The sequence below is a fragment of the Actinomyces sp. genome, assembly GCF_030524025.1.
Lineage (GTDB): Bacteria > Actinomycetota > Actinomycetes > Actinomycetales > Actinomycetaceae > Actinomyces.
The window spans coordinates 1-52162 of record NZ_JAUNHI010000002.1; the positions used below are offsets into that span (position 1 = coordinate 1).

43 protein-coding genes and 2 pseudogenes are annotated in these 52162 nt (G+C 72.4%); 20 read left to right on the forward strand and 25 right to left on the reverse strand.

Going from position 1 to position 52162, the window contains the following annotated elements; all coding sequences use genetic code 11:
* Window positions 1–188 precede the first annotated feature (188 nt).
* Window positions 189–413, reverse strand: a complete 225-nt coding sequence (locus Q4C85_RS01075; RefSeq protein ID WP_303138752.1) for a hypothetical protein — start codon at window positions 411–413, stop codon at window positions 189–191.
* Window positions 414–527: 114 nt separating this feature from the next.
* Window positions 528–1175 carry a ferritin-like fold-containing protein gene (locus Q4C85_RS01080; protein ID WP_303138753.1) on the reverse strand — a complete coding sequence of 216 codons (648 nt, stop codon included), beginning with the start codon at window positions 1173–1175 and terminating at the stop codon, window positions 528–530.
* Between the two features lie 479 nt (window positions 1176–1654).
* Between Q4C85_RS01080 and Q4C85_RS01085 the strand changes: the two genes are divergently transcribed.
* Window positions 1655–3325, forward strand: a complete 1671-nt coding sequence (locus Q4C85_RS01085) for a DEAD/DEAH box helicase (RefSeq protein WP_303138755.1) — start codon at window positions 1655–1657, stop codon at window positions 3323–3325.
* Between the two features lie 36 nt (window positions 3326–3361).
* Here Q4C85_RS01085 and Q4C85_RS01090 read toward each other — a convergent pair whose 3' ends face one another.
* Both Q4C85_RS01090 and Q4C85_RS01095 read right to left on the reverse strand, forming a co-directional pair.
* Window positions 3362–3991, reverse strand: coding sequence for a MarC family protein (locus tag Q4C85_RS01090; RefSeq protein ID WP_303138757.1), 630 nt, complete (start codon window positions 3989–3991; stop codon window positions 3362–3364).
* Between the two features lie 66 nt (window positions 3992–4057).
* On the reverse strand, window positions 4058–4903 hold the full coding sequence (locus tag Q4C85_RS01095; protein ID WP_303138759.1) for a PHP domain-containing protein: 846 nt from the start codon (window positions 4901–4903) through the stop codon (window positions 4058–4060).
* Between the two features lie 139 nt (window positions 4904–5042).
* Here Q4C85_RS01095 and Q4C85_RS01100 point away from each other — a divergent pair, with 139 nt between their 5' ends.
* Window positions 5043–6179: a Gfo/Idh/MocA family protein gene (locus tag Q4C85_RS01100; RefSeq protein ID WP_303138761.1), complete on the forward strand. Its 1137-nt coding sequence runs from the start codon at window positions 5043–5045 to the stop codon at window positions 6177–6179.
* A complete protein-coding gene (locus Q4C85_RS01105) occupies window positions 6176–7753 on the forward strand; it encodes an aminopeptidase P family protein (protein ID WP_303138763.1) in 1578 nt (525 codons plus the stop codon). The genes Q4C85_RS01100 and Q4C85_RS01105 overlap by 4 nt, the downstream gene beginning before the upstream one ends.
* Before the next feature lie 25 nt (window positions 7754–7778).
* Here the strand turns inward: Q4C85_RS01105 and Q4C85_RS01110 are convergent, their stop codons facing one another.
* Complete coding sequence (locus tag Q4C85_RS01110; protein WP_303138765.1) at window positions 7779–8636, reverse strand: sugar phosphate isomerase/epimerase; 858 nt, start codon at window positions 8634–8636, stop codon at window positions 7779–7781.
* A gap of 7 nt (window positions 8637–8643) precedes the next feature.
* Window positions 8644–9390 (reverse strand): general stress protein, encoded by a 747-nt coding sequence (locus Q4C85_RS01115; protein ID WP_303138767.1) that lies wholly within the window; start codon window positions 9388–9390, stop codon window positions 8644–8646.
* A gap of 80 nt (window positions 9391–9470) precedes the next feature.
* Here Q4C85_RS01115 and Q4C85_RS01120 point away from each other — a divergent pair, with 80 nt between their 5' ends.
* Genes Q4C85_RS01120 through Q4C85_RS01130 form a run of 3 tightly spaced genes read left to right on the forward strand, consistent with a single transcriptional unit; the run spans window position 9471 to window position 12527 of the window.
* The gene (locus Q4C85_RS01120) at window positions 9471–10763 is read left to right on the forward strand and encodes a CBS domain-containing protein (RefSeq protein WP_303138768.1); all 1293 of its coding nucleotides are present in this window, start codon (window positions 9471–9473) and stop codon (window positions 10761–10763) included.
* Window positions 10756–11346, forward strand: coding sequence for a DUF1003 domain-containing protein (locus Q4C85_RS01125; protein WP_303138770.1), 591 nt, complete (start codon window positions 10756–10758; stop codon window positions 11344–11346). Before Q4C85_RS01120 ends, Q4C85_RS01125 begins: the two co-directional genes overlap by 8 nt.
* Before the next feature lie 35 nt (window positions 11347–11381).
* Complete coding sequence (locus Q4C85_RS01130) at window positions 11382–12527, forward strand: Mrp/NBP35 family ATP-binding protein (RefSeq protein ID WP_303138772.1); 1146 nt, start codon at window positions 11382–11384, stop codon at window positions 12525–12527.
* A 60-nt stretch (window positions 12528–12587) separates the two neighbouring features.
* Here the strand turns inward: Q4C85_RS01130 and Q4C85_RS01135 are convergent, their stop codons facing one another.
* Entirely contained in the window at window positions 12588–13517 is a 930-nt protein-coding gene (locus Q4C85_RS01135) for a twin-arginine translocase TatA/TatE family subunit (RefSeq protein ID WP_303138774.1), read from the reverse strand.
* 188 nt (window positions 13518–13705) lie between these two features.
* Between Q4C85_RS01135 and Q4C85_RS01140 the strand changes: the two genes are divergently transcribed.
* Complete coding sequence (locus Q4C85_RS01140) at window positions 13706–14341, forward strand: O-methyltransferase (protein ID WP_303138776.1); 636 nt, start codon at window positions 13706–13708, stop codon at window positions 14339–14341.
* 192 nt (window positions 14342–14533) lie between these two features.
* Here the strand turns inward: Q4C85_RS01140 and Q4C85_RS01145 are convergent, their stop codons facing one another.
* The 3 genes from Q4C85_RS01145 to dapE all read right to left on the reverse strand — a co-directional run bounded on the left by Q4C85_RS01145 (window position 14534) and on the right by dapE (window position 16891).
* Window positions 14534–14701 (reverse strand): DUF3117 domain-containing protein, encoded by a 168-nt coding sequence (locus Q4C85_RS01145; protein ID WP_303138778.1) that lies wholly within the window; start codon window positions 14699–14701, stop codon window positions 14534–14536.
* A 184-nt stretch (window positions 14702–14885) separates the two neighbouring features.
* Complete coding sequence (locus Q4C85_RS01150; RefSeq protein ID WP_303138780.1) at window positions 14886–15650, reverse strand: TIGR00730 family Rossman fold protein; 765 nt, start codon at window positions 15648–15650, stop codon at window positions 14886–14888.
* 56 nt (window positions 15651–15706) lie between these two features.
* Window positions 15707–16891, reverse strand: a complete 1185-nt coding sequence (gene dapE, locus Q4C85_RS01155; RefSeq protein WP_303138782.1) for a succinyl-diaminopimelate desuccinylase — start codon at window positions 16889–16891, stop codon at window positions 15707–15709.
* Window positions 16892–17091: 200 nt separating this feature from the next.
* On the opposite strand from dapE, the gene Q4C85_RS01160 reads away from it, so the two are divergent.
* From Q4C85_RS01160 to Q4C85_RS01180, 5 genes are all read left to right on the forward strand, one after another.
* Entirely contained in the window at window positions 17092–18141 is a 1050-nt protein-coding gene (locus Q4C85_RS01160) for a DMT family transporter (protein WP_303138784.1), read from the forward strand.
* Window positions 18142–18345: 204 nt separating this feature from the next.
* Window positions 18346–19674 (forward strand): sugar ABC transporter substrate-binding protein, encoded by a 1329-nt coding sequence (locus Q4C85_RS01165; RefSeq protein WP_303138786.1) that lies wholly within the window; start codon window positions 18346–18348, stop codon window positions 19672–19674.
* Window positions 19674–20645, forward strand: a complete 972-nt coding sequence (locus Q4C85_RS01170) for a carbohydrate ABC transporter permease (RefSeq protein WP_303138788.1) — start codon at window positions 19674–19676, stop codon at window positions 20643–20645. Before Q4C85_RS01165 ends, Q4C85_RS01170 begins: the two co-directional genes overlap by 1 nt.
* Window positions 20646–20648: 3 nt before the next feature.
* Window positions 20649–21530, forward strand: coding sequence for a carbohydrate ABC transporter permease (locus tag Q4C85_RS01175; protein WP_303138790.1), 882 nt, complete (start codon window positions 20649–20651; stop codon window positions 21528–21530).
* Complete coding sequence (locus Q4C85_RS01180) at window positions 21527–23269, forward strand: hypothetical protein (RefSeq protein ID WP_303138792.1); 1743 nt, start codon at window positions 21527–21529, stop codon at window positions 23267–23269. The genes Q4C85_RS01175 and Q4C85_RS01180 overlap by 4 nt, the downstream gene beginning before the upstream one ends.
* Here Q4C85_RS01180 and Q4C85_RS01185 read toward each other — a convergent pair.
* A complete protein-coding gene (locus tag Q4C85_RS01185) occupies window positions 23261–24301 on the reverse strand; it encodes a LacI family DNA-binding transcriptional regulator (RefSeq protein WP_303138794.1) in 1041 nt (346 codons plus the stop codon). The two genes, Q4C85_RS01180 and Q4C85_RS01185, sit on opposite strands and share 9 nt — an antisense overlap.
* A 275-nt stretch (window positions 24302–24576) precedes the next feature.
* On the opposite strand from Q4C85_RS01185, the gene Q4C85_RS01190 reads away from it, so the two are divergent.
* The 3 genes from Q4C85_RS01190 (at window position 24577) to Q4C85_RS01200 (ending at window position 31094) form a co-directional block, all read left to right on the forward strand.
* Window positions 24577–28326: a glycoside hydrolase family 2 TIM barrel-domain containing protein gene (locus Q4C85_RS01190; RefSeq protein WP_303138796.1), complete on the forward strand. Its 3750-nt coding sequence runs from the start codon at window positions 24577–24579 to the stop codon at window positions 28324–28326.
* A 287-nt stretch (window positions 28327–28613) separates the two neighbouring features.
* Window positions 28614–29246: a GNAT family N-acetyltransferase gene (locus tag Q4C85_RS01195; protein WP_303138797.1), complete on the forward strand. Its 633-nt coding sequence runs from the start codon at window positions 28614–28616 to the stop codon at window positions 29244–29246.
* Between the two features lie 108 nt (window positions 29247–29354).
* Entirely contained in the window at window positions 29355–31094 is a 1740-nt protein-coding gene (locus Q4C85_RS01200; protein ID WP_303138799.1) for a phospho-sugar mutase, read from the forward strand.
* A gap of 29 nt (window positions 31095–31123) precedes the next feature.
* Here Q4C85_RS01200 and deoC read toward each other — a convergent pair whose 3' ends face one another.
* The 11 genes and pseudogenes from deoC to Q4C85_RS01255 form a co-directional block, all read right to left on the reverse strand.
* The gene (gene deoC / locus Q4C85_RS01205; RefSeq protein ID WP_303138801.1) at window positions 31124–31777 is read right to left on the reverse strand and encodes a deoxyribose-phosphate aldolase; all 654 of its coding nucleotides are present in this window, start codon (window positions 31775–31777) and stop codon (window positions 31124–31126) included.
* Between the two features lie 61 nt (window positions 31778–31838).
* Entirely contained in the window at window positions 31839–32651 is an 813-nt protein-coding gene (locus Q4C85_RS01210; protein WP_303138803.1) for a hypothetical protein, read from the reverse strand.
* Between the two features lie 80 nt (window positions 32652–32731).
* Window positions 32732–34069, reverse strand: a complete 1338-nt coding sequence (locus Q4C85_RS01215) for a thymidine phosphorylase (protein ID WP_303138805.1) — start codon at window positions 34067–34069, stop codon at window positions 32732–32734.
* 95 nt (window positions 34070–34164) lie between these two features.
* Window positions 34165–34584, reverse strand: a pseudogene (locus Q4C85_RS01220) (cytidine deaminase); the annotation flags it as partial.
* Window positions 34581–35798: an ABC transporter permease gene (locus Q4C85_RS01225; protein WP_303139057.1), complete on the reverse strand. Its 1218-nt coding sequence runs from the start codon at window positions 35796–35798 to the stop codon at window positions 34581–34583. The gene Q4C85_RS01225 and the pseudogene Q4C85_RS01220, both read right to left, overlap by 4 nt.
* 96 nt (window positions 35799–35894) lie before the next feature.
* Window positions 35895–37043 (reverse strand): ABC transporter permease, encoded by a 1149-nt coding sequence (locus Q4C85_RS01230; protein ID WP_368501397.1) that lies wholly within the window; start codon window positions 37041–37043, stop codon window positions 35895–35897.
* Between the two features lie 125 nt (window positions 37044–37168).
* Window positions 37169–38740 carry an ABC transporter ATP-binding protein gene (locus Q4C85_RS01235; RefSeq protein WP_303138808.1) on the reverse strand — a complete coding sequence of 524 codons (1572 nt, stop codon included), beginning with the start codon at window positions 38738–38740 and terminating at the stop codon, window positions 37169–37171.
* 114 nt (window positions 38741–38854) lie between these two features.
* Window positions 38855–39928 carry a BMP family protein gene (locus tag Q4C85_RS01240; RefSeq protein ID WP_303138810.1) on the reverse strand — a complete coding sequence of 358 codons (1074 nt, stop codon included), beginning with the start codon at window positions 39926–39928 and terminating at the stop codon, window positions 38855–38857.
* Between the two features lie 139 nt (window positions 39929–40067).
* Window positions 40068–41225, reverse strand: a complete 1158-nt coding sequence (locus tag Q4C85_RS01245; protein WP_303138812.1) for a mannose-1-phosphate guanylyltransferase — start codon at window positions 41223–41225, stop codon at window positions 40068–40070.
* A gap of 239 nt (window positions 41226–41464) precedes the next feature.
* Window positions 41465–42511, reverse strand: coding sequence for a YihY/virulence factor BrkB family protein (locus Q4C85_RS01250; protein ID WP_303138813.1), 1047 nt, complete (start codon window positions 42509–42511; stop codon window positions 41465–41467).
* On the reverse strand, window positions 42511–43074 hold the full coding sequence (locus tag Q4C85_RS01255; RefSeq protein ID WP_303138816.1) for a 2'-5' RNA ligase family protein: 564 nt from the start codon (window positions 43072–43074) through the stop codon (window positions 42511–42513). Before Q4C85_RS01255 ends, Q4C85_RS01250 begins: the two co-directional genes overlap by 1 nt.
* A gap of 308 nt (window positions 43075–43382) precedes the next feature.
* Between Q4C85_RS01255 and Q4C85_RS01260 the strand changes: the two genes are divergently transcribed.
* The 3 genes and pseudogenes from Q4C85_RS01260 to Q4C85_RS01270 all read left to right on the forward strand — a co-directional run.
* Window positions 43383–44246: a DeoR/GlpR family DNA-binding transcription regulator gene (locus Q4C85_RS01260; RefSeq protein WP_303138818.1), complete on the forward strand. Its 864-nt coding sequence runs from the start codon at window positions 43383–43385 to the stop codon at window positions 44244–44246.
* Between the two features lie 46 nt (window positions 44247–44292).
* Window positions 44293–45579 (forward strand): galactokinase, encoded by a 1287-nt coding sequence (gene galK / locus Q4C85_RS01265; RefSeq protein WP_303138820.1) that lies wholly within the window; start codon window positions 44293–44295, stop codon window positions 45577–45579.
* Between the two features lie 39 nt (window positions 45580–45618).
* A pseudogene (locus Q4C85_RS01270) lies at window positions 45619–45765 on the forward strand (FtsX-like permease family protein); the annotation flags it as partial.
* A 61-nt stretch (window positions 45766–45826) separates the two neighbouring features.
* Here Q4C85_RS01270 and Q4C85_RS01275 read toward each other — a convergent pair.
* Window positions 45827–46666, reverse strand: a complete 840-nt coding sequence (locus Q4C85_RS01275) for an exodeoxyribonuclease III (RefSeq protein ID WP_303138822.1) — start codon at window positions 46664–46666, stop codon at window positions 45827–45829.
* A gap of 87 nt (window positions 46667–46753) precedes the next feature.
* Here Q4C85_RS01275 and Q4C85_RS01280 point away from each other — a divergent pair, with 87 nt between their 5' ends.
* The gene (locus tag Q4C85_RS01280) at window positions 46754–47065 is read left to right on the forward strand and encodes an acylphosphatase (RefSeq protein ID WP_303138825.1); all 312 of its coding nucleotides are present in this window, start codon (window positions 46754–46756) and stop codon (window positions 47063–47065) included.
* Window positions 47066–47135: 70 nt separating this feature from the next.
* On the opposite strand, the gene Q4C85_RS01285 is transcribed toward Q4C85_RS01280, so the two are convergent.
* On the reverse strand, window positions 47136–48353 hold the full coding sequence (locus Q4C85_RS01285) for a choice-of-anchor L domain-containing protein (RefSeq protein ID WP_303138827.1): 1218 nt from the start codon (window positions 48351–48353) through the stop codon (window positions 47136–47138).
* Window positions 48354–48727: 374 nt separating this feature from the next.
* Here Q4C85_RS01285 and Q4C85_RS01290 point away from each other — a divergent pair, with 374 nt between their 5' ends.
* Window positions 48728–50440: a glycoside hydrolase family 68 protein gene (locus tag Q4C85_RS01290; RefSeq protein WP_303138828.1), complete on the forward strand. Its 1713-nt coding sequence runs from the start codon at window positions 48728–48730 to the stop codon at window positions 50438–50440.
* A gap of 86 nt (window positions 50441–50526) precedes the next feature.
* On the opposite strand, the gene Q4C85_RS01295 is transcribed toward Q4C85_RS01290, so the two are convergent.
* Window positions 50527–52162 (reverse strand): glycoside hydrolase family 32 protein (locus Q4C85_RS01295; protein WP_303138830.1); only part of this gene is annotated, 1636 nt, incomplete at its 5' end.

The window sequence follows — 52162 nt, forward strand, 5'->3', positions numbered from 1 at the left end:
CATCAACGACAACGAACCACCAGCGGGAAGCAACACCACACTAAGACACGCACCCCGTCGACACGCGTCGACGCCTGCGACCGGGCCGGGTGTGTGATGAGGACACCCGGTGATTGCAAGCCGGAAACGTAGTGCCGCGCCGGGACCCGTGCAAGCGGGGCGCGAGGAGCGGCGTCCGGGCCCGAAGCTCAGACGCGGTTGTGCTTCTCGCAGAACACGTGGCCGGCGAGGATCTTGAACCCGTCGCGCTCGGCGGCCCGCAGGGCGTCGCTCTCGGTGTAGCTCAAGGCCAGGACCCGCTCGATGGCCGTGCCGTCGGGGTCGTGGACGGTGTCGACCACCCGGTGGGCGACCATGCGGTCACAGCCCTCGTGGTCGCAGCGGACGGCGATGGCCTCTCGGCGTACGAACATGTGCGGGTCCTCATGTCGTCGATGACGTGGTCCCCCCCAGTGTGCCAGGAAGGACGCGACCACGGGCCCGGTGCGCCCGGACAACCACGGGGTGGCCTGCCCCGGCCCCGGGGGTCACATCCTCAGGCTCAGCCCGCGCATGCGGGAGGTCGCCCCCTGGGACAGCACCGTGCGCAGGCTCGCTGCGTCCGCTCCCCCGGCAACGAGGTCGGGCTCACGGGCGATGACGCGCTGGAGGGTGCCGATCTCCTCGCCGACCACCCGCCTGCCCCACAGGCCCAGGCGGGCGGCGAGCTGCGGATCGGCGGCGATGTCCGCCTCCAGCTCCCGGGCGGCGAAACCGCCGAAACGGTCGACGCTCAAAGCATCGAGCACCCGGAGGCGCACCGGCTGCGGCAGTCCGTCGGCCAGCGCCATCGAGAAGTCGACGAGCATCCCGAAGGTCAGGTAGGTCTTGACCAGCCGCTCCTGCCAGTCGAGCGGACGCAGCCTGGAGTCGACGTCGTCGAACATGCCCACGAAGCCCTGGGCGGCCGCGTAGGCGTCCACACCTGCATCCCGGCCGGTGGCGGCCAGGGACTCGAAGGCCTCAACCCGCTCGGCACTCATGCGCAGCAGCTCCACCCTCTGCTCCATGGCCGGCGCCTTGTCCGCGTCCTTGGCGTAGCGGGTGCTCGCGATGGTGCACGACAGGCAGGCCACGCCGATGACGGCCGTGAGGTACGGGGACGGGTGCTGCGGGGAAGGGGACGGCGAGGTCATGCCGCCCAGCCTAGAGGAGTGAGTCCAAGGGGTGGGCGACACCGCCTGGGCGCCACGACTCCGGGGCCACCCCCTCGCCGAGATCGGGACTAATGACACCTCGAGGTGCCATATGTCCCGATCTCGAGGTGTCATTAGTCCCGATCTCGAGGTGCCATATCTACCGATCTCGGGGAGGAGGAGGGTCCCGGACTCGTGAGTTCTCCCACGTCAAGGCGCCTTCCCGGTCGGGCGGACAAGCGCACGCGGCCACCTGCCGCTACCCTGAGCGCGTCCACGGTTGCCCGGTCGTCCAGCAGCCAGGTCCCGGCGGCCCCGGCCCGCAGCGGGACACGATTCACGATCGGCTGCCACCCACGGCCGCGACGCACGCTCCCGGGAGCACCCACTCGCGCCCACTCCCCCGGGCTGTCCGTGCCCGGCACCGAGTGGTCATCGCGAGCGCCCGCGGCCTCAGAACATCAGACATGAGGAAGCTCGTGAGCGACGAGAACCAGACCGAGACAACTGTCCCGGAGCCCAGCCAGGCGGCCTCCGGCATCATCGAGACCGCCGGCGCCCATGCCCCCGTCCTGGACGAGGCCACCCCGGACATCACCGACGAGGGCGCCCAGACCGACCTGACGCGCCGGACCTTCGCCGACTTCGGTGTTGAGCCCGAGATCTGCGAGGCGCTGGCGGCCAAGGGGATCATCCACCCCTTCCCCATCCAGGCCCTCACCCTCCCGGTGGCCCTCGAGGGCCAGGACATCATCGGCCAGGCCAAGACCGGGACGGGCAAGACCCTCGGCTTTGGCCTGCCCCTGCTCATGGACACCCTGGGCCCCGGGGAGGAGGGCTGGGACGAGGACCCGGCCGCCGGCTCCCCACAGGCCCTTGTCGTCCTGCCCACCCGTGAGCTGGCCAAGCAGGTCGCCGAGGAGCTGACGATGGCAGCGGCCAAGCGCACGGTGCGCATCACCCAGGTCTACGGCGGGCGGGCCTACGAGCCGCAGATCGAGGCCCTGGCCAAGGGGGCCGAGATCGTCGTAGGCACCCCCGGCCGACTCATCGACCTCATGGACCGAGCCCTCCTCGACCTCACCCACGTGACCACCGTGGTCCTGGACGAGGCCGACGAGATGCTGGACCTGGGCTTCCTGCCCGACGTCGAGAAGATCCTGGCGCGCACCCGCTCCGACCGCCAGACGATGCTGTTCAGCGCCACGATGCCCGGCGCCGTCGTCGCCCTGGCCCGGCGCTACATGACCAAGCCCACGCACATCCGCGCCCAGGACCCCGGTGACGAGGGGATGACCGTCAAGACGGTCCAGCAGGTCGTCTACCGCACCCACGCCCTCAACAAGGTCGAGGTCGTGGCGCGCATTCTCCAGGCCACCGGGCGCGGGCGCACGATCATCTTCGCCCGCACCAAGCGCACCGCCGCCCGCGTCGCCGACGACCTCGCCTCCCGCGGCTTCGCCACCGCCGCGCTGCACGGCGACCTGGGCCAGGGCGCCCGCGAGCAGGCCCTGCGCGCCTTCCGCAAGGGCAAGGTCGACGTCCTCGTGGCCACCGACGTGGCCGCTCGCGGCATCGACGTCGACGACGTTACCCACGTCATCAACTACCAGTGCCCTGAGGACGAGAAGATCTACGTCCACCGCATCGGCCGCACCGGTCGCGCCGGCAACTCCGGCACGGCGGTCACCTTCGTCGACTGGGACGACATCCCGCGCTGGAGGATGATCGCCAAGGCCCTGGGGCTGCCCATGACCGAGCCGGTCGAGACCTACCACACCTCCGAGCACCTCTACACCGACCTGTCGATCCCCGAGGGCGTCACCGGCCAGCTGCCGCGCGACCAGCGCACGCTGGCCGGGCTCGAGGCCGAGGCGATCGAGGACCTGGGTGAGACCGGGCGCCGTGGTCGTGAGGCACGCTCCGGCCGGGGCGGTCGCACGGGTCGCGGCGGACGCTCGGGCCGCGGCGAGCGCCCCGCCCGCGGCGAGCGGCGCACGGACGATGAGACGCGGGGCTCGGCCTCCCGCTCGGGCCGGGGCCGCACGAGTGCCGCCCGCACGCGGGCCGACGGCGAGGAGACGACCGGCCGGCCGCGCCGGACCCGCCAGCGCACCCGGGGCGGGCGTCCCATCACCACGGAGGACTGAGCCCCGAGCAACGAGTTCACCTCCACCGCCCCGGGCTCACAGCTCGGTGCTGATGTAGGCGAAGACGCCGTCGGCCATCATCTGCACGGCGATGGCCGCCAGCAGCAGACCGAAAATGCGTGTGAGCACGCGGATCGCCGAGTCGCCCAGAACGCGGTGCAGGCCCACCGAGAAACGCAGCGCCAGCCAGATGACGATATGGGTGACAATGATCGCCGCGGTGACCGAGACCCAGCCGATGACGGGGGTCGCGGCCGACTCGACGGCCACCATGGCGGCGACAATGGCACCGGGGCCCGCCAGGAGCGGCGTGCCCAGGGGCACGAGGGCGGCATTGTCGTTTCCGCCCTCGGGGCCCGGGGTCTCCTCGATCTTGCCGGTCAGCAGCTCGAGGGCCACGAGCAGCAGGAGCAGACCCCCCGAGATCTGCAGCGCCGGGACCGTGATCCCCAGGAACATGAGGATGTACCGCCCGAATATCGCGAACAGCAGGATGACGGCGAAGGACACGAGCGTGGCGTGCCACGCCGAGCGCTTGCGCTCGGCATCGGTCTGCCGGCTGGTCAAGGACAGGAAGATGGGGATCGCCCCGAGCGGGTCCTGGATGACCAGGACCGTCGTGAAGGACGTGGCGAAAAGCGTGAGGTTGAAGACGGAATCGAGCATGGGTGTGTCTGGGATATCCAATCGGGAAATGCCATCGAGGGCACCGGCGACCTCGCCAGTGGCCTGTCAGGCGGTCACAAGAGGAATGCTGCCCTCCCCGACGATCCGCTCCAGGAGGTCAGGGGGCATGAGGTTCTCGCCGAGCCGGTTGGGCTTGCCGGCGCCATGGTAGTCCGAGGCGCCGGACATCCCGATACCCAGGTACCGGGCCAGCTCGCGGGCCTGCTCGCGCTCGGCCGGACCGTGGTCGCGATGGTCGACCTCCAGGGCCGCCAGCCCGGCGTCGGCCATGTCGGCGAAGACCGCGTCGGGCACGAGTCGGCGTTGGCGGGACCGGGCGCGGGGGTGCGCAGCCACCGGCACCCCGCCGGCGGCCCGTACCAGCTCGCAGCCCCGCACGGGGTCCAGCGCCCAGTGGTGCACGTAGTAGGGGCTGCCGGTGGCCAGGGGCCCGGCGAAAGCCGCCCCCCGGCTGTCAAAGGAGCCGGCGGCCACGAGGGCGTCGGCGATATGCGGCCGGCCGATCGTCACCGCCCCGGCGGCCTGGGCCTCGACGTCCTCCCAGGCGATCGGGTAGTCCTGGGCGAGGAGCTCGACCATCCGGCGCGCACGAATCGAGCGCGAGGCGCGCGCCAGCTCGAAGGCCTCGGCCAGGCCGGGGGCGTCGGCGTCGAAGAGATAGGCCAGGAGGTGGAGCGTCACCCCGTCGACGGCGCAGGAGATCTCGGTCCCCCGCAGCAGGGCCACCCCCGTCGCGCCGACGGCACCGGCGGCCTCCTCCCAGCCCGCGGTCGTGTCGTGGTCGGTCAGGCCCACGACGTCGAGCCCCGCCTCGGCCGCCCGGGCCATGAGGGTTGCGGGGCTGTCCGTCCCGTCCGAGCAGGCCGAATGGGTGTGGGGGTCGATGCGCACGTCGCCCAGTGTAGGGAGGGCCGGGCGCGGCGGCCCGCGCCGAGCCGGCCACCGTTGGCCCCGATCACGCCCGGCCGCTCGGCCCTCGGGCGGCGCTGTTCCACGTCCGCGCCCGGGCGGTCGGTGGCAGGATCGGTCCATGAGCGCCACGGCCCCGCCCTGCCCCCCGCCGACCGATGACCCCGGCACCCGCCCGGGCGCCGAGACCCGGGCAACAGCCCCGCCCGTGCGCTTCGCGGTGGTGGGCACCGGGTTCATCTCCGGCTGGTTCATGGAGGCGGTCGCCGCGGTGCCGCAGGCCGAGGTCGTCGCGGTCACCTCCGGGCGGCCCGAGCGCGCCGCGGCCTTCGCCGCCGAGCACGGGATCGGGGCGGCGTGGCCGACCTTCGATGAGCTCGTGCGCCAGTGCCGCCCGGGCGGCTCCTCGCCCGCCGACGTCGTCTACATCGGCTCGACCAACGTCCTGCACGCCGAGCACGCCCTGGCCGCCCTCGAGGCGGGACTCCACGTCGTCGTCGAGAAGCCCTTCGCCATCACCCCCGCTCAGGCCGACGCCATGGTCGAGGCGGCGCAGCGCCACGACCGCTTCCTCATGGAGGCCTGGCTGACGGCCTTCGAGCCCGGCACGAGGGTGCTGCGCGAGACCCTGCCGCGCCTGCTCTCCGACGGGCCGGGACCCCACCGGGCGGTGCTCGTCAAGGAGCAGTTCTCCTCGCGCATGCCCGCCTACCGGGCCGGCGCCCTGCCCGCGGTCCTCGACCCGGCCAAGGCTGGCGGGTCGGTCATGGACCTGGGCGTCTACCCGGTGTCCCTGGCCATCCACCTGTTCGGCCCGCCCGCGCGGATCGGGGCCGGCGCACGGCTGCTGGACTCGGGCGTGGACTCCCACGGGGTGATCACCCTGGACTACGACGTCCTTCCCGACGGCTCCCCCACCGACCTGCAGGTCGTGTGCCTGCACTCCAAGACCTCCACGGCCTCAACGGGCTCGGCCATCGCCTCTGACACGATGTCCCTGTCCTTCGACGACTGCCAGTGGCCGCGCACCATCACCCTGCACACCCCCCAGGGGCAGGAGGACCTCTCGGTGGCCGGCACCGGCCCGGTGCTGGCCCGCGAGCTGGCCGAGGTGTGCCGTCTGGTGTCCACCGGCCAGCGGTACTCCCCGCTGCACCCGCCCTCGGCCTCGGCGGCCTGCGTGCGGGTCCTGGCCGAGGCGCGTCGCCTTACAGGGATTCGTCTCCCCGAGGACGCCGGTGCCAAGATGGGCGTATGACCGAATCCCACAACAACGCCTCCCTCAATGTCGAGCAGGAGGCCGCTCAGCCCGTGTCGGAGCGCGGCTCGAACCGCTCGCGCCAGCCCAGCAACAAGGCCTTCCGCGACTTCATCGCCTCCGGCTGGGGGCCGCGTCCCGCTCAGCTTCCCGAGCCCGCCGACGCCGCCCCCTGGGCGGCCGCGCGCCGCGCCGCCCTGGGGTCGCTGTTCCCCACCGAGCGGCTCGTCATCCCGGCCGGTCCCCTGGTGACCCGCAACAACGACTGCGACTACCGCTTCCGCCCGCACTCGGCCTTCGCCCACCTGACCGGCACCGGAACCGACTTCGAGCCCGATGCCGTGCTGGTCCTCGAGCCGCTGACCGTGCCCGGCCAGGAGAACACCGGGGGCGAGCCCACCCACGAGGCGGTGCTCTACTTCCGGCCGCGGGCCTCCCGCTCGAGCGAGGAGTTTTACGCCGACGCCCGCTACGGCGAGCTGTGGGTCGGGGTGCGTCCCTCCATTGAGGAGGTCGAGGCGCTCACCGGCATCCGCTGCGCCCACATCGACACCCTGGCCGACCGCTTGGCCAAGGACGCTGGTCCCGGTGCGGTGGGCCTGCGCGTGGTCGCCCAGGCCGACGCCGCCGTCACCGCCCTGGTCGACCAGGTGCGCCAGTCCGCCGGGCTGGCCCACGGCCAGGGGGCCCAGGAGGTCGACGACGCCCTGGCCGAGGCCACGAGCGAGCTGCGCCTGGTCAAGGACGACTGGGAGGTCGACCAGCTCCAGCGCGCCGTCGACGCCACCGCCTCGGGCTTCGAGGAGCTCATCCGCTCCATCCCCCGCGCCACCGGCCACTGGCGCGGCGAGCGGGTCCTGGAGGGGGCCTTCGGGGCGCGCGCCCGCGAGGAGGGCAACGGGCTGGGGTACGACACGATCGCCGCAGCCGGCGACCACGCCAACACCCTGCACTGGATCGCCAACGACGGCCAGGTGCGTCCCGGCAAGCTCGTCCTGGTCGACGCCGGCGTCGAGGTCGACTCCCTCTACACCGCCGACGTCACCCGCACGATCCCGGTGGACGGGCGCTTCACCGCCCCCCAGCGCCGCGTCTACCAGGCGGTCCTCGACGCCGCCGACGCCGCCTTCGCCCGGGCCAATGAGCCGGGCTGCCTGTTCCGCGACGTGCACGCCGCCGCCATGGAGGTCATCGCCGCGCGCCTCGAGGAGTGGGGGCTGCTGCCCGAGGGGGTCAGCGCCGCCGACTCCCTGGGCCCCGAGGGCCAGTACCACCGCCGCTGGATGGTCCACGGCACGAGCCACCACCTGGGGCTCGACGTGCACGACTGCGCCCAGGCGCGCCGGGAGATGAGCATGGACGCGCCGCTGCGGCCGGGGATGGTCTTCACCATCGAGCCCGGCCTGTACTTCCGGGCCGACGACCTGCTCGTGCCCGCCGAGCTGCGCGGCATCGGCGTGCGCATCGAGGACGACGTCGTCGTGCGCCCCGACGGGCGGGTCGAGTACCTGACCGCCGCCATCCCACGCACCGTCGAGGAGGTCGAGGCCTGGGTCTGCGGCCTCATCGCCTGAGACGCCCTCGCCCGAGCCCGCGGCCTCAGGAGCGGTGGTAGCGCTTGCGCGTGGGCACCGGGACGTGCACGTCCTGGGTGCGCCCCTCCCCCTCGAGGTGCTCGCGGGCGAAGGCCAGGGCGCTGGCCAGGCCCTCGCGGCGCTGGGAGGCGCTCATCGAGCGGGTGTTGACCTCGACCACCACCTGGCCGCCGCGCTCCTCGAATCCGGTGGCCGCCAGGTAGGTCAGGACGCCGGCGCAGTCCTGCGTCCCCTGCCCGGGCAGGAGGTGGTCGTCGAGGAAGCCCGGCACGCCGTCGGTCAGGTGCAGGTGGCGCAGGGTCGGCCCCAGGGAGCGGGTCATCGCCAGCGCGTCCGAGCCGGAGGTCGCCGCGTGGGAGATGTCGAGGGTCACCGAGCGGTAGCCCTGGCCCACGGGGTCCCAGGTCGGCGAGTAGGCCTGGAAGTCCCGGGAGGAGTGGGCATTGCGGGGCCTCCAGGTGAACATGTTCTCCACGCACAGGTGCATGCCCGTGATCGCCTCACGCCTATCGACCCCGCGCACGAAGCTGCGCGCGTAGCGCGTCTGCCAGAAGAACGGGGGGTGGAGGACGACGTTGGGGGCGCCCACGGCCCGGGCCAGCTCGATGGAGCGGTCGACCTTGTCCCAGGGGTCGACCCCGAAGACCGAGCGGGTCAGCAGCAGGGTGGGGGCGTGGATGGCCAGCACGGGCTGGTCGTAGCGCCGGGCGAGCCCCTCCAGGATGCGGGCGTCCTGGGTGGCCTTCTCGCTCCAGACCATGACCTCGACGCCGTCGTAGCCCAGCTCGGCCGCCAGCGCGAAGGTGGCCTCGGCCCCGCCCGGGTAGACCGAGGAGGTCGACAGGCCCACAGGTACTGTCATCGCGGCCTCACTCGCCCTGGGGGGCCGAGGGGTTCTCGGGGTCGGCTGCGTCCCGGCTCCCCGTCTCCGGGCCGTCACCGCCTGGGGGGCGCGCGCCCACGGCGGTGTACCGCGACGGATCCTCGCCCTCGGAGAGCCGCACGCCGAAGCGGGGCTTCTCGTCGGGCCGGGAGCCGAAGGCCGTCGGCCCGTCGCCGCGGGCCTCGGCGCGGGCGGCGCGGCGCTCCTGGGCGCGGCGCGCCATCTCCCCGCCCCGGGAGAGGTTCCCGGGCACGTCGGCCAGGGCCTGGGCGGCCTCCTGGGCATGGGCGGAGGCGAGGATGGAGTACCGCGAGGCCACCACTTGGCTGAAGGAGGTGAAGTCGCGCTTGCCCCGGGTCAGCCCGTAGGAGACCACCTGGAAGAAGATGCCCCAGACCACGCCCATGAACACCGCTGCGCCGGCGGTCACGCCGGTGCTGTTCGAGGGGCCCAGGAACATCATCATCGCGGCGAAGAAGATCCCGATCCACAGGCCCGAGCCCGCTCCCGAGGCGATGGTGCGCCCCCAGCTGCGCCGGCCCGTGATGTGCTCGACCTGGCGCAGGTCCGTGCCGATGATGGCCAGGTGCTGGACCGGGAACCCGTCGTCGCTCAGGGCGTCGACGGCGTGCTGCGCCTCCGGGTAGGTGGCGAAGGAGGCGACCTCGGTCCCCCGGGGCATGACGCCACCACCAACGGGCATCGGCGCGGTCGGTGAGGAGAAGCTGCTCATGGCCCCCATCGTCGCACGCCTCTGCACGGCGCCGGGCCCTGCGCGCGCTCGCTCATGCCCAGGGCGCATAGGCTGTGCTCGTGGAGAACACCAGGACGCGCAGCACCTCACGGGTCTTTATCGCCCGTCTCGTGGGCACCACCGTCTTCGATCCCCTGGGGGACGCGGTCGGCAAGGTCCACGACGTCGTCGCGCTCATCGCGCTACGGGGCGAGCCACGGGCCGTCGGCCTGGTCATCGAGGTCGCGGGGCGGCGTCGTGTCTTCCTGCCCCTGTCGCGGGTCACGGCCATCGAGCCGGGTGCGGTCATCACGACGGGGCTGGTCAACATCAGGCGTTTCGAGCAGCGTCATGTCGAGACCCTCGTCTTCGGCGAGCTGTTCGACCGCGTGGTCACGATGCGCGACGGCACCGGGCAGGTGACCATCCGCGACGTGGCGATCGAGCGGGACCGGGGCATGGACTGGAAGGTGACGCGCCTGTTCGTCCAGCGCGCCGCCTCCGGCCCCCTGGGGCTGCGCCGGGGCGAGACCTTCATGGTGCGTCCCGAGGACGTGTCGGGCCTGGCGGGGTCGGCCGACCAGCAGAGCGCCACCGCGCTGCTGGCGACCCTGGAGGACCTCAAGGCCGCCGACCTGGCCGACGTCCTGTCCGACCTGCCCTTGGCGCGCCAGCTCGAGGTGGCCGCCGAGCTGTCGGACGAGCGCCTGGCCGATGCCGTCGAGGAGCTGTCCGACGACGACGCGGTCGCGCTTCTGTCCGGGCTGGACGCCCCGCGCGCGGCCGATGTCCTGGACGCCATGCAGCCCGATGACGCCGCCGACCTCGTCGCCGAGCTCCCCCAGCTCAAGGCCGCCGAGCTCCTGGGGCTCATGCAGCCCGAGGAGGCCGAGGACGTGCGTCGCCTGCTCACCTACGACGAGTACACCGCCGGTGGGCTCATGACCACCGAGCCGATCATCCTGCCCCCCGAGGCGACGGTCGCCGGGTTCCTCGCCCAGGCGCGCAAGGCCGAGATGACACCGGCGCTGGCGGCGGTGGCCTTCGTGTGCCGCCCGCCCCTGGAGACGCCCACGGGCAAGTACCTGGGGATGGTCCACTTCCAGCGGGCCCTGCGCGAGCGGCCCCAGAAGATGGTGGGCTCCCTGCTCGACAAGGCGCTCGAGGGGGTGCACGCCGAGGACTCCATCGGCACGGTCACCCGCCTCCTGGCCACCTACAACCTCACCGCCCTGCCGGTGGTCGACGACGCCGACCGCCTCCTGGGCGCCGTGTCGGTCGACGACGTCCTCGACCACCTCATGCCCGACGACTGGCGCGAGGCGGACGAGGCCGTCACCGACGAGATGATCGAGAGGAGCGCCAATGGCTGAGCAGCTCGACCAGCCCCTGTCGGAGGGACGTTCGCGCAGGCTGCGGTGGGCGCGACCGCGGCGCAACGCCCGCTCCGACACCTCCGGGCGCATCGCCGAGGCGATCGCCCGGTTCTCGGGCACCCCGACCTTCCTCATCTGGTTGACGGTCTTCGTCGCCCTGTGGATGGCGTGGAACTCCTGGGGGCCCGAGCCCCTGAGATTCGACAAGGCCGAGCTGGGCTTCACGGCCCTGACCCTCATGCTCTCCCTCCAGGCCTCCTACTCGGCTCCCCTCATCCTGCTGGCCCAGAACCGCCAGGACGACCGCGACCGGGTGACCGCCGAGCAGGACCGCCAGCGCGCCGAGCGCAACCTGGAGGACACCGAGTTCCTCACCCGGGAGATCGCCTCGCTGCGCTACGCGATGAACGACGTCGCCACCCGCGACTTCGTGCGCAGCGAGCTGCGGGGCATGCTCGAGGAGATCCTGGCCGAGGAGCGTCGCACCCGCGAGGAGATCCACGATGACCGCGGTGAGGAACGCGGGGAGGACCGGGATGACCGTACCGACGACGGGGCCGGCCCCGCCCCGGGGCGTTGACAGAGCCACAGGGGAGTACATCTAGGATGGGGCGTATGCCGACTCCATCGACCGACGCAGTGTACGAGGCGCTCGGGAGGGTCATCGACCCCGAGCTCCGCCGCCCGATCACCGAGCTCGGCATGGTCGACTCGGTGGAGGTCGCCGACGACGGCGCCGTCACCGTCGGAGTCCTGCTCACCGTGGCCACGTGCCCGCTCAAGGACACGATCACCGCCGACACCCGCACCGAGGTGGGGGCCGTCGAGGGCGTGACCGGGGTCGAGGTGCGCCTGGGCGTCATGACCGACGAGCAGCGCGCCGAGCTGCGCACCCGCCTGCGCGGCGGCGTTGCCGAGCCGGTCATCCCCTTCACCCAGCCGGGCAACCTCACGCGCGTCTACGCCGTGACCTCCGGCAAGGGAGGCGTCGGCAAGTCCTCGGTGACGGCGAACCTGGCGGCGGCCATGGCCGCCCAGGGCCTGAGCGTCGGGGTGGTCGACGCCGATATCTACGGCTTCTCCATCCCCCGGATGCTGGGCGTCGACCAGATCCCCACCCAGCTCGACGGCATGCTCGTGCCCCCGGTCGCGCACGGCGTCAAGGTGATCTCGATCGGCATGTTCGTCGAGGAGCGCCAGCCGGTGGTGTGGCGCGGGCCCATGCTGCACCGGGCCGTCCAGCAGTTCCTCACCGATGTCTTCTGGGGCGACCTGGACGTCCTGCTGCTCGACCTGCCCCCGGGCACGGGGGATGTGACGATCTCAGTGGCCCAGCTGCTTCCCGCGGCCGAGGTCCTCGTCGTCACCACCCCGCAGACGGCTGCCGCCGAGGTCGCCGAGCGCACCGGGCTCATCGCCACCCAGACCCATCAACGCGTCGTGGGGGTCATTGAGAACATGTCGTGGCTGTCCCAGGCCGACGGCAGCAGGGTCGAGGTCTTCGGCAGCGGCGGTGGCCGCGCCGTCTCGGAGTCGTTGTCGCAGGCCCTGGGCTACGAGGTTCCTCTGCTCGCACAGCTCCCGCTGGACATCGCGCTGCGGGAGGGCTCCGACGCCGGCACCCCCGCGGTCATCGCCCAGGAGGGTGCGCCGCGCGCGGACTCCCCCGCCGCCGCTGAGCTCGTGACGCTCGCCAAGCGGCTGGGCCACCGGGCTCGGGGCCTGGCGGGACGCAACCTGGGTGTCAGCCCGGTCGGCTGAACAGCCGGTGGGCCATCGGCCCGCCCGGGTCCGTTCGGCCCGGAACCTCGACGGCGGCGCTCAGGCGTCGACGACGACTTCGGCCGCCTCGGCCCGGGTGCGGGCGGCCAGCCGTGCGGCCTGCACGATGTCGCGCGGCGAGACCGGCCGTGCCGGCACGGGGTCGGCAGTTCCGGGCTCGGTCAGGCTCGAGGGCACCGGTGCCGGGTCCTCGGCCAGGTCCTCCTCCGAGCCGGTGGCCTGCAGGACGCCACGACGCGGGGCCGCCTCGCTCGGCGCTTCACCTGCGGCTTCCTCGTCATCCGGGCCGGCCTCGCCCGGCACCTCCGCCAAGTCCTCGCCCGAAGCCTCAGCCGGGCCGGCCCCACTCGACTCCTCGGCCGCTCGGGCCTCGCTCGGCTCCTCGACCGACTCGCCAGGCTCTGCCAACTCGGCAGGCTCTGCCGCCTCGCCAGGCTCGTCCGACTCGACCGGCTCAACCTGCTGGACCTCGGGGATCTCCGCGATCACCGCCTGCCCCTCGGCCTCGGTCTGAGCGAGGTCCTTGTCGGCCGCTGCGGCCGCCCGGCGGGCGGCATTGGCCTGGCGCGTCTCCTCGGCCTTGTCCTTGATCATCGTCGACAGGGTCTTGGCCCCCTTGGCGCCCGCGGCGGCCGCGACCGCGGCGTCACCGGACTCCTTGGCCGCCTTGGCCACGGACTGGAAGGGGTTGGCCAGGTCCCGGCGGATGGCGTCGAGGTCCTCACCCAGGGCGTCGCGCACGATCTTGCGGGGGTCATAGTTGCGCGGGTCGAGGTCGGACAGGTCGAGGTCGCCGAGCTCGGGCCCGACCTCCTCGGCGATCTGGACCTTGGCGTCGTCGAGAAAGACGCGCAGTCGACGGACCGCCTGGGTGAGCTTGCGGGTGTACTCCGGCAGGCGCTGCGGACCGACGACCATGACGGCCACCAGCACAATGACGAAGAACTCCGCTCCGGAGATGCCAAACACGCGGTCAGTATAGGGAGGCTCCGACGGTGACAGGCACGCCGTCCGCCCCCGCGTCGGCGCGCATCGCCACCGGCGATACACGCCGGTGCGCCCAGGACCTGGAACAATGGGCCCGGGTGCGGCGCCCCGCCTCTGAAACTCGGCGGTGCCGCACGGTCATGCCCACGACTCCATGGAAGGGACTCACGGTGAGCGCAGACAAGACCCTGAGCTGGTCCTACACGGAGGAGTTCCCCCGCGAGGGCGAGCATGCCGCACAGGCCAGGCTGCGCGGCATCGAGCTCGGGCTCACCCCCGTCTCCCCCGCCACCGGCGCGGCGCTGCGGATGCTGGCGGCCTCGGTGGCCGCCAAGTCGATCGCCGAGATCGGCACGGGCACGGGGGTCTCGGGCCTGTGGCTCCTGGACGGGATGGGCGCCGACGGCATGCTCACGACCATCGACGTCGAGGCCGAGCTCCAGCGCGAGGCCCGGCGGGCCTTCGACGCCGCCGGTCACCCCGGCTCGCGCACCCGGGTCATCCGGGGCCGGGCCTCGGACGTCATGCCGCGCATGGCCGAGCGCTCCTACGACATGGTGGTCCTCGACGTCGAGCCCGACGAGGCCGCCGCGCTGGCGGACTCGGCCGTCCGGATGCTGCGTGTCGGGGGCGTGCTCGCCGTCACCCACGCCCTGTGGAGGGACCACGTGGCCGATCCGGCGCGTCGGGACGCCTTGACAGTGGCGGCCCGCGAGCTCGGCAAGCAGCTGCGGGACCGCGAGGACCTGCTCACCTCTCTGCTTCCCGTCGAGGACGGGCTGCTCGTGTCGGTCCGGCAGATCTGAACGGTTCCCGCCCCTGGGCGACGGCCGGGCCGCGGGTCGGCACCGACCCGCGGCGGGCGGAACAGGAGCGAGGCACTGGCAGGTCACTGCCAGGACACCGTCAGCACGCTCTAAGGACCGGGCCCCTGAGGGCCCGGTCCTCGCCAGTGCGTGGCACATGCCACAACGGAGCCGCCGCGCGGACTGCGGGGCTCAGACCTTGACGGAGGCCAGCGCCTCCTGGAGCTCCTTGACCTCGTCGGGCGTAATCTCAACGACCAGACGACCGCCACCCTCCAGCGGCATCCTCATGATGATGGATCGACCTTCCTTGACGACTTCGAGTGGTCCGTCGCCGGTCCTGGGCTTCATGGCAGCCATGTAGTCCCCTTTCAATGACTCGGCGCAGATTCATCGCCGCGCCGCCCATACCATTCTACGACATGTTGCCCCTGGCTCTTGGCAGAACGTGGCCCAACCCACGATTCACCGTCCGCCTGCGCCGTCCTGGCACGGTCGTGGCCAGCACGTCGGGCGGTGGGGCAGCACCCACCGGGGCGCCGGGTCAGATGAGGCCGGCGGCCCGGGCCTCATCGGCGCGCATCTGCTGGGCGGCGCCGACGACGTAGCTGACAGCCTCCTCGGCGGTGTCGACGAGGTGGAGCAGCCCGGGGTCGCCGTTGGAGATGACGCCGGTGTCGACCAGCGTCGAGCGGATCCAGCTGATCAGGCCCTCCCAGAAGGCCGTCCCGACCAGGACGATGGGGAAGGAGGAGACCTTCTGGGTCTGGACGAGGGTGAGGGCCTCGAAGAGCTCGTCGAGGGTGCCCAGTCCCCCGGGCATGACGACGAATCCGTCGGAGTACTTGAGGAACATGGTCTTGCGGGCGAAGAAGTAGCGGAAGTTGACGCCCAGGTCGACGTAGTCGTTCATGCCCTGCTCATGGGGCAGCTCGATGCCCAGGCCCACCGAGACGCCGCCGGCCTCGTGGGCGCCTTTGTTGGCCGCCTCCATCATGCCCGGCCCTCCACCGGTGATCACGGCGTAGCCCGAGCGCGCCAGCCCGGCGCCGACCTGCTCGGCCAGGGTGTAGGCGGGGTCGGAGGCGGGCGTGCGCGCCGAGCCGAAGACGCTGATCGCCGGACCGAGCTCGGCCAGCGCGCCGAAGCCCTCGACGAACTCGGACTGGATGCGCAGGACCCGCCAGGGATCGGAGTGCAGCCAGTCGGTCTCGCCCCGGCGGTCCAGGAGGCGGGCGTCAGTGGTCTGCTCGGGGATCTGGGTGCCGCGCAGCAGCACCGGTCCCTTGCGGTAGGTCTCTCGGGTCATAGCGGCATGATTCCTCAAGCCCCGCCCCGTGTCACGGCCCGCGCCGGGCGCGCGCCTCATCCCAGCCAGGTCCGCAGGATCGAGGTGACCCGCTCGACCTGGGAGACCGGGCAGTGCTCGTCGTCGGTGTGGCACAGCATCGGGTCCCCCGGCCCGAGGTTGACCGCCGGGATGCCGGCGGCTGAGAAGCGGGCGACGTCGGTCCACCCGTACTTCGGGCCGACCGTCCCCCCGGAGTCGCGCACGACGGCGACGAGCCCGGCCGCCAGGGGCGAGTCGAGCCCCGGCCTGGCCGCCTCGCACAGGTCGTCGACCCGCACCGTGACGGGCCCCGTGCTCGCCTCGATGGCGGAGGGCTCCCCGCCGGCCCCGGGGTCCCGCCCGGCCATGATCCGCAGGGCGCGGTCCAAGGCCTCCCGGGCGTCGAGGTCCGGGGCGTAGCGGTAGTTGACGTGCAGGCGGCAGGAGTCGGGGATCGTGTTCATGGCGATGCCGCCCTCGATGAGCACGACGTTGAAGGACTCCCGGTAGGCCAGGCCGTCGACCTCGACGGTGCGCACCGGTGCGGCCGCCGCCCGGGCGATCAGCTCGCCGGCGGCGTGGATGGCGTTGGCGCCCCGCCATGAGCGCGCCGAGTGCGCGGCCGAGCCGGGCACGTCGAGGACGAGGCGGAGCGTCCCGTTGCACCCTCCCTCGATGACGGCGCCGGTGGGCTCGCACAGGATCGCCAGGTCGGCGGCGAACCAGTCGGGGTGTGCCTCCAGCGCCAGGCCCAGGCCATTGAGGTCTCCGTTGACCTCCTCGTTGTCGTAGAAGACCCAGGTGACGTCCCGGGTCGGGGCGGTCAGCGTGGCCGCCAGGTGGAGGCAGACGGCGACTCCGCCCTTCATGTCGACGCTGCCGCGCCCCCATACGACCGGCTCGCCCCCGCACTCCTCGAGGCGTCCGGGGACGTTGGCCGTTTTGAGGGAGACCGGGACGGTGTCGAGGTGGCCGGCGATGATCACCCGCTCCGGGCGCCCCAGGCGGGTGCGGGCCACCACGGTGTTGCCGTGTCGCCTGACCTCGAGGTGTCCCAGCGCCCCGAGGGCGGCCTCGACGGCGTCGGCCAGCGGGGCCTCACCCCCCGAGACCGAGGGCGCGTTGACCAGGGCGAGGGTGAGCGCGCCAAGGTCCCCGGCGAGATCGGGCAGGACCACGGGCGCGGGTTCCGGTTCGGAGGGCGTCACGGTCTGGGTCATGATCACAGGTTAGGCGGCCGTGCCCCCACACCCCGGACACCCCGCCCGAGGCGGGCCCCGGCCATCCCGGCATGGGCTTGCACACGACGTGACCTGCGCTGCATAATCACTCCACCACCGAGATGAAACCGGTACCACGCCCGTGGTCGCACTGATCACGACCCGCCGTCGTACCGGACGCCACGACCCGGGAGCCGAGAATGCCGCGCCTGACCGCCACCACGACCGCTCGAGCGGCTCGCGTGGCGCAGACAGCACGTGCGGCGCTGCCCGTGACGGCATTGCTCGTCGTCACCGCCCTGTGGGGCTCGACCTTCATCATCCTCAAGGACGCCCTCGACCACATCGAGCCCGCGGACTTCCTCGCCGTCCGCTTCGCCATCGCCGCCACCGTCATGGTCGCGCTCACCGGTCGTCGACTGCTCGAGCTGGACCGTCGCCGGTGGGTCCAGGGCCTCGGGCTGGGAGCGCTGTACGGGATCGCCCAGATCCTCCAGACCGTCGGCCTTCGCACGACCGACGCCTCGGTCTCCGGCTTCATCACCGGCATGTACGTCGTACTCACCCCGGCCATCCTCGTGGCCGTCACGCGCACCGCCCCCTCCGCCCGGGTGGTGACCGCCTCGGCCATGGCCCTGGCGGGCCTGGCCGTCCTCAGCCTGACCGGCACCTCGCTGAGCACGGGGGCGATGATCACCTTCGGCGGCTCGGTCGTCTACGCCCTGCACATCGTCGCGCTGAGCCGGGTCGCCCACGAGCACGAGGCGATGACCCTCACGGCGACACAGATGGTCGGCATCGCCCTCGTGTGCGCGGCCGCCGGGGTCCCCGGTGGCGTTGAGGTTCCCGGGACCGCATCGGTGTGGGGCCCGGTGCTCTACATGGCTCTGGCCACGGGCATCGGGACGATGTTCCTCCAGACCTGGGCCCAGGCCCGCATGAGCCCGACCCGCGCCGCCGTCGTCATGACCTGCGAGCCGGTCTTCGCCGCACTGTTCGCCATCGCCCTGGGCGATGAGACCCTGTCCGGCCGGCTCGCCCTGGGAGGCGCACTCATCGTCTCGGCGATGCTCCTATCGGAGATGTCGAGCGGCCCTCCCGACGACGCCCCGCTCGACCCCCGCCCGCCCGGCCCTCCGGCCGGCGAGCATGCCGACCGACCCCCTCATCCTTCCCGCCCGGGGGAGGGACCACCGGTGGGGGCCGCCACCGCAGCCTCCGGAAGCCTCGAGAACCACGAGGACCTCTAGCGCAGCCCGACCCGCGCTCGACGACCTCCAGGACCTGGAGGGCACTGGCGCGGCGGCCCTCAACAGGAGCGGGCCACCGCGGCGGCTTCCGGCCGCCCTCGGCGCACCCCGCCGGCGGGCACCGGGTCAGACGAGGTCTGACCGACACCGATCAACGACGATTGAGGACCCACCATGCACATGTCATCCCCGTTGCCTCACTCTGTGTCCCGGCGCACCCTGCTGAGCGGCTCGGCGTTGCTCGCCCTGAGCATCGCCGGCTGCTCCGGCTCCTCGGGCGCCAAGGGCCAGGGCACCGTGACCTGGTCGACCTGGGGCAGCCCCGAGGAGCTCACGCTCCTGGAGGAGTTCAACACCCAGTTCATGAAGAACAACCCCGACATCACGGTCGTCTTCCAGCCCGTGGCCTCCTACGAGGAGTACCACACCAAGCTGCTCACCCAGCTGACCTCGGGCACCGCCCCGGACGTGTTCTACATCGGGGACGACCGGGTGGCCTCGGTCCTGCCCCACCAGGTGCTCGCGCCGCTCGACGACTACCTGGCCGGCTCCGACTCCCCGATCTCGACGCAGGACTTCAACGCCGAGGTCTACGGGATCGCCGAGCTCGACGGGTCTCTGTATGCCCTGCCCAACGACGTCAACCCCGACGCCTGGTGGTACAACAAGAACGTCCTCGAGGCCGCCGGGATCACCGAGGACCCCGCCCAGCTGGCGGAGCAGGGGGCCTGGACGACCTCGGCCTTCCTGTCGATGAGCGAGAAGATCAAGGCCGCCGGCCTGACCACGCTGGCCTTCTGGAACTACTGGGCCACCCACGCCTCGTGGATCACGAGCCAGGGCGGCCGGGTCTATGACGACTCCGACTCCTACGTCGCCCACACCGACCCGGCCTCGGTGGCCGCCGTCACCGAGCTGGCCGCGCGGTGCCGCAGTGGCGAGTTCGTCGTGGCCGACACCCTGCCCGAGGGCAGTGGGGCCGACGCCATGTTCCTGACCGACAAGCTCGCCTTCTTCGCCCAGGGCCGCTACACCGCCAACACGCTGCGCAGCGCCGGGGTGGACCTCAGCGCCTACGACATCGCGCCCTGGCCCACCCCCGAGGGGACTGCGGCTCCCACGGGGCTGGCGGCCTCCTTCCTGGCCATCAACGCCAAGGCGGCCGACCCGCAGGCGGCCTACACCTTCTTCTCCAGCTTCCTGAGCGTCGAGGGCCAGCGCATCCGACTGGCCTCGGGCACGGCCGTGCCCTCGGTCAAGGGTGCCGACGACCTGGTCACCAACGACGACTTCCCCGCCCACGCCCAGACCATGCTCGACATGCGCGACGCCGGCTACACCAACAACCGTGCCGAGGCCTCGGTCCCGGGCCTGTCCTCAACCATCGCGACCGACCACATGCTGCCCCTGTACCAGGGCAAGGCCCAGCCCCAGGAGACCCTCGACGCGATCGCGGCCCTCATCGCCCAGGAGCGGACGACGGCCTCCACCTCCCCGAGCCCGGCGGCCAGCGCGCAGGAGAGCCAGTCCTGATGCCCGCCCCAGACCACGGGGCCGCCCGTCGCGCCAGCCGGGACCACCGGCCCGGCAAGGGGCGCGCCACCGTGGCGCCGGTCCGCCCTCGCCGCAGCTGGCGCGTGGCGGACCGGCGCCACGGCTACGCCTTCGTCGCCCCCCAGACCATCGGCCTGCTCCTGTTCACCCTCCTGCCCTTCCTGGCGGCGCTCGCGCTCGCCTTCACCCAGTGGAACGGCTTCGGCACCCCCTCTTTCGTGGGCGTGCAGAACTTCGTCGACCAGCTGACCGACCCCCTGCTGCGGCGCGCCGTGCTCAACACCCTGGCGATCGCAGCCATCACCGTGCCGGTGGGCCTGGGGCTGGCCATCATCGTGGCGGTGCTACTCCAGGGCGTGCGACTCAAGTCCTTCTACATGGTCATGATCTTCACCCCCGTGGTCACCAGCTCGGTGGCCGTGGCCCTCATCTGGCAACAGCTCCTGCACCGCGAGGGCATTGTCAGCCGCTCGATCACGGCGGTCCTGCCGGTCACTCCGCCCGACTGGCTGGGCGACCCGCGGCTGGCCCTCGTGTCCGTGTGCCTGGTGACGGTCTGGTCCTCCCTGGGGCTCAACGTCGTCATCTTCCAGGCCGGGCTGCAGTCCATCCCGCCCTCGGTCCTCGAGGCCGCCACCATCGACGGCGCTGGACCGGTCCGCCGGTTCGTCAGCATCATCCTGCCGCTGCTGAGTCCCACGATCTTCTTCCAGTCGGTCGTCGCCGTCATCAGCTCGCTCAAGACCTTCGACCTGGTGTTCATCCTCGTGTCCCACGCGGGACCGGACCACGCCACCCGGACGATCGTCTACCACATCTACGACCTCGGCTTCCGCTCCGCGCAGTTCGGGCTGGCCAGTGCCGCCTCCGTCATCCTCCTCGTGCTCACGGCGGTCATCACGCTTATCCAGTTCGCCGGGCAGAAGCGCTTCGTCCACTACGAGGACTGATCCATGTCTGCCATCCCCCGCCTCTCCCCCGCCGCCCCCGTCCAGCGTCGTCGGCGCCCGCTGCCGGTCGCGACCGTCCTGCGCCACGCCGCTCTTCTGGCGATCTCGGTGTGCATGGTCGGCCCCTTCATCTGGATGGTCCTGGCCGGCTTCAAAGGCACCGTCCAGACGCTGTCGGAGCCGGCGAGCCTCCTGCCGGACCCCTGGGTGCCCTCCAACCTCACCGACGCCTGGGGCGCCCTGCCCTTCTCCCGGGCCTACCTCAACAGCGCCTACATCATGGCGCTGTGCGTGCTCGGCACGCTGGCGACCTCGGCGATGGCGGGCTACGCCTTCGCCCGCGTCGAGTTCCGGGGCGCCAGAGCGCTGTTCGGCCTCTTCCTGCTCGTCCAGATGGTCCCCATCCAGGTCACGCTCGTGCCCTTCTACGTCATGATGAGCCGGATCGGGTGGGTCGACTCCCACCTGGCGATCATCGTGCCCGCCATGATGGTCAACCCCTTCGGGGTCTTCCTCATGCGGCAGTTCATTCGCGCGGTGCCCCGCGAGCTGGAGGAGGCCGCGCTCATCGACGGCTGCGGGCGCTGGCGGATCCTGACCGCGATCATCCTGCCCAACATCCGTCCCGGCCTCGGGGCACTGGCGATCATCGCCGCCCTCGACACGTGGAACAACTTCCTCATGCCCCTGGTCCTGCTCAACTCCACCGAGCTGTTCACCGTCCCCCTGCTGCTCTCCCAGTTCCAGGGCCAGTACGGCGGCCTCAACCAGGGGCTGATCATGGCCGCCACGACGATCTCGACCCTGCCCATGCTGGCGGTCTTCATCGTCGCCCAGCGCCAGATCATCAACAGCCTTGCCACCTCCGGGCTCGGTGGCCGATGAGCCCCGGCGAGAACCTGCGGGACCTGGCCCGCCGCATCGACCTGGCCGAGGTGCCCCTGACCATCGCCGGCAGCCGCCTGTTCGTCCTGGCCCGCGGCAGTGCCCTGGACATCCACGAGGCCCGCTACGAGGTGCCCCTCGAGGACTGCCGGGTCGCCACGGGCCTGGTCGTGCGGGACCAGGACGGAGGCCTCCGACACTGGTCCGTGCCCGATCCCTGCCGCATCTGCTGGGGGGAGAACGGGCCCTGGCTGACCCTGACCCCCGAGGGCGGGGCCGTCCTGGGCCGGCTGCCCCGGGGCTGGTCGGTGCACCTGGAGGCGGTCGAGGAGAGGACCGGTCTCGCTGTCCTCCAGGGGCAGGTGGTCAGGACCCCCGACGGCGGGCTCGTCGTGCGCGCGCTCAGCCCCGGCGCGGGCCTGGTCATCACCCCACGGACCGTGGCCACCTCGGCACCGGCCGACGCCCAGGTGGCCGCGGATGAGGCCCTCAGGGAACAGGTGGGTCACAACCTCGAGACCGTCGACGCCTGGATGCGGCGGTGCCCCGAGGTCCTGGCCGAGCACCGCTCCACGGCACGCCTGTGCTGGTGGGTGCTGGGGGTCAACACCCTGCGCCTGGGCGGGGCGGTCACCGGCCGGGCGGTGGTGCCCTCCAAGCTCGGCTATGTCGGGCTGTGGCAGTGGGACGCCTACTTCATCGCCATCGGGCTGCGTCACGGCGACCCCGAGCTGGCCGCCGAGCAGCTGCGCCTGGCGCTGTCGTGCCAGCAGGCTGACGGACAGCTCCCCGACGTCGTCCACGAGGCGGGGGTCCTGGCCTCGAGCCGGGACCTGCCACCGGCCGACCTGGCCTCGTTGCGGGCGCTGGGGACGGCCGGTGCCGAGGACCGGCCGGTGCCGCTGACCAAGCCGCCCTTGACGGCGCTGGCCATCGAGCTCGTCGACGCCTGCCACCCCGAGGACCTCATCACCCAGATGGGCCCCGCGGTACGCCGCTCCCAGCAGTGGTGGTTCGAGCGCTGCGACCCCCGGTGCCTGGGCGTGCCGACCTACCTCCACCCCTACTCCTCTGGGCTGGACGACTCGCCGGTCTTCGGCGCGGGCACGCCCATCGAGTCCCCCGACCTCAGCGCCTACCTGTGCCTCCAGGACACGATCCTGGCGCGGTGGTCCGCCCGAGCGGGCCAGGAGCGGGAGGCGGCCTCCCACCTCGAGCGTGCCGAGCGCCTGCGCCGGAGGCTTGAGGAGTGCGGCGCGGACAGACGCTTCATCCCGGCAGTCGGCCCCCACGGCCCCTCCCCCAGCCTGACCGTCGTCAGCCTCATGCCGCTGCTCGTCCCGGGACTGGACCACCGGACGCGCGAGGCGATCCTCGCCCTGCTCGATCGTCCGGAGGACTTCGGGGCCCGAGGCGGGGGCGCCGCCGTGCCCACGGTCGCCCCCTGCGACCCCGCCTTCGACCCGCAGCGGATGTGGCGGGGGCCGGTGTGGGTCAACACGAACTGGCTGGTGGCCCGCGGGCTGCGCACCCAGGGCATGGAGCGGCGCGCCCGCGACCTGGAGGCTGCCACGCTCCGGCTCGTCACGGGGGCGGGCGGGCCGGTGGAGTACATCGACCCGGTCACGGGCCGGCGCCCCACGGGGGCGAGCACCTGCTTCGGCTGGTCGGCGGCGCTGTTCATCGACCTGGCGGTCACCGCCCGGCGGGAGGCGACATGCGCGCCGGGCTCATCCTGACTCCCGCACCACCAGGTGCATGGGCAGGACCTCGACGCGTGGGGCCGCCCCCGCCAGGAGCTCGAGGGCGAGCTCGACCGCGACCCGCCCCTCCTCGCGCAGGGGCTGGGCCACAGTGGTCAGGGCGGGGTGGGTCAGCTGTGAGACGGGGTGGTTGTCGAAGCCGATGACGGCCACGTCGCGAGGGACGGACAGGCCGTGGGCACCCAGGGCGTGCAGGGCGCCCCGGGCAATGCGGTCGGAGCCGGCCAGCACGATGTCGAAGTCCACCCCGTCGGTCAGGGCCCGGCGCACGACCTGCTCCCCGGCGGCCTCGTCCCACCCGCCGAAGACGACCGTGCCCGGTGGAGGGTCGGGCGCTGCGGGGCACAGGACGCTGAGGTAGCCCTCGACCCGCTCGCGGGAGGCCGGGTTGTCGCGGGGGCCCACGACGATGAGGGGCCGGCGCCTCCCCTGCTCGGCGGCCCGGCGAGCCGCCATGGCCGCCCCCAGCACGTCGTCGGAGAAGACGCTCGACATGCCCGCGGCCTCCTCGACGCGGCCGGTCAGCACCGTGGGCAGGCCCTGCGCGGCGAGCTGGGGCAGCAAGCCGTCCTCGACGTAGGGGGTGAGGTGGATGACGGCGTCGGCCCCCCGCTGCTCCAGGAAGCGCATGGCCTTGGCCCGCTCGGGCCCGGAGGAGGCCTGAAGAAGCACGGGTACGAGCGGCGTGGGGGCCAGGCCGTCGTAGACGCCGCGCAGCACGGCGGCGAAGGTGGGGTCGGAGTACACCTCGTCGAAGGGCTCGGTCAGAATGACGCCGATGGCCCCGGCGCGCCCGGTGGCCAGGGACTTGGCCTGCCAGGACTCCACGTATCCCGAGGTGGCGATGGCCTCCTCAACGGCGCGGCGGGTCACCGGCGCGACCCGCGGCGAGCCGTTGAGGACCCGGGAGACCGTCGCCTTGGACACCCCGGCCAGGCGGGCCACGTCTGCGATCGTCGCCCGGCCCCTGGACCCGGCGTCCTGGGCCGCTGTGTCATTCGCCCGCATGGGCAGATCGTAGATGATTGAGCCTTTCTCACCGGGCGCTCGGCCGCCGAGTTCGTACCTTGCGTCGTCAGTCCGCACCTTCGCCGGACGGCTCCCCGCCGTGTTCGTAGTGCCGCAGACGGCGTGCCACACTCGATGTGAAACCGGTACCATGACGTACAGGATCCTCCCCGAGGCGGCTCGGGCGGCCCGTTCGGGCAGCCCGCGCCCCTCCCCGCCCGACCGGGCGGCCCGGGAGGAGCACGACAACACCTCGACCACCGCACGTTGATCCGATGACCTCACCCACCTCAGCACCCACCGCCGCTTCGGAGCCGGAGGCCCCCTCGCCACGCGACGAACAGACCAGCGCCCCCCACTTCTGGGAGGACCCCTCCCGCACCGGCGACGGCCGCCTGCCCGCGCGGGCCTACTTCTTCGGCTACGCCGACGCCGCCGGCGCCGCGACGATGGACCGACAGCGCTGCCTGGGCCACACCGACCTGTGCGGCCCCTGGTCCTTCCGACTCTTCGCAGGGCCCCTGCGGATCGACTCGCACATCCACACCACCGCCCACCCGCACTGGGACCGGGTCGAGGTCCCCCACCTGTGGCAGCTCGACGGCTACGGCGCACCGGCCTACACCGACGAGGGCTACCCCTTTCCCATCGACCCGCCTCATGTCCCCTCCGACACCCCCACCGCCGTCTACCAGCGGCTGGTGCCCCTGCGCCCGGTCGAGGGGATGCGGACCATCCTGCGCCTCGACGGCGTCGAGAGCCTCGTCGTCGTCCACCTCAACGGCAGGCGCATCGGGTGGTCCAAGGGCTCCCGGCTCGCTGCCGAGTTCGACCTGACCGAGGCCGTCCTCGACGGGGACAACCTCCTGTCGCTGACGGTCATGCAGTTCAGCGACGGCACCTACCTGGAGGACCAGGACATGTGGTGGGCGTCGGGGATCTTCCGCGACGTCTACCTCATCCACCGTCCCGCCCGCGGGCTGGCCGACATGGTGGTCACCACCCCGCTCGTCGACGGCGAGCACGTCCTGGACGTCGACCTGCTGGCCGCCGGCACGACGCCGGGGCCGGAGGGGACCCCGGGGCCGGGCGGGGCACCCGGCGGCTGGTCGGTCGACTGGGAGCTGAGCCACCGCGGTCGGGCGCTGGCCGCCGGGCAGGTGAGCGGCGGTGAAGCTCGCCTGCGGATCCGCCAGGCCATCCCCGGCGCCCCGGTGTGGACCCCCGAGACCCCCGAGCTGTGCCTGCTGCTGCTGCGCGTGCGCGACGCCGCGGGCGCCGTCGTCGAGCATGTGCCCCACCGGGTCGGCTTCCGCCAGATCACCATCGACGGGGGGCTGCTGCGGCTCAACGGGCGGCCCTTCACCATGCACGGGGTCAACCGTCACGACCACGACGACCGGCGCGGCCGGGCCGTGGCCATGGAGCGCGTGCGCCGCGACCTGCTCATGATGAAGGCGCACAACATCAACGCGGTGCGCACCGCCCACTACCCCAACGACCCGCGCTTCTACGAGATGTGCGACGAGCTGGGCCTGTTCGTCCTGGCCGAGACGGACCTGGAGACCCACGGCTTCGCCATGACGGGTGACATCGACCGGCTCTCACAGGACCCGGCCTGGCGGACCGCCTACGTCGACCGCATCGAGCGCCACGTCCTCGCCCAGCGCAACCACCCCTGCGTCGTCATGTGGTCCCTGGGCAACGAGTCGGGCTTCGGGGACAACTTCCGCGCCGCCTACGCGCGCGCCAAGGAGCTCGATCCCACCCGCCCCGTCCACTACGAGGAGGACCGGGACGCCCAGGTCGTCGACGTCGTGTCGACGATGTACAGCCGGGTCTCCCAGATGAACGACTTCGGGGAGCACCCCCACCCCAAGCCCCGCATCCTGTGCGAGTACGCCCACGCCATGGGCAACGGACCCGGGGGCCTGAGCGAGTACCAGGAGGTCTTCGACCGCCACCCCTGCCTCCAGGGCCACTTCGTGTGGGAGTGGGCCGACCAGGCCATCGCCTCCGACCTGCCCGACGGCACGACGACCTGGCTCTACGGCGGGGACTTCGGCGACTACCCCCACAACGGCAACTTCTGCGTCGATGGCCTTGTGCTGCCGTGGCAGGAGCCGAGCCCTGGACTGCTCGAGTACGCCCAGGTCATCGCGCCGGTCGTCATCGAGCCCGAGGGCTCGGGGCTGCGCGTGCGCACGCGCCTGTACTTCACCGACACCTCCGGCTTCACCCTCGAGGCCGCGCTGCGCGTCGACGGCGAGGTCGTCTGGTGCCGCTCCTCGCCCTGCCCGGTGGTCGAGCCCGGCGGCACCGCCCCCCTGCGCATCGACCACCCCGAGGGCCGCGGGGAGTCCTTCCTCGAGGTGAGCGTGCGGCGCGTGGCCGCGACCCCCTGGGCACCGGCCGGGGCCCGGGTCGCCGTCTACCAGTTCCCGCTGAGCGGGGACGGCCCCGAGGGCCGGGAGCCGGGGCGCGAGGAGTCCGGGCCGGAGGAGACCGCCCCCGTGCGCTGGGAGAGGCGGGGCCCGGGCATCGTCCTGGGCGCGCGGGACACCGAGGCGAGGATCGACGCCGTCGACGGCCGCCTCCTGTCGTGGCGCGCCGGTGGGGAGGAGCTCCTCACCTGTCCGCCCACGGTGAGCCTGTGGAAGCCGGTCATCGACAACCACCGCGCCGATGCCGACACGCTGTGGCGGCCGCACGTCCTCGACCACCTACACACCTCCACCCGGTCGGTGCGGGCGCGCCGACACGGTGCGGCGGTCGAGGTCGCCGTCCACCAGCGCCTCGCGCCCCCCGGCCTCGACATCGGGATCCGGCTGCGCCAGCGGCTCCTCTACCTGCCCGACGGCGCCCTGCGGATACAGGTCGACGGGGTGCCCGAGGGGGACTACCGGGGCGTCATCCCGCGCGTGGGCATCGAGATGGGGCTGCCCGGGGAGCTGAGCGAGGTCGAGTACTACGGGCGGGGGCCGGGTGAGAACTATCCGGACTCCCGCTCCGCCAGCCGCATCGGTCGGTGGAGCACGACGGTGGAGGACATGTACGTGCCCTACGTGCGTCCCCAGGACTACGGCAACCGCCAGGACGTGCGCTGGATGGTTCTGCGCCGCCCCGGAGGGGCGGGCCTCATGGTCATCGGCGACGGCGCCCTCAGCGTCGCGGCCTGGCCATTCACCACCGCCGCCCTGGAGTCCGCCGAGCACCTTCACGAGCTGAAGCGCTCCGGCACGACCACGCTGCACATCAACCACGCCGTGCTCGGCCTGGGGTCGAACTCCTGGGGGTCGGAGGTCCTCGAGTCCTACCGGACGCGCTGGGAACCCTTCTCCTTCGCCGTCCTCCTGATGCCCTTGGGCGAGCAGGAGGATCCCTCCAAGCGGTGGAGACGGGACAGGAGGAGTCTGCGCGGCGCAGACGGCCGGCGGGCACGTGGACTGCCGGCGTCGGGGTCCTCTGGGGGTGGCGGTGCCCGGGGAGCCGGAGGTGCCTCGGGAGCCGGAGGTGCCACCGGGACCGCGAGCGCCGCAGGAGCGCCGAGCCGCACGGACAGGAGGCGATACATGCGCCAGTCGGCGAGCCTGGAGGAGCTGGGGCGTTTCGACGGCGGAGCCCTCCCATGGCAGCGGTGCGTCGAGGCGATCCGGCGCGCGCCGCTCCTGCCCCGCGACGTCGCCGGCTCAGTGGGCGACTCGGTGACCTTCTGGCGCGAGAGCGGTCCGGTGCGCGACGAGCCGCTCTTCACCGCGCACCGCCGCTACCTCGAGGTCATCCACGTCCTGAGCGGCTCGATGCTGATCGAGCACGCCTGCACCGACGAGCTCGAGGAGCGCCAGGCCTACTCCGACGTCACCGACCGTCTGGCCCTGGCGGGGCGCGGCACGACCGCGGTCATCGAGGCCGGCCGGACCGTGGTCATCGGACCCCGTGGGGCGCTGCGCCGTCTGCGGAGCCCCGGGGGCGAGGTGGTCACCGCGCATGTGACGGTCGAGGGCGGGGGCCTCGACGACGGATGAGGACAGGCGGGTCGGCGGGGCACCATCCGCGAGGGCGGCGCGCCGGCGCGGGCGCCCGTTCCCGCCGGAGACAGCGGGTGCGTGCCGCCTACCCGGCCGCCGGAAGGCGCTCGCCGGCCGCTCCCCGCGGGACCTCCTCCGCCCGAGGGTGCCGAATCCCCCGAATCCCCCGTATCTCCCGTATCTCCCGATCTCGAGGTGCCAGATGTACCGATCTCGCGGTGTCACAAGTCGCGATCTCGCGGTGGCCTATGTCCCGATCCCGGGGCGGAGGCTACCCTGAGGGTGTGAGCGATCCCATGGGCTCGGCCCGGTTCCTGCGCCAGGACGATCCCGAGCACGCCGCGCTCCTGGCCCAGGGGTGGACCGTGGCCGCGACCTCCTGGGGCGCCAGGCTCGACCTGGCCGGTGACAGCGACCTGGCGGTCTACGACCGGGCGGTGGGCGCCGCCCGCGACGCGGGCTACGAGGTCCGCGAGCTGGCCTCCACCGAGACCGCCGCGCTGGTCGACCTCGACACGCTTGTCGCCCCCGACTTCCCCGACACCCCCGCCTCCCACCACACGCCCCTGCCCCTCGACCTGGCCGAGCGCCTCGCCCGGGGCGACTGGCGGGCCTTCGGGGCCTGGTGGCGGGGGATACTCGTGGCCTTGACGATCCTGTACCGCTTCGAGGACCGCTGGGAGGTCGACCGCACGGCGGTCGAGGCCGCCCACCGGCGCCGTGGTCTGGCATCGGCCGTCAAAGCGTCCTCGATCCTGACCACCCACGCCGAGGGGGCCCGGCGCTGGGGCACCGGCGGCGCCCTGGCCAACGAGGGCTCACTGGCGGTCAACCGGACTCTAGGCTTCCACCTCGAACCGGCATGGCACACACTCCTGCCGCCCGCGCAGACCCCGGAGACTCCCGCCGCTCAATGAGCCTGTCGGTCGGCCGCCGGGACCCGCACCACCTCTGTGGTCGCCACCACCCATGACTGCGATCACGCTCAACGCACCTCGGCTCTAGGACACGGTAGCGTCACGCCCATGACCCAGTCCCTCGTCAATGCTGTCGACACCGGCCTCGGCGCCGCGGTGACGGCGTGGATCGCCGAGGATCCCGATCCCACGACCCGCGCCGAGCTGTCCGGGCTCCTGGCCCGTCACGACCAGGGCGACCTGGAGGCGACCTCCGCCCTGAGCGAGGCCTTCCGCGGCCCGTTGCAGTTCGGCACGGCGGGCCTGCGGGGGCGGCTGGGCGGCGGACCCAACCGCATGAACCGGGTCGTGGTCATCCGGGCGGCTGCCGGACTGGCCGCCTACCTGCGCGACGTGGTCGGCGAGGGATTCACCGTCGTCATCGGTTACGACGCCCGCCACGGCTCGCGCGCCTTCGCCCGCGACACCGCCAGCGTCGTCACCGGCGCGGGGGGCACCGCCCTCCTGCTCGACCGGGCCACCCCCACCCCCGTCGTCGCCTTCGCCCTGCGCCACCTGCGTGCCGACGCCGCGGTCATGGTGACGGCCTCGCACAACCCGCCCCAGGACAACGGTTACAAGGTCTATCTCGGCGGGCGCGCCGTCACCGACGACGGCCAGGGCGCCCAGATCGTGCCGCCCCACGACGCCGCCATCGCCGAGCGGATCGCCCGGGTCGGAGCGCTGGCCCAGGTCCCCATGCCGGAGTCCGGGTGGACGACCCTGGGTGAGGACATCGTCGAGGAGTACATCGCCCGCGCCTCCCACGCCACCGGCCTGCGCGGACCGGCGCCGCTGCGGATCGTCCTGACCGCGATGCACGGGGTCGGCGGCCGGATCTGCCGTCAGACCCTGGCCCGGGCGGGCTTCGAGGACGTCGTCGTCGTGCCCGAGCAGTTCGACTCCGACCCCGACTTCCCGACGGTCGCCTTCCCCAACCCCGAGGAGCCCGGCGCCCTCGACCTGGCCCTGGACCTGGCGCGCAAGGTCGACGCCGACCTCGTCATCGCCAACGACCCGGATGCGGACCGCTGCTCGGTGGCCGTCCCCGACGAGCGTGCGGCCGGGGGCTGGCGCCAGCTGACCGGCGACGAGGTCGGGGCGCTCCTGGGCCAGCAGGCGGCGGAGCTGGCGGCCTTCGCGGGCACGGGGGTGCTGGCCAACTCCGTGGTCTCCTCCCGTCTGCTGCGCCGTATCGCCCAGGCCTACGGGCTGGGGCACCGCACGACCCTGACCGGTTTCAAGTGGATCAGCCGCGTGCCGGACCTCGTCTACGGCTACGAGGAGGCCCTGGGATACTGCGTCGACCCGACGGCGGTGCGGGACAAGGACGGCATCTCGGCCTCGGTGCGGCTGGCGGTGCTCGCCTCGGTTCTGGGCCAGCAGGGCCGCAGCGTCATCGACCTGCTCGACCGGCTCGCCCGGGAGCACGGCCTGTACGCCACGAGCCCCCTGAGCGTCCGGGTCGAGGACCTGTCCTTCATCTCCAGCGCCATGCGCCGCCTGCGCACCCCCGACGGGGCGCCTCGGAGCCTGGGCGGCTCGCCGGTCGCCAAGGTCGTCGACATGCTCGATGGCGCGGCCGACGGCAACGGCGGACGCCTGCCCGCCACCGACGGCCTCATCTTCACCACCGAGTCTAACGACCGGGTCGTCATCCGCCCCTCGGGCACCGAGCCCAAGCTCAAGTGCTACTGCGAGGTCGTCGTGCCGGTGGCCGTCGACGAGCCCGTCGACGTCGCCCGCCGGACGGCCGCCCGGCGCTTAGAGGCCATCCACGCCGACCTGCGCCGCCTGCTGGGCATCTGACGGGCGGGCGCCCGGACCGCGCCGCCGGGTCAGGCCTCCAGCCCCTCGAGGATGGCGACGGTCGCCGAGACCCCCAGGCGGCTGGCGCCGGCCTCCACCATCGCCAGGGCGTCGGCGGCGCTGCGGATACCCCCGGAGGCCTTGACGCCGAGCCGGTCACCGACCGTGGCGCGCATGAGCTCCACGGCGTGGACCGAGGCGCCTCCGGCCGGGTGGAAGCCCGTCGAGGTCTTGACGTAGCCGGCGCCGGCGGCCTCGGCGGCGCGGCAGCAGGCGACGATCTCCTCGTCGCTCAGCGCGGCCGACTCGATGATCACCTTGAGCAGGGAAGAGCCGCACGCCTGTGCGACGGCACGGATCTCCTCCTCGACGGCATCGAAGCGCCCGTCCTTGACCAGCCCGAGGTTGACGACCATGTCGACCTCATCGGCCCCGGCGGCCACCGCGCCTGCCGCCTCGGCGGCCTTGACCGGCGCGGAGTGGGCACCGGAGGGAAAGCCGCAGACGGTGGCCACGGCCAGTCCCTCGGGCACCGGGCAGGGCAGCATGCTCGGGGACACGCACACGGAGAACACGCCGAGCTCGGCGCCCTGCGCCACGAGTGCCGCAACCTGCTCGGCGGTGGCCTCGGGCTTGAGCAGGGTGTGATCGATCAGCGCGGCGATCTGGGCGCGGGTGGTCATGGGGAGTCCTCTCTCCTGGGGCGCGACCCGTCGTGGGACGCGTGTCGGGCACCGACTCAGGTTACGCGTCCTCGACCTCACAGGGCGCAATGAGGGCAAGCACCCGGGGCCAGGAGCCCAGCTCGCGGGGGCCGCGGCCCCGTCGGGCCCGCGGGGCCAGCAGGTCCAGGGCACGGACCGTCCCGGAGCCGGGCTCGTAGATGGGCACCCGCCCGGCCCCCGGGTCGGTTCGGCCGATCAGCGCCCAGGGCATGGCCAGCACGTAGTGGCGAGGAATCACCGGGCCAGCGCTCAGGGCACGTCCCAGCGCGCGACCGACCGGCCCGCCGCTGTCCGGCGCGGTCTGGGGCGCGGTCTGGGGCGTGGTCAGGGGACCGCCGGCGAGCAGGATGACGGGCAGGCCCTGCCCCAGGAGCGCACGCACCCGCTCGACCGCTTGGTGCCACCGCTCCCCCTCGTCGCGCACAGGGCGCACGACGTAGACGGTCCCGGCCTGGTCCCAGGCCCGGGTCATCGCCGTCGCCACGGACCACGGGGCCGAGCCCAGGCGGCTCGGCCAGGGCAGGAGGCCCAGCCCGTGCTGGTTCATCCGGGTCTGGACAACCCGCTGGAGGTGGGCCAGCCGCGCAACAAGGTCCCGGCCCGGCAGCGGTCCTCCGGCCCCGGGCGGGCCGCCTGGCGTGCTCCTCGGTCCGCGCGCACCGGGTCCCAGGCCACGCAACAGTCGAGCGGCGAGGATGCAGGCGGCCCCGCAGGTCGTCGAGTCGCACTGGGTGAGGGTGACGGTGGCCCCGCAGGCCGGTCCCACACGCAGACGAGAGCTGCGGACCACGGCGCGCATCGGCTCGGGAGTGGGTCCACCCGTGTCTCTCACGCCTCCACCCTAGACGATTGACTCCCCGGGACTTGACCCACCGGAGGGAGCGGGACCCTGGCGAGCCGCGTCGCGCGGGCTTATACGAGCCGGTCGAGGATCACGCCGGCCTCGCGGCGGGCCATGGCCTCCTGGGCCTGCGGTGTGCCCGGGTCGGAGATGACGACCCCGCCGTCCAGGGCCTGGCGGGCACGCTCGAAGCGCTCGGGGGTCGCCGTGTGCAGGGTGAGCAGCGGCTGCCCGGCACGCACCGCGTCACCGGGCTTGGCGTGCAGCTCCACCCCGGCCACCGCCTGGACGCCGTCCTCCTTGCGTGCCCGGCCAGCGCCCAGCCGCCAGGCGGCGACCCCGACGGCGAGCGCGTCGAGGGTCGTCAGGACACCGTCCCGCTCGGCGGCAAGAGTCTCGGTCTCGGGGGCGACCGGCAGGGGGGCATCCGGGTCCCCTCCTTGGGCGCGCAGCATGGCCCGCCACACGTCCATGGCCCGGCCGTCGGCCAGCGCGGCGTGCAGCTCGGGGACCTCGACCGGCCGGCCGGCCGCCTCGAGCATCTCGGCGGCCAGGGCGACGGTCAGTGCGACGACGTCCTGCGGCCCGGAGCCCGCAAGCACCTCGATGCACTCGCGCACCTCGAGGGCGTTGCCGGCCGTGCGTCCCAGCGGGGTCGACATGTCGGTGAGCAGCGCGCGGGTCCTCACCCCGGCGGCGGTGCCCAGGTCCACCATCGTGCGGGCCAGGACGCGGGCCTGGTCGACCGTGGTCATGAAGGCGCCCGACCCCACCTTGACGTCCAGGACGAGCGCCCCGGTTCCCTCGGCGATCTTCTTGCTCATGATCGATGAGGCGATAAGCGGCACGCAGGAGACAGTGGCTGTCGTGTCGCGCAAGGCGTAGAGCTTCTTGTCCGCCGGGGCCAGCCCCGCCCCCGCAGCGCAGATGACGGCGCCCGGCCCCTGGGGCCCCAGAGCGGCCATCAGCTCGTCGTTGCTCATCTCGGCCCGCCACCCCGGGACCGACTCGAGCTTGTCGAGGGTCCCACCGGTGTGGCCCAAACCGCGCCCGGACAGTTGGGGAACGGCCACCCCGAAGGCGGCGACGAGCGGCGCCAGCGGCAGGGTGATCTTGTCACCCACGCCACCGGTGGAGTGCTTGTCGGCCGTGGGGCGACCCAGCCCGGAGAAGTCCATGCGCTCCCCGGAGCGGATCATCGCCTCGGTCCAGCGGGAGGTCTCGGCCAGGTCCATGCCGTTGAGGTAGATCGCCATGGCCAGGGCACTCATCTGCTCCTCGGCGACAACGCCCCGGGTGTAGGCGGCGATGACCCAGTCGATCTGCTCGTCGGTCAGCCGTCTGCCGTCGCGTTTGGCGGCGATGACCTCGACGGCGTCGAAGGGCTCGACGGAAGTGGGGGGTGTCATGGTGACGGGGCTCCTGGGGGTGTCGGTCCTGGGTGGTGGCCGCGGTCAGCGCCCGGATGCCGACCGCCGACGCCCGGATGCCGGTCGTCGGCTGCGCCCAGGACGGCGGCGAGGTCGGCCTCGGTGAACCGGTCGGGCAGCACCTGGTCGATGCCGGTCCGACCACTGGGCATGGCCAAGACCATGGCGGGGTGGGCGTGCTCGCTGAGCAGCTGGCGGCAGCGTCCGCAGGGGGCGCAGGCGCACCCGCGGGCGTCGAGGCACACGAAGGCGAGCAGCCGCCCTCCCCCGGTGCGCACGAGCTCGGAGACCAGGCCGCACTCGGCGCACAAGGTCACCCCATAGCCCGCGTTCTCGACATTGCACCCCGACACCAGGCGCCCGTCCTCGACAAGGGCCGCGGCGCCGACCGGGAAGTGGGAGTAGGGCACGTAGGCCCGGCTCATCGCCTCCATGGCCAGCTCGTGCAGACGCTGCCACACGGACTCCTCGATCTCCTCGATCTGCGGGGTCACGGGTAGGGCACTCCCTCGGCGGCGGGGGCCTGGACCCTGCCGACGAAGCCGGCCACGGCCAGGACCGTGACGACGTAGGGGATCATGAGGATGAGGTTGGCCGGGATGGGCGAGCCGACCACCGACAGGGTCTGCCCGATCGAGGTCGCGAAGCCGAACAGCAGGGCGGCGTACAGGGTGCCCAGGGGCCTCCACGCCCCCAGGATCATGGCCGCCAGGGCGATGTACCCGTTGCCCGCCGACATGTCCTTGGTGAAGGCCAGGCCGGAGCCGACGGTGAAGAAGGCTCCCCCCAGCCCGGCCAGCGCGCCGCCGAGCACGAGGTTGTTGATGCGGGTGCGCATGACGTTGATGCCCACCGTGTCGGCGGCCTTGGGGTGCTCGCCGCAGGCCCGCATCCGCAGCCCCCAGCGGGAGCGGAAGAGCATGAAGGACAGCACCGCCACCGCCAGGTACATGAGGTAGATGAGGATCGTCTGGCGGAACAGCACCGGACCGATGAGGGGGATCTCCGAGAGCAGCGGCACGGCCAGGGTGGGCAGCCGCTGGGCGGAGTTGAGGCGCCCGGGGTCCTGGGTCAGGACCGTGGAGAACAGGAAGCCGGTCACGCCCAGGACGAGCACGTTGAGCACGACGCCGACGACGATCTGGTTGACCCGGTACTTCAGCCCGAACAGGCCCAGGAGCAGGGCGACCATGACGCCGGCCAGGGGCGCGGCGAGCATGCCGAGCCAGGGGTTCCTCGTCGTCGAGGCGACGACGGCGCCCAGGAAGGCCCCGCCCAGGAGCTGGCCCTCAATGGCGATGTTGATCGTGCCGCTGCGCTCGCCGACAACTCCCGCCAGCCCGCCGAAGACCAGCGGCACGGACAGGGCCAGCGTCGAGCTGAGGATGGTGACCAGCGGCATGACGGAGTCGCGGCCGGCGCCCGCCCAGGTGAGGAAGCCCAGGGCGAAGACGAGGCCGAGGGTCAGTCCCAGCCATGCTGGGACGGGCCTGCGGGCGTGGGCTCGGGTGATGGCGACCACGCTCAACGCTGCCGCCGCGAGTGCCAGGACGAGCAGGGTCGGGCGGGAGGGCAGGACGGGGTTGGTGACCTGGAGGAGGTCGGCGGAGGTCGACAGCTTGAAGGTCGTCTCGCCGTCAGCGGTGGCGGCCATGATCAGGGACAGCAGGACGACGAGGAGACCCGCCACCGGTAGCTTGAGGTCCATCGGCTCCCGGCGCAGGACGGCCTGCGAGGGCTCGCCGGCGCTCCGGCCGCCCTCCGACCGGGGGCTGCGGAGGGACTGCGTGGCTGCGGTCATGTTTCAGGCCTCCTGGGCGACGGCGGTCGGGGTCGTGCGGCGGCGCTTCCACGATCCGGGCGCCGGCAGACGGTAGATGGCCCGGACCAGCGGCGGCGCCGCGATGAACAGCACGATGGTGGACTGGAGGACGAGGACGATGTCGATGGGCGTGCCGGTGGCGGCCTGCATCGTCTTGCCCCCGGCACTCAGCGCACCGAAGAGCAGGCCCGCCAGGACCGTGCCCAGGGGCGTCGAGCGTCCCAGGAGCGCCACCGTCAGCGCGTCGAAGCCGATCGACCCCGCCACCGAGCCGGTCAGGATGTGCTCGGTGCCCAGGGCCGGGGCGGTAGCCGCCAGGCCGCACAGGGCACCGGAGACGATCATGACGACGGCGGTGACGCGGGGCACGTTGATCCCGGCGGTCCGGGCGGCGTCGGGGTTGAGGCCCACCGCCCGGGACTGGAAGCCGAACTGGCTGCGCTCCAGGAGCCACCAGACGAGGACTGCCGCCACCAGTGCGATGAGGAAGCCCAGGTGGAGCCGGAAGCCCGACCCGAGCAGGAGGGGATAGCGGGCGGAGTCCGCCGCGGGCAGGGACTGGGGGTTGGCGTTGCCCTCCCCGATGAAGGCCTCGGTGGTCAGGGCGTGCGCCAGGAGGTAACCGGCCACCGAGTTGAGCATGATCGTCGTGATGACCTCGCTCGCCCCGGTCGTGGCGCGCAGGATCCCCGGGATCGCGCCCCAGGCGGCCCCGCCGAGGATCGAGGCGAGGATCGCGACGATGAGGTGGAGGCCTGCGGGCAGGTTCCAGGCGAAGGCGACGTAGCCCCCCGCCATGGCGCCCAGGATGATCTGGCCCTGGCCACCGATGTTGAACAGGCCGGCGCGGAAGGCCAGCGCCATCCCCAGGCCCGAGAGGATGAGCGGTGTCGCCACGGTCAGGGTCTCGGTGATGGGGCGCAGCATGCGGGTGGGCGTGGCGGCCTGCCAGTTGAACAGCGAGCCGCGCAGCAGCGCCGAGTACGCCTCGGTCAGCGAGGTGCCCACGGCGCCCAGGAAGTCCGATGGGCGGGCCAGGAGGTAGCCGGCGGTGGTGCGCACGTCCTCGTCGGCGATGAGCACGAGCACCGAGCCGAGGATGAGGGCGGTGACGACCGCCAGGACACCCATGAGGGCCGAGGACTCGGCGACCTGGCGCAGCAGCGAGGGTCCGGTGCGGTCGGCCTGACCGCCCGTTGAGCCGGTCGTCTCCTCCCGACTGGTCGTGGCCGCTGCCGCGGGGGTGGTCGGCTCGCTCATCGGTCCTCCTCGGGGGTGCTCGGCCCGGCCTCATCGGCCGGAGCGTCGTGGTCGGTGCGGGCCAGGGCCTCGTCGAGGGTCGCTCCGGCCATCATGAGCCCGAGGACGTCGCGCGGGGTGTCGGGGCCGACGACGCCGACGATCCGCCCGCGGTACATGACCGCGATGCGGTCGGACAGGGAGTAGATCTCATCGAGCTCGGAGGAGATGATGAGCACCGCGGCGCCGGCGTCGCGCTCCTGGACGAGGCGTTTGTGGACGAACTCGATGGAGCCGACGTCCAGCCCGCGCGTGGGCTGGGAGGCCACGAGGGCCTTGAGGGGACGGGACAGCTCGCGGGCGAGGATCGCCTTCTGCTGGTTGCCGCCCGACAGGGTCGAGATGGGGTCGGAGACGTCCGTGACGCGCACGTCGAACTCCTCGCGCAACCGCTCGGCGTTGGCACGCACCTTCGCCGGGCTCAGCGAGGGGCCCCGGCCGAAGACGGGGTCGTCGTAGCGGTCGAGGATCATGTTCTCGGCGATGGACAGGCCGGCCACGAGCCCGTCGGTCGACCGGTCCTCGGGCACGAAGCCCAGGCCCGAGCCGAGGCGCTCGTGGACGCTCATGCCGGTGGCGTCGGCCTGACCGAGCCTGACGGTGCCGGTCAGCGGCGCCGTCAGGCCCAAGACGACCTCGCCGAGCTCGGTCTGCCCGTTGCCCTGGACCCCGGCCACCCCAAGGATCTCACCGGAACGCACCTCCAGGTCGACGTCGTCGAGGAGGAGGACGCCGTCGTCCAGGACGCTCACACCGTGGAGGGCCAGCCCGACCTCCCCGGGCTTGGCCTCCTCCTTGTCGACCCGCAGCGAGACCTCGTGGCCGACCATGAGGCCGGCCAGCTCGGAGGCCGAGGCGGTCGGCTCGGCGGTGCCCACGACCTTGCCGCGGCGGATGACGGTGATCGTGTCGGCGATCTCGCGGATCTCACGCAGCTTGTGGGTGATGAAGACGATCGAGGTCCCCGCGGCCTTGAGGTCGCGCATGATGGAGATGAGCTCGTCGGTCTCCTGCGGGGTGAGCACCGCGGTGGGCTCGTCGAGGATGAGGACCTTGGCCTCGCGGGACAGCGCCTTGATGATCTCGACTCGCTGCTGAGCGCCGACGGGCAGGTCCCGGATGTAGGCCCGGGGGTCGACCTCGAAGCCGAAGCGGCTCGAGATCTCTTTGACCTTGGCCGCCGCGGCCCGGGGGTCGATGATCCCGGCGGGGCCGACCGGCTCGTAACCCAGCGCCACCGACTCGGCGACGGTGAACACCGGGATGAGCATGAAGTGCTGGTGGACCATCCCGATCCCCGCGGCCACGGCGTCCCCGGGGCCGGAGAAGGTCACCGGGGAGCCGTCAATGAGGATCTCGCCCTCGTCGGGGGCGTACAGGCCGTACAGGACGTTCATGAGGGTCGACTTGCCGGCGCCGTTCTCGCCCAGTAGGGCGTGGATCTGGCCGGGCTCGACAGTGATGTCGATGCGGTCGTTGGCCACGAGAGGCCCGAAGGTCTTCGTGATCCCACGGAGCTCAAGCAACACGAGCGGCTCGCTTCCTGGGGGTCTGCGGTGGTGCGGGGCGTTGGCCGGGAGGGTAGCGGCCGCCGTCGCCCGAGAAGACGACGGCGGCCTGCGGGCCCTCCGCCCGGCCCGGGCTCAGGACGGATCGTAGGGGGTGGTCACCGTGAGAGAGCCGTCGATGAGCTGCTGCTCGAGCTCCTCGACCTTGGTCTGGACCTCGGCCGGGACCTTGGACTCCCACTCGTGGTAAGGGGCGATGGAGACCCCGGAGTTCTCGACGTTGCCGATGTAGGGCTCGGAGGAGAATCCCTCCCCGGAAACGGTCTGCTCAATCGTGTCGTAGACGGCGGCGCCGATCTCCTTGACCACGGAGGTCATGATGTAGGAACCGCCCTCGGTCGACTCGTAGCCGTCGGCGTCCACCCAGATGATGCCCAGGTCGCCGCCGGCGGCCTGGACAGTCGAGATCGTCCCGGCCCCAGCGTTGCCCGCCACCGGCAGGATGATGTCGGCGCCCTGGGACAGGAAGCCCTCCGTCAGCTGCTGGGCCTTCGAGGTGTTGGAGAAATCGCCGACGAAGGCGCCGGTGCTCGGGTTGGCCGGGTCCCACCCCAGGACCTTGACCGAGGTGCCGTTGTCCTCGTTGTACCGGGTCACGCCCTGGTAGAAGCCCTCCATGAAGATCTGGACGGTGGGGATGGCCAGGCCGCCGTAGGTGGCCACGGTGCCGGTCTTGGTCGTGCCGGCCGCCGCGTAGCCCGCGAGGTAGGCGGCCTCCGCGGTGTTGAAGATGAGGGGCTTGGCGTTGTCCATCTCCGAGCCGAAGGTCGAGTCGATGAGGGCGAAGTCGACCTCCGGGTTGGCCTCGGCGGCGGCGGTGATCGGGTCGGCGAGCTTGAAGCCCACGCCGATGATCATGTCGCAGTTCTGGTCGAGCAGCGAGTCGATGTTCGTCGTGTAGTCGGCGTTGGACTTGGACTCCACGGTGATGGTCTTGATGCCCAGCTCGGACTTGGCCCGGTCCAGGCCCTCCTTGCCGGACTGGTTGAAGGACTGGTCGTTGAAACCGCCCTCGTCGGAGACCATGCAGGCGATGTAGTCCGAGGATGCGCCAGAGTCCGTGGCGGAGTCGCTCGGGGCGGCACCGCAGGCCGCCAGGGACAGAGCGGCGGCCGTGCCGAGCGCCAGGGCGGAGTATGTCTTCTTCACAGCGAGTTCTCCATGGGGGATGTGGACGGGTGGGTCGTTCGACGCGACGGTGCGCCGACGTACTGGACCAGGATAGACGCTCCGCCGACCTGTCCGCCCCACGTGCCCCGCGGGCCGCCCCGCCGCCCCTGCGGCGCCCTCAGAGCAGGTCCTCCCGCCCCTGCGCCCTCATCGCGTCGACGACCTCCTTGACGCCCTGGGCGCGCTCGGGGGTGGTGATGAGCAGGGCATCGGGGGTGTCGACGACGACGAGGCCGGGCACACCCAGCAGCACGACCGTGCGCCCGCCCGTGGTGGCCACCAGCGCGCCCTGGGAGTCCAGGGCGGTCACCGGCGCTCCCTGCCCGTCCCCGGCGGGGTCGTCGAGCACCGCCGCGCCCGCTGCCGGTCCGTGCGCGCGGGGGGCGACGAGCTCGGTCAGGGCGTCGAAGCCGCCGACGTCGTCCCAGCCCATGGAGGCCGGAACGGTGGCCACTCCCCCGGCCGCGGCCACCGGCTCGGCGATGGCGTGGTCGATGGAGATCCGCTCCAGACCGGGCCACCTGGACGCGAGCACCGCCTCACGCTGCGAGGTGTCCCAGGCCCGGGCGATCTGCTCGACCCCTGCCGCCAGCTCGGGGTGGTGGTGGGCCAGGTGGTCGAGGAGCACGCCGGCACGCACGACGAACATGCCCGCGTTCCAGCGGTAGTCCCCGGTGGCCAGGTAGCGGGCGGCGGTGGCGGCATCGGGCTTCTCGGTGAAGCCGAGCACCGTGCGCCCGTCGGGGGCGCCGGGCACGCGCGTCGGGGCGCCGGCGTGGATGTAGCCAAAGGCGGTCGAGGGACCGGCGGCCTCGATCCCGATGGTGGCGAGCCAGCCCGCCTCAGCCAGGGCCGCCGCCTGGCGGACGGCATCGACGAAGGCGTCCTCATCGGCGATGGTCTGGTCGGCGGCGAAGGAGCCGACCAGGGCGTGGCGGCCGTGCCTGACCGCGATGAGGGCGGTCGCCAGGCCGATGGCCGCCATCGAGTCCCGCGGCGAGGGCTCGGCCAGGATGTGGTCCTCCGGCAGTCCGGGCAGCTGGGCGCGCACGGCATCGACATGCGCGACGCCCGTGACCACGGTGGTCGTGGCGGCCACCGGCGCCAGGCGCGCCACGGTGGCCTCGATGAGCGTCCTGCCCGCCCCGGTCAGGTCGAGCAGGAACTTGGGGCGGTGACGCCGGCTCAACGGCCACAGACGGGTGCCCGCGCCTCCGGCGGGGATGATCGCGTGGATGGGACGGTCGGACACCTGGGTCTGCGGGCTCTGGCTCACAGCGGTCAGGCTAGATGATTGATTCCCGGGGTTGGGGGACGCGGGGTGGGCCGGCCGGCTTTGACCGGTAGGCCGGACGGTCGGTGTGCCTGCGGCAACGAGGACCGCCCCCTCGCGCTCGACCTCAACGAACCGGGCGAGCGCGTCAAGGCCACCCAGCCCCACGCCGCCCCCGATCCCCGGCCCGGCACCCGCCCCACCAGGCTTGACCGACGCTCCCCCGCCCGACCGTGCCATATCTACCGATCTCGAGGTGTCATAAGTCCCGATCTCGGTGAGGCGGCCGGGTCCGGGGGCTCGGTGTCCGGGGGCTCGGTGTCTTGAACCGTCCAGGTCAGGGTCTGGGGCACCGAGAGGGTCATGTAGTTGGGGCGTTCTCCGGCGTGGTCCTCCTCGGGGCCGCGGACCACGTGGGCCGGCGGAGGGTTGGCGATCCAGGCCGCCACGAGCAGGACGATCCGGCTGGCCAGGTGGAGCCACACGATGAGCACGGCCACGGTGGCCGCCGAGGCCAGGAGCGGGTTGTCCGCGGTCGAGGCCACCGCTCCGGTGCCCAGCTGCCTCATGACGCCGAAGGCGGCGGCCGCCAGGAGGCAGCCGAGGACGAGGTCCCGTCGTGGCGGGCGCACGCCGCTGATCGTGATGATGAGCGCAAGGACGCCGCCGTCGATGACCGCCGAGACAGCGATGGCCAGAGCACGGGTACCCCCTCCGGCCAGCCAGGCAGGCACCCACGTCTGGTCGCCGGCCAGTGAGGAGGCCGCCGCGGTGGCCAGGGAGGCGATGGCGGTCAGCAGGACGCCCAGGACGACGACGACGAAGCCGACGAGATTCCACAGCTGGGCGATCACCGGCTTATGGGCCGGCGCGAGGAGCCCGAACATGGCCCGCAACGCCTGGGTCAGCGCCCCCATGAAGCCGGTGGCGGTGTAGAGCAGGACGAGACCCCCCACGACGCCGCCGACGCTGAGTGCCGAGGAGGCCGAGGACACGCTCAGCTCATTGAGGGTGACCAGGCCCGTGCCCGAGCCGTCGTCAACGGCCCCCGGGAGCATCGTGTCGACCGTCTCGAGCACGGCGCTGCGCAGCCCGTCGTGGCTGCGCAGCATGCCCATGAGGGCCGAGACCGCGATGGCCAGGGCGGCGAAGGCCGAGAACAGCCCGGTGTAGGCGATGCCTCCGGCGAGCAGAGCGCCGTTGCCCGTCGAGTAGCGGCCCAGGGCACGTCCCGCACGGGTGGCGCGCAGCCGCGCTGCTAGCTCGAGGAGCCGTCTGAGCGCCTGCATCAGCCAAGGGCGACGCCCTCGAGGGCGCCCAGGCTCGGGGCGGCCAGGGGCCGCCAGACGTCGCCCTCCAGGAGGTGGAGGTGGATCTGCTCGACCGTGAAGAGGGCGTCGATGGTCCTGCCCGCCGCCTGGGCGGCATCGAGTGCCTCGTCGTCGTCGATGTGGGCCAGGGTGACGTGGGCGTGGAAGGGGAAGCGCAGCGGGCCCGCCAGGGGCCCCTCGGGACTGCGCAGCTCGCGCTGAAGGGCGTCGACCTGGGCGGCCCCGGTCACGAGGGCGAGGTAGGCCACCGGGCTGACGGGACGGAAGGTGCGCGCCCCCGCGGCCCGCACCTCGAAGGGACTGGTGCGGCACGCGACGCGGCCCACGTGCGCGACGACCTCATCGAGATGGGCGCACGGCACCAGCGTGGGTGGCAGGAGGGTGATGTGCGGCGGCACCGTGCGAGCCAGGGGGTCCCCGGCGTCGAGACGCACACGGCGCACCTGCCCGGCCCAGGGCTCGGGCACGGCGATGGTGAGCCCGAGGACGCGCTCGGTGGCGGAGGGCGTGGGAAGGTCCATGAGGTCCTTCGGGGTCTCGTGCACGGCGCCGCGAGGACACCGGACTGGTCGGAGGGCGGTCGGTGGAGGCGCGTCAGAGGTCCTGAGGGCCGTCGCGCACCACCGGCCTCGGTGGGGCGCGCACCACGGCTTGGCGCCATGGCACCGACGCGACCCTATCGTAGTCGGCCGCTGGTGGGCGCAGACGCACACCGGCCCCGGCCCGCACCCACCGACCCGGACCCCGGACCCCGGACCATCGTTGTTCGAACATGAGCGAGCATGTGCGAGCTTGTGTGATTCTCGGGCTGGTCTGGCACAATGCGCGCATGGCCTCACGTCCCGCCCACCGCGCCTCCTCGGCGGCGCCTCCCGTGGAGGAGCCGCCAACACCCCTGCTGGCCCGCCAGCGGCAGGAGTTCATCCTCGAGCGCGTGGCCGCCACCGGCGGGGTGCGGGTGACTGACGTCGTCGAGGCGCTCGACGTCTCGGAGATGACGGTGCGCCGGGACATCACCGAGCTGGTCAACCAGGGACTGGTCGAGCGCGTCCACGGCGGGGCGGTCGCCTCCGGCCCGGCGGGCCAGGAGCCGCGGTTCACGACCAAGTCCGAGCTGCGCCCCGAGTCCAAGCAGCGCATCGGCGCCGCGGCGGCCGCCCTCGTCCGCCCCGGGGACGCCGTGGCCCTGTCGGGCGGGACGACGACACTGGCCGTGGCCCACGCCCTGTCCCAGCTCCCGCACCTGGGCACGCTGACGATCGTGACCAACTCCCTGCCAGCCGGGCAGGTCCTCTTCGACGCCGCCGACGCCGCCCGCGCCGAGGGCCTCAGCGCGCCCGCTGTCCTGCTCACCGGCGGTGAGCTGACACCCTCCAACGCCCTGGTGGGGCCGGTCGCCGTCGACGCCCTGGCAGGCATGCGGGTGGAGTGGACCTTCATCGGCGCCCACGGGCTGACGCTCGACGCCGGTCTCATGACGCCCAACCTCACCGAGGCCGCGACCAACGAGGCTCTCATCTCGGCGGCACGCACGACCGTGGCCGTCGTCGACTCCTCGAAGTGGGGGATCCTGGGGCTGCGCACCTTCTGCGCCACCTCGAGGATCGGGGCGCTCGTCACCGACGCCCCGCCCCCACAGGAGGCCAGCAGCCATCTCGAGGCCGCCGGCATCTCCATCGTCGTGGCCGCCTAGCAACCGGCCCCCGGCCCATCTCAGACCAGCGCACAGGAGACCGCATATGTCCGCCGACCAGCCCCACTCCCCCGCCTTCACCCCCGCCCTGGGCCCCCACGAGGGGGCTGGGGCCGCCGCCGACCTGTTCCGCGAGGCCTTCGACGCCGAGCCCGACGGGGTGTGGTACGCCCCGGGCAGGGTCAACATCATCGGCGAGCACACCGACTACAACGGCGGCCTGGCCCTGCCGATCGCCCTGCCCCACCGCGCCCACCTGGCGCTGCGACGCCGCCAGGACCGCACCGTGCGCCTCGTGTCCAGCCGGGCCCCGCAGTCCGTGGAGGTCCTCGACCTCGACGCCATCGGCCCCGTGGGCAGCCCGGGACAGGTCGACAGCTGGACCGCCTACGTCGTCGGGGTCGCCTGGGCCCTCGAGCACGATGGGCTGGGCACGGTCTCCGGCTTCGACGCCGCACTCGTGTCCTGTGTGCCGCTGGGCGGCGGGCTGTCGTCCTCGGCGGCCCTCGAGGCCTCGACGGCGGTGGCCCTGGACGAGGTCAACGCCCTGGGGCTTGCCGGCAGCCTGGAGGAGCCCGACGACGACGGGCGGGCCCGCCTGGTCGCCTCGTGCGTGCGCGCCGAGAACGAGGTCGCGGGCGCGCCCACCGGCGGGATGGACCAGTCCGGGTCACTGCGCTGCCGCGCCGGCCATGCCCTCGAGCTGGACTGCCGTGACGGGTCGGTGCGCCACGTCCCCTTCGACCTGGCCTCCCAGGGCCTGTCCCTGCTCGTCATCGATACAAGGGCCGAGCACTCCCTGTCCGACGGGCAGTACGGGGCGCGTCGCGCCGCCTGCGAGAAGGCAGCGCGGATCCTGGGGGTCGACCTTCTGGCCGAGCTGTCCCCCGCAGACTTGCAGACCGCTCTCGGACGCCTGGCCGACAGCGGCGAGCCCGACGCCGCAGAGCTGGTCAAGCGCACGCGGCACGTCGTCACCGAGATCGAGCGTACCCGTGCCCTCGTGGAGATCCTCGGCTCCGGGCAGCCGCTGCGCGGGGAGGTGCTCGGGCGCGTCGGGGAGCTGCTGGACGGCTCCCACGAGTCTCTGCGGGTGGACTATGAGTGCACCGGTCTGGAGCTGGACACCGCGGTCGAGGCGGCACGTGCCGCCGGCGCGCACGGCGCCCGGATGACCGGGGGCGGCTTCGGCGGCTCGGCCATCGCCCTGGTCGACGCCGAGGAGGTGGACGCGGTGGCCCGCGCCGTCGTCAAGGCCTACGCCCGTACCGGTCTGCGGGCCCCGGCCTTCCTCGACGCAACGCCCTCGGCCCCCGCCGGCCGCCTGCGCTGAGCCGCCGCCCCGCAGCATTTCCTCGTGTCCCAGGGCTTCCTCGACGCGCTGGGGCTGGTCAATATCTCGATGGTGACCGTGCGCCAAGGCATACACGAGATCGGGGTGCGCCGCTCCTTCGGGGTGACGAGCCGACGGATCTTCTTCTCGATCATGCTCGAGTCGGTCGTGGCCACCGTCGTGGCCGTGCGCATCCGGCCGATCGACGCGATCCGCTACTGAGACGCCACCGAGGCGCCCGGCGCGATCAGCCCAGGCGGTAGTCGACGACGAGCGGGGCGTGGTCGGACCAGCGCGAGGCGTAGTCGGCGGCCCTGGCCACCGAGACCGCCTCGGCCCGTTCGGCCAGGGCGGGGGTGGCGACCTGGTAGTCGATGCGCCAGCCGGTGTTGTTGTCGAAGGCCTTGCCGCGCTGGGACCACCACGTGTAGGGGCCCTGCTCCTCGGGCCCGACGAGGTGGCGCGAGACGTCGACCCAGCCGGAGTCGAACCACCTCTCGAGGTGGGCGATCTCCTCATCCATGACGCCCGCGATCTTGTTGTGGTTGGGCCGCCAGTTCTTGATGTCCCGCTCGGAGCGCACGACGTTGAGGTCCCCGGCCATCAGCGCCTGACGGCCGTCGGCGGCGCCTGCCAGCAGCTCGGCCAGGCGTGCGCCGACCAGCTCGAGGTGGGCGTACTTCTGCTCCATCTTCTCGGTGCCCAGCTGCCCGGAGTGGAGGTAGGCCGAGACCACCGTCAGCTCCTCGACGGATCCGCCGGGGCCCTCGACGCTGAGGTCGGCCTCGAGCCAGCGGCCGGAGTCGACGTCGGGCTCGGGCTGACCCGCTGCGGCCACGCCTCGACGCACGGCGCCGATGGTCACCGCCCCGTCCTCGGGGACCGCCACGGCGACCCCCGCACGGCCCTTGATGCGGCAGGGCCACACGACGGTGCGGTACCCGGGCAGGAGGTCGGCGGCGATGGACTCCTCGGCGCGGACCTCCTGGAGGAGCAGGACATCGGGTGCGGCCTGGGCGATCCACTGCCCCATCCCCTTGCGGGCGGCGGCACGGATACCGTTGACGTTGACTGTGGCGATGCGCATGGACCCAGGGTACGGGGCCGCTGCGGCTCGCCCGACCGGCTCCCGCGGGCGCGGCATGGCTGAGACGATGTGTCCATGAGCACGTCCATGAGCACACAGACGGGCGCCGAGCCCCCCGCACCGATCCGCAGCGTCCACGCCCTGGTCTCCGGCACCGTCCAGGGCGTCGGCTTCCGCTTCCACTGCGCCTACACCGCCCAGGACCTCGGCCTGGTCGGCCAGGTCCGCAACCTGCCCGACGGCGACGTCGAGGTGATGGCCCAGGGCCCCGCCCCCAAGGTCACCCGGCTTCTCACCTGGCTCCACCACGGGCCGCGCTGGGCCTCGGTGAGCCGGGTGACGGTCACCGACCTGCGCCCCGGGGCCCTGGAGACCACGGGCTTCGAGATCACCGGATGACACCGGGGCTGCTCCAGGAGTCCGCACCCCTGGAGCAGCCCCGGGCGTCTGTGCCGGCCGCGGCGGGCGCTCAGCCCTGGCGGCGCCTACGCGCGAGGAGCAGGACTCCCCCGGCTCCCAGCAGACCCAGCGCCCCCAGGCTCCAGGCCAGGGCGTGGGCGCCGGTGCGCGCCAGGCTCCCGTTGCTGGAGGAGGCCGAGACCTGGGTCACCTTGGGACTGGCGGTGGCCCGGGCGTCGAGCACCGTGGCCGTCGCCGTGCCGTCATCCGCCCCCGAACCCGGGGACGCGCTTGTGTCGTCACCGGGGTCGGTGCTGGGGTCGGTGCTCAGGTCGGCGCCCGTGCCCGGCAGGCTGCACGTCCCACCGGTGGTCGTGCACGGGTCGGTGATCGGCGCGCTGAGGAAGCCCAGGCCCTGGGTGCTCAGGAGCACCGTGGAGTCGAGTTGGCCGTCGAGGGTGTCGGCGATGGCCACGCGCACATGCACCGTCTCACCCGCCGTCACCGCGGCCTGGCAGGCCATCGCCGAGGTGAAGCCGTTGAACTCCACGTCGATGCTCCCCGGGGAGTGGCCCGAGACGTTGGAGGTGAAGTAGCCGGTGTTGGTCGTGTCGTTGACGGTCGCGGCGTTGACCGAGGTCTGCGTGCCCGGCACGTAGGCGCACTCGGTGCCGTTGACCTGGATGCTCAGGACGTCCTTGTAGCCGCGCGACTGCCAGGCGTCGGGGTTGACCGAGCTGCCGCCGGCGTACTCCTCGGAGCCGAAGCCGTAGAACAGGACGAAGTTCGAGTCGGTGGCGGTGACGTCGAACTCGAGCACCGCGGCGTCGTAGGTGTCCTCGCCCGACAGGGTCCCCAGGGCCTCGTCGCCCGCCCCGCCCAGGTCGCCGGTGGTGGTCAGCTTGTCGTTGGGGCCCAGGACCGAGGAGATGGAGAAGTCGACGTCGGAGTCGGCCTGGGGGTCGGCGTCGATGAGTGAGCCGGTGGTCAGGGCCACGCCCTGGGTCACGGCGTTGCCGTCACCGGGCAGTCCCGAGAAGGTCCCGGCCTGGACGGAGTCGCCCGAGAAGGTCGCGTTGGCCACGGTGACGCCGGGCCCGGCGATGGACTCGGCGAGGGACTGCGCGCTCAGCTCTGAGTTGCGCAGGGAGTCGGTGGCCTGGGTGGAGGCCGAGGCGGGGGCCGCCGCGATGCCCAGGCACAGCGCGGCCGCCAGGGCCGCGAGGGGGCGCGCGACCCGCAGTCGTCGTGCTGGTTGTCTGGTAAGGGGCAGGGTCGTAGTAGTCACAGGATCTCCGATAGGACAGGGTCGGCACAATCGCCGACCGCCGAACCGACAGGGACGGGAGACCGCCAGCTCACGGAGATACCACGTGATAGTAGTCACTAACCCTCCCGCTTGTCTTGTGGTGAATCTCACTTGGCGACGCCTTGTTATCTGGATTCCGCGATATGGCGGCCATCACAGGCAGCGCCGGAGGGCCGACCGTCGGGTCCCCGGCCCGGCCGGGGGTCCCGTTGACGTCGTTAACTCTTTACCGTGGAATGCGGGAGATCACCTCAATTCCGGCTCACGGCGTGCACCCTGTCCCTCCGAAGAAAGTGACGACGCCCGTGACACACGCACCGCGCAGAGCACGTCGCAGACGACTTGCTGCGGCGATGACCTTCGCCCTCCTCCTGTCGGGAGCCGGAACGGCGGTGGCCGATGAGACGCCCACCCCGACCCCTGAGACCACCGTGGCCGCCCACGCCGCCCAGGCCGCGGAGGACACCGGCTTCCAGGCCGACAACCCCGGTTGGCCCAACGCCACCGACCACACCCAGGAGGCCTACCCGGTCGACGCGGAGTTCACAGCGAAGTGGACCCGCGCCGACGCCATGCAGATCCAGCGCATCTCGGACCCCAACGCCGCCTCCGGCGAGTCCTCCCTGCCCGAGCAGTACACGATGCCCGAGATCGCCGACGGCTTCCCGACCACGAGCGAGGACGTGTGGGTCTGGGACACCTGGACCCTGACCGACGACGCCGCCAACCAGCTGTCCTACAACGGCTGGGAGGTCATCTTCGCCCTCGTGGCCGACCGGCACGCCGGCTACACCTTCGACGACCGCCACACCCACGCCCGCCTCGGGTACTTCTACCGCAAGGCCGGCACGGAGACCTCCTCGACCGGCGGGTCGACGGCCTCCAACGGCGAGTGGATCTATGGCGGGCACGTCTTCCCCGACGGTGCCACCGGCGCGATCTTCGAGGACCAGAGCTTCACCGCACAGACCGAGTGGTCGGGCTCGGCACGGCTGATGGACGACAACAAGATCCGCCTGTTCTACACCTCAGTGGCCTTCTACGAGGGCTCCGACTCCGATTACGGCGGGGACGACGGGGGCGACACCGGCAAGCCCTACGACCCCCGGATCGTGCAGTCCGAGGGACGGATCTACGCCGACGACCAGGGCGTGTGGTTCACCGGCTTCCGCGACCAGCACCAGCTGCTCGTCCCCGACGGCCACTACTACCAGTCCCGGATCCAGAACCCCAACGTCAACTTCCGCGACCCCTTCACCTTCCGCGATCAGAACAACCCCGCCGACACGACCGACTACATGGTCTTCGAGGGCAACACGGCCTATGTGCGCGAGCCCGAGTACGTCGACGAGGCCGCGGCGGCGGGCCAGAACACCGAGGTGGCCTCGTGCAAGGCCGAGGACCTCGGCTATGACGAGGGTGATCCACAGGCCGAGACGGTCGATGAGGTCAATGAGCTGGGCGGACGGTACCAGCTGGCCAACGTCGGCCTGGCCCGCGCGACCAACAAAGCGATGACGCAATGGGAGTATCTCCCACCCCTGCTCAGCGGCAACTGCGTCAACGACCAGACCGAACGTCCCCAGATCTACTTCCAGGACGGGAAGTACTACCTGTTCACGATCTCCCACCGGGAGACCTATGCCTCGGGGATGATGGGGCCCGAGGGGGTCTACGGCTTCGTCGGCAACGGACTGCGCTCGGACTACCAGCCCCTCAACGACAGTACCGGCATAGCCCTGGGCAACCCGATCAACCTCAACTACAACCCGGGCAAACCCTACGCCCCGGACTGGAACCAGAGCCCATACACCTACCAGTCCTATTCCCACTACGTCATGCCCGGCGGCCTGGTGGAGTCCTTCATCGACTCCATCGGCGGCAACCACGACGCGAGCCCGGTGCGCGGCGGGTCACTGGCCCCGACGGTGAGGATCCTCATCTCGGGCAGCACGACCACCGTGGACCGCACCTACGGCGACGGCGGGCTGGGCGGATTCGGCCACATACCGGCCAACCTGTCCCGCTCCAACGGTGGGGACGTGCGTCCCGCCAGGCTGGAGTAGCCCCTTGCGACGCCCGTCGGCCCCCGCTGCCGGGCCGGTCCGAGCCAGTGGCCCGGGCCGGCCCGGCTCGCCGTCTGCGCCCCAGCTCACAGGACCGCGGACAGGGAGGTGAGGGCGCCGGAGACGATGTGGGCGGTGCCGGTGGCGCCCAGGGCCAGGCCCTGGGCACCGGGGTCGGTGAAGACGAGGAAGGTGCCCACCGGCGCGCCGTCGTCGACGAACACCTCCAGGCTGGAGCGGTCGAGGTAGACGTGCAGGCGGACACGACCGTCCACCGGCCGGTAGCCCACCTCCCGCCGCAGCGCGAAGTCGACCTCCTCGCCGTCCTGCCCGCCCTCGATACGGCCCAGACCGCCGTCGGTACGGTCGAGGAAGAGGACACCGGCCACGAGGTCGACGCCGACCCGCACCTCCTCCAGGTCGCCACCGACCTCCCCGCGGGCCAGGCTCAGCCAGGCCTGCTCAGCCTGGGAGACGTCCAGGACGAGGTCGATCTCGACGACGCGCCCCGTCCCCAGGTCGGTGACCCCGTCGGTGGCGCTGAGACCCGAGATGTCGAGCGCCTCGCCCCGCAGGGAGTCGAGCTCGGGCACCGGGGACTGGAGGAGGGTCCTCGTGCCGTCACGCGTGCCCAGGGACAGCTCGCGGGGGATGCTCATCTCGCCGCGCCAGTCCCCCGTGGGCAGGGAGTAGGGGTAGTCCCAGTTGCCCATCCAGGCCAGCCAGATCCGCCGCCCCTCGACGTGCTCGAAGCTCTGGGCGGCGTAGAAGTCCTGGCCGGCGTCGGTGAAGCGGATCAGCTCGTCCTCGGGCACGTAGGATCTGCCGTCGAAGTCCCCGATGAAGTACTGGGCGGTCGAGCCACCGGTCTCCTCGTTGGCGCCGACCGACAGGGTCATCACCCAGCGGGTCTCCCCGGTGGAGCCGTCGGTCAGGGGGAACAGGTCGGGGCACTCCCACACGGCAGCGTGCGAGCCGAAGCCCTGGCCGAAGTCGCTGGCGTGCTCCCAGCCGATGAGGTCGGCCGAGCGGTAGATGCGCACGTGGTCCCCCGCCGAGACGACCATGACCCAGGCCCCGGAGTCCTCGTGCCAGAAGACCTTGGGGTCGCGGAAGTCCGTGGCCCCGTCGTTGGGGATGACGGGGTTGTCCGCGTAGCGCTGCCAGCTGCGCCCCCTGTCGCCGCTGTAGGCCAACGACTGCGCCTCGCCTCCCTCGGTCGAGGTGTAGACCGCGATGAGGCCGCCCCCGGGCACGAGCCCCGAGGTGTTGGCCCCGTCGACGACGCAGCTGCCCGACATCGCCAGGCCCAGGGAGTCGTGCTCGAGCGCGGTGCCCAGTGTCGTCCAGCGGACCATGTCCGGGCTGACGGCATGGGCCCACGTGCCGTCCTGCTGGTGGAAGAGGTGGTATTCGTCGTCGTAGAGGACCAGGCCATTGGGGTCGGCGAGGTGTCCCTGCGGCGGGCTGTAGTGGTAGTCCGGACGGAACTGCTCGGAGTCGCCGGTGCCGCCGGTGCTCGGTGAGGCGCCCGTGGCCGACAGGGTCGGCGTGGCCCGCGGCCCCGCGCCCGGCCGGCACCGGCTCAGGAGGATCCCCCCGGCCAGGACGGCGGCCCCGGCTCCTCCCGCGGCCAGGACGACCCTGCGGCGGGGGGGGGGGCGGGGGTGGGGGGCCCCCCCCCCCCCCCCGGGGCCGGCGGGCGCGGGCGGGGCGCGGGCC

Excerpts from the sequence above, each read along its gene's own strand:
- Q4C85_RS01075 (WP_303138752.1), bottom strand. The coding sequence starts at position 413 with ATGTTCGTACGCCGAGAGGCCATCGCCGTCCGCTGCGACCACGAGGGC.
- Q4C85_RS01255 (WP_303138816.1), bottom strand. The coding sequence starts at position 43,074 with ATGGACCTTCCCACGCCCTCCGCCACCGAGCGCGTCCTCGGGCTCACC.
- Q4C85_RS01145 (WP_303138778.1), bottom strand. The coding sequence starts at position 14,701 with ATGGCTGCCATGAAGCCCAGGACCGGCGACGGACCACTCGAAGTCGTC.
- Q4C85_RS01170 (WP_303138788.1), top strand. The coding sequence starts at position 19,674 with ATGCCCGCCCCAGACCACGGGGCCGCCCGTCGCGCCAGCCGGGACCAC.
- Q4C85_RS01150 (WP_303138780.1), bottom strand. The coding sequence starts at position 15,650 with ATGACCCGAGAGACCTACCGCAAGGGACCGGTGCTGCTGCGCGGCACC.
- Q4C85_RS01185 (WP_303138794.1), bottom strand. The coding sequence starts at position 24,301 with ATGCGGGCGAATGACACAGCGGCCCAGGACGCCGGGTCCAGGGGCCGG.
- Q4C85_RS01250 (WP_303138813.1), bottom strand. The coding sequence starts at position 42,511 with ATGCAGGCGCTCAGACGGCTCCTCGAGCTAGCAGCGCGGCTGCGCGCC.
- Q4C85_RS01200 (WP_303138799.1), top strand. The coding sequence starts at position 29,355 with ATGACCCAGTCCCTCGTCAATGCTGTCGACACCGGCCTCGGCGCCGCG.
- Q4C85_RS01110 (WP_303138765.1), bottom strand. The coding sequence starts at position 8,636 with ATGACAGTACCTGTGGGCCTGTCGACCTCCTCGGTCTACCCGGGCGGG.
- Q4C85_RS01180 (WP_303138792.1), top strand. The coding sequence starts at position 21,527 with ATGAGCCCCGGCGAGAACCTGCGGGACCTGGCCCGCCGCATCGACCTG.
- Q4C85_RS01175 (WP_303138790.1), top strand. The coding sequence starts at position 20,649 with ATGTCTGCCATCCCCCGCCTCTCCCCCGCCGCCCCCGTCCAGCGTCGT.
- Q4C85_RS01215 (WP_303138805.1), bottom strand. The coding sequence starts at position 34,069 with ATGACACCCCCCACTTCCGTCGAGCCCTTCGACGCCGTCGAGGTCATC.
- Q4C85_RS01125 (WP_303138770.1), top strand. The coding sequence starts at position 10,756 with ATGGCTGAGCAGCTCGACCAGCCCCTGTCGGAGGGACGTTCGCGCAGG.
- Q4C85_RS01280 (WP_303138825.1), top strand. The coding sequence starts at position 46,754 with ATGAGCACACAGACGGGCGCCGAGCCCCCCGCACCGATCCGCAGCGTC.
- dapE (WP_303138782.1), bottom strand. The coding sequence starts at position 16,891 with ATGACCCAGACCGTGACGCCCTCCGAACCGGAACCCGCGCCCGTGGTC.
- Q4C85_RS01160 (WP_303138784.1), top strand. The coding sequence starts at position 17,092 with ATGCCGCGCCTGACCGCCACCACGACCGCTCGAGCGGCTCGCGTGGCG.
- Q4C85_RS01190 (WP_303138796.1), top strand. The coding sequence starts at position 24,577 with ATGACCTCACCCACCTCAGCACCCACCGCCGCTTCGGAGCCGGAGGCC.
- Q4C85_RS01130 (WP_303138772.1), top strand. The coding sequence starts at position 11,382 with ATGCCGACTCCATCGACCGACGCAGTGTACGAGGCGCTCGGGAGGGTC.
- Q4C85_RS01225 (WP_303139057.1), bottom strand. The coding sequence starts at position 35,798 with ATGGACCTCAAGCTACCGGTGGCGGGTCTCCTCGTCGTCCTGCTGTCC.
- Q4C85_RS01105 (WP_303138763.1), top strand. The coding sequence starts at position 6,176 with ATGACCGAATCCCACAACAACGCCTCCCTCAATGTCGAGCAGGAGGCC.
- Q4C85_RS01275 (WP_303138822.1), bottom strand. The coding sequence starts at position 46,666 with ATGCGCATCGCCACAGTCAACGTCAACGGTATCCGTGCCGCCGCCCGC.
- Q4C85_RS01230 (WP_368501397.1), bottom strand. The coding sequence starts at position 37,043 with ATGGGTGTCCTGGCGGTCGTCACCGCCCTCATCCTCGGCTCGGTGCTC.
- deoC (WP_303138801.1), bottom strand. The coding sequence starts at position 31,777 with ATGACCACCCGCGCCCAGATCGCCGCGCTGATCGATCACACCCTGCTC.
- Q4C85_RS01115 (WP_303138767.1), bottom strand. The coding sequence starts at position 9,390 with ATGAGCAGCTTCTCCTCACCGACCGCGCCGATGCCCGTTGGTGGTGGC.
- galK (WP_303138820.1), top strand. The coding sequence starts at position 44,293 with ATGTCCGCCGACCAGCCCCACTCCCCCGCCTTCACCCCCGCCCTGGGC.
- Q4C85_RS01080 (WP_303138753.1), bottom strand. The coding sequence starts at position 1,175 with ATGACCTCGCCGTCCCCTTCCCCGCAGCACCCGTCCCCGTACCTCACG.
- Q4C85_RS01260 (WP_303138818.1), top strand. The coding sequence starts at position 43,383 with ATGGCCTCACGTCCCGCCCACCGCGCCTCCTCGGCGGCGCCTCCCGTG.
- Q4C85_RS01290 (WP_303138828.1), top strand. The coding sequence starts at position 48,728 with ATGACCTTCGCCCTCCTCCTGTCGGGAGCCGGAACGGCGGTGGCCGAT.
- Q4C85_RS01100 (WP_303138761.1), top strand. The coding sequence starts at position 5,043 with ATGAGCGCCACGGCCCCGCCCTGCCCCCCGCCGACCGATGACCCCGGC.
- Q4C85_RS01090 (WP_303138757.1), bottom strand. The coding sequence starts at position 3,991 with ATGCTCGATTCCGTCTTCAACCTCACGCTTTTCGCCACGTCCTTCACG.